The 57,671-nt window shown below is 63.7% G+C and carries 52 protein-coding genes (2 of these 52 only partly in view); 18 read left to right on the forward strand and 34 right to left on the reverse strand.

Annotation, left to right across the window (positions count from 1 at the left end):
* The 4 genes from ctaD to M1E17_RS13145 all read right to left on the reverse strand — a co-directional run.
* A protein-coding gene (gene ctaD / locus M1E17_RS13130) for an aa3-type cytochrome oxidase subunit I (protein ID WP_457962474.1) crosses the window boundary here: on the reverse strand, nt 1-1,018 show its 5' portion. Its footprint begins 710 nt before the window's first position; the window shows 1,018 of its 1,728 coding nt (coding positions 1-1,018); its start codon is at nt 1,016-1,018; its stop codon lies beyond the left edge, outside the window.
* A 10-nt stretch (nt 1,019-1,028) separates the two neighbouring features.
* Nucleotides 1,029-1,901: an aa3-type cytochrome oxidase subunit II gene (ctaC, locus tag M1E17_RS13135; protein ID WP_457962475.1), complete on the reverse strand. Its 873-nt coding sequence runs from the start codon at nt 1,899-1,901 to the stop codon at nt 1,029-1,031.
* A gap of 186 nt (nt 1,902-2,087) precedes the next feature.
* Nucleotides 2,088-2,477, reverse strand: a complete 390-nt coding sequence (locus M1E17_RS13140) for a HesB/IscA family protein (RefSeq protein WP_066291471.1) — start codon at nt 2,475-2,477, stop codon at nt 2,088-2,090.
* A gap of 193 nt (nt 2,478-2,670) precedes the next feature.
* Nucleotides 2,671-4,131, reverse strand: a complete 1,461-nt coding sequence (locus tag M1E17_RS13145; RefSeq protein ID WP_457962476.1) for a M20/M25/M40 family metallo-hydrolase — start codon at nt 4,129-4,131, stop codon at nt 2,671-2,673.
* Between the two features lie 175 nt (nt 4,132-4,306).
* Here M1E17_RS13145 and M1E17_RS13150 point away from each other — a divergent pair, with 175 nt between their 5' ends.
* Nucleotides 4,307-4,909: a DUF3043 domain-containing protein gene (locus M1E17_RS13150; RefSeq protein WP_457962477.1), complete on the forward strand. Its 603-nt coding sequence runs from the start codon at nt 4,307-4,309 to the stop codon at nt 4,907-4,909.
* A gap of 93 nt (nt 4,910-5,002) precedes the next feature.
* On the opposite strand, the gene M1E17_RS13155 is transcribed toward M1E17_RS13150, so the two are convergent.
* On the reverse strand, nt 5,003-6,097 hold the full coding sequence (locus M1E17_RS13155; RefSeq protein ID WP_457962478.1) for a quinone-dependent dihydroorotate dehydrogenase: 1,095 nt from the start codon (nt 6,095-6,097) through the stop codon (nt 5,003-5,005).
* Nucleotides 6,098-6,225: 128 nt separating this feature from the next.
* On the opposite strand from M1E17_RS13155, the gene M1E17_RS13160 reads away from it, so the two are divergent.
* Both M1E17_RS13160 and M1E17_RS13165 read left to right on the forward strand, forming a co-directional pair.
* Nucleotides 6,226-7,305 (forward strand): alpha/beta hydrolase, encoded by a 1,080-nt coding sequence (locus M1E17_RS13160; RefSeq protein ID WP_457962479.1) that lies wholly within the window; start codon nt 6,226-6,228, stop codon nt 7,303-7,305.
* A 134-nt stretch (nt 7,306-7,439) separates the two neighbouring features.
* Nucleotides 7,440-8,183: an alpha/beta fold hydrolase gene (locus tag M1E17_RS13165; RefSeq protein WP_457967743.1), complete on the forward strand. Its 744-nt coding sequence runs from the start codon at nt 7,440-7,442 to the stop codon at nt 8,181-8,183.
* Nucleotides 8,184-8,213: 30 nt separating this feature from the next.
* Here the strand turns inward: M1E17_RS13165 and M1E17_RS13170 are convergent, their stop codons facing one another.
* The 3 genes from M1E17_RS13170 to leuA form a co-directional block, all read right to left on the reverse strand.
* A complete protein-coding gene (locus tag M1E17_RS13170; RefSeq protein WP_457962480.1) occupies nt 8,214-9,059 on the reverse strand; it encodes an isoprenyl transferase in 846 nt (281 codons plus the stop codon).
* Nucleotides 9,060-9,061: 2 nt separating this feature from the next.
* The gene (recO, locus tag M1E17_RS13175) at nt 9,062-9,814 is read right to left on the reverse strand and encodes a DNA repair protein RecO (RefSeq protein ID WP_457962481.1); all 753 of its coding nucleotides are present in this window, start codon (nt 9,812-9,814) and stop codon (nt 9,062-9,064) included.
* Nucleotides 9,815-9,919: 105 nt separating this feature from the next.
* On the reverse strand, nt 9,920-11,659 hold the full coding sequence (gene leuA, locus M1E17_RS13180) for a 2-isopropylmalate synthase (RefSeq protein ID WP_457962482.1): 1,740 nt from the start codon (nt 11,657-11,659) through the stop codon (nt 9,920-9,922).
* A gap of 253 nt (nt 11,660-11,912) precedes the next feature.
* Here leuA and M1E17_RS13185 point away from each other — a divergent pair, with 253 nt between their 5' ends.
* Entirely contained in the window at nt 11,913-13,865 is a 1,953-nt protein-coding gene (locus M1E17_RS13185) for a M13 family metallopeptidase (protein ID WP_457962483.1), read from the forward strand.
* A gap of 79 nt (nt 13,866-13,944) precedes the next feature.
* On the opposite strand, the gene M1E17_RS13190 is transcribed toward M1E17_RS13185, so the two are convergent.
* The 5 genes from M1E17_RS13190 to M1E17_RS13210 form a co-directional block, all read right to left on the reverse strand.
* The gene (locus M1E17_RS13190) at nt 13,945-15,399 is read right to left on the reverse strand and encodes an LCP family protein (RefSeq protein WP_457967744.1); all 1,455 of its coding nucleotides are present in this window, start codon (nt 15,397-15,399) and stop codon (nt 13,945-13,947) included.
* A gap of 220 nt (nt 15,400-15,619) precedes the next feature.
* Complete coding sequence (gene era / locus M1E17_RS13195; protein WP_457962484.1) at nt 15,620-16,594, reverse strand: GTPase Era; 975 nt, start codon at nt 16,592-16,594, stop codon at nt 15,620-15,622.
* The gene (locus M1E17_RS13200; protein ID WP_457962485.1) at nt 16,578-17,909 is read right to left on the reverse strand and encodes a hemolysin family protein; all 1,332 of its coding nucleotides are present in this window, start codon (nt 17,907-17,909) and stop codon (nt 16,578-16,580) included. The genes era and M1E17_RS13200 overlap by 17 nt, the downstream gene beginning before the upstream one ends.
* Nucleotides 17,906-18,379, reverse strand: coding sequence for an rRNA maturation RNase YbeY (gene ybeY, locus M1E17_RS13205; RefSeq protein WP_267275229.1), 474 nt, complete (start codon nt 18,377-18,379; stop codon nt 17,906-17,908). Before ybeY ends, M1E17_RS13200 begins: the two co-directional genes overlap by 4 nt.
* Nucleotides 18,376-19,464, reverse strand: coding sequence for a PhoH family protein (locus tag M1E17_RS13210; RefSeq protein WP_457962486.1), 1,089 nt, complete (start codon nt 19,462-19,464; stop codon nt 18,376-18,378). The genes ybeY and M1E17_RS13210 overlap by 4 nt, the downstream gene beginning before the upstream one ends.
* A gap of 381 nt (nt 19,465-19,845) precedes the next feature.
* On the opposite strand from M1E17_RS13210, the gene M1E17_RS13215 reads away from it, so the two are divergent.
* On the forward strand, nt 19,846-20,805 hold the full coding sequence (locus tag M1E17_RS13215; protein WP_457962487.1) for a GerMN domain-containing protein: 960 nt from the start codon (nt 19,846-19,848) through the stop codon (nt 20,803-20,805).
* A 67-nt stretch (nt 20,806-20,872) separates the two neighbouring features.
* Here M1E17_RS13215 and M1E17_RS13220 read toward each other — a convergent pair whose 3' ends face one another.
* The 3 genes from M1E17_RS13220 to hrcA form a co-directional block, all read right to left on the reverse strand.
* Nucleotides 20,873-21,655 (reverse strand): 16S rRNA (uracil(1498)-N(3))-methyltransferase, encoded by a 783-nt coding sequence (locus M1E17_RS13220; RefSeq protein WP_457962488.1) that lies wholly within the window; start codon nt 21,653-21,655, stop codon nt 20,873-20,875.
* Between the two features lie 2 nt (nt 21,656-21,657).
* Nucleotides 21,658-22,785 carry a molecular chaperone DnaJ gene (gene dnaJ / locus M1E17_RS13225; protein ID WP_457962489.1) on the reverse strand — a complete coding sequence of 376 codons (1,128 nt, stop codon included), beginning with the start codon at nt 22,783-22,785 and terminating at the stop codon, nt 21,658-21,660.
* 82 nt (nt 22,786-22,867) lie between these two features.
* A complete protein-coding gene (gene hrcA, locus M1E17_RS13230; protein WP_457962490.1) occupies nt 22,868-23,881 on the reverse strand; it encodes a heat-inducible transcriptional repressor HrcA in 1,014 nt (337 codons plus the stop codon).
* 143 nt (nt 23,882-24,024) lie between these two features.
* Here hrcA and M1E17_RS13235 point away from each other — a divergent pair, with 143 nt between their 5' ends.
* Nucleotides 24,025-24,870, forward strand: a complete 846-nt coding sequence (locus tag M1E17_RS13235) for a DUF3097 domain-containing protein (protein WP_457962491.1) — start codon at nt 24,025-24,027, stop codon at nt 24,868-24,870.
* 139 nt (nt 24,871-25,009) lie between these two features.
* Nucleotides 25,010-25,429, forward strand: coding sequence for a DUF4870 domain-containing protein (locus M1E17_RS13240; RefSeq protein WP_267275236.1), 420 nt, complete (start codon nt 25,010-25,012; stop codon nt 25,427-25,429).
* Nucleotides 25,430-25,454: 25 nt separating this feature from the next.
* Here the strand turns inward: M1E17_RS13240 and hemW are convergent, their stop codons facing one another.
* A complete protein-coding gene (hemW, locus tag M1E17_RS13245; RefSeq protein WP_457962492.1) occupies nt 25,455-26,684 on the reverse strand; it encodes a radical SAM family heme chaperone HemW in 1,230 nt (409 codons plus the stop codon).
* A gap of 36 nt (nt 26,685-26,720) precedes the next feature.
* Nucleotides 26,721-28,574, reverse strand: coding sequence for a translation elongation factor 4 (gene lepA, locus M1E17_RS13250; protein WP_457962493.1), 1,854 nt, complete (start codon nt 28,572-28,574; stop codon nt 26,721-26,723).
* Nucleotides 28,575-28,750: 176 nt separating this feature from the next.
* Here lepA and M1E17_RS13255 point away from each other — a divergent pair, with 176 nt between their 5' ends.
* Nucleotides 28,751-29,356 (forward strand): type II toxin-antitoxin system PemK/MazF family toxin, encoded by a 606-nt coding sequence (locus M1E17_RS13255; protein WP_457962494.1) that lies wholly within the window; start codon nt 28,751-28,753, stop codon nt 29,354-29,356.
* 168 nt (nt 29,357-29,524) lie between these two features.
* Nucleotides 29,525-29,785, forward strand: coding sequence for a 30S ribosomal protein S20 (gene rpsT, locus M1E17_RS13260; RefSeq protein ID WP_066291556.1), 261 nt, complete (start codon nt 29,525-29,527; stop codon nt 29,783-29,785).
* A gap of 111 nt (nt 29,786-29,896) precedes the next feature.
* Here the strand turns inward: rpsT and M1E17_RS13265 are convergent, their stop codons facing one another.
* The 3 genes from M1E17_RS13265 to M1E17_RS13275 all read right to left on the reverse strand — a co-directional run bounded on the left by M1E17_RS13265 (nt 29,897) and on the right by M1E17_RS13275 (nt 31,864).
* On the reverse strand, nt 29,897-30,139 hold the full coding sequence (locus tag M1E17_RS13265; RefSeq protein WP_457962495.1) for a DUF1304 family protein: 243 nt from the start codon (nt 30,137-30,139) through the stop codon (nt 29,897-29,899).
* A gap of 95 nt (nt 30,140-30,234) precedes the next feature.
* Nucleotides 30,235-31,251 carry a DNA polymerase III subunit delta gene (gene holA / locus M1E17_RS13270; protein WP_457962496.1) on the reverse strand — a complete coding sequence of 339 codons (1,017 nt, stop codon included), beginning with the start codon at nt 31,249-31,251 and terminating at the stop codon, nt 30,235-30,237.
* Between the two features lie 169 nt (nt 31,252-31,420).
* Nucleotides 31,421-31,864 (reverse strand): hypothetical protein, encoded by a 444-nt coding sequence (locus tag M1E17_RS13275; protein ID WP_457962497.1) that lies wholly within the window; start codon nt 31,862-31,864, stop codon nt 31,421-31,423.
* 397 nt (nt 31,865-32,261) lie between these two features.
* On the opposite strand from M1E17_RS13275, the gene M1E17_RS13280 reads away from it, so the two are divergent.
* Together M1E17_RS13280 and M1E17_RS13285 are read left to right on the forward strand one after the other, a co-directional pair.
* Entirely contained in the window at nt 32,262-33,419 is a 1,158-nt protein-coding gene (locus M1E17_RS13280; protein ID WP_457962498.1) for a glycosyltransferase, read from the forward strand.
* Between the two features lie 197 nt (nt 33,420-33,616).
* Nucleotides 33,617-34,744: an NAD(P)/FAD-dependent oxidoreductase gene (locus tag M1E17_RS13285; protein WP_457962500.1), complete on the forward strand. Its 1,128-nt coding sequence runs from the start codon at nt 33,617-33,619 to the stop codon at nt 34,742-34,744.
* A gap of 590 nt (nt 34,745-35,334) precedes the next feature.
* Here M1E17_RS13285 and M1E17_RS13290 read toward each other — a convergent pair.
* The 3 genes from M1E17_RS13290 to M1E17_RS13300 form a co-directional block, all read right to left on the reverse strand.
* On the reverse strand, nt 35,335-37,269 hold the full coding sequence (locus tag M1E17_RS13290) for a ComEC/Rec2 family competence protein (protein ID WP_457962502.1): 1,935 nt from the start codon (nt 37,267-37,269) through the stop codon (nt 35,335-35,337).
* 25 nt (nt 37,270-37,294) lie between these two features.
* Nucleotides 37,295-38,257 (reverse strand): helix-hairpin-helix domain-containing protein, encoded by a 963-nt coding sequence (locus M1E17_RS13295; RefSeq protein WP_457962503.1) that lies wholly within the window; start codon nt 38,255-38,257, stop codon nt 37,295-37,297.
* A gap of 627 nt (nt 38,258-38,884) precedes the next feature.
* The gene (locus M1E17_RS13300) at nt 38,885-39,388 is read right to left on the reverse strand and encodes a 2'-5' RNA ligase family protein (protein WP_457962504.1); all 504 of its coding nucleotides are present in this window, start codon (nt 39,386-39,388) and stop codon (nt 38,885-38,887) included.
* Between the two features lie 405 nt (nt 39,389-39,793).
* On the opposite strand from M1E17_RS13300, the gene M1E17_RS13305 reads away from it, so the two are divergent.
* On the forward strand, nt 39,794-40,366 hold the full coding sequence (locus M1E17_RS13305; RefSeq protein WP_457962505.1) for an AAA family ATPase: 573 nt from the start codon (nt 39,794-39,796) through the stop codon (nt 40,364-40,366).
* Nucleotides 40,367-40,734: 368 nt separating this feature from the next.
* Here M1E17_RS13305 and M1E17_RS13310 read toward each other — a convergent pair whose 3' ends face one another.
* Nucleotides 40,735-41,223 carry an NUDIX hydrolase gene (locus tag M1E17_RS13310; RefSeq protein ID WP_457962506.1) on the reverse strand — a complete coding sequence of 163 codons (489 nt, stop codon included), beginning with the start codon at nt 41,221-41,223 and terminating at the stop codon, nt 40,735-40,737.
* Nucleotides 41,224-41,407: 184 nt separating this feature from the next.
* Here M1E17_RS13310 and M1E17_RS13315 point away from each other — a divergent pair, with 184 nt between their 5' ends.
* Nucleotides 41,408-41,905, forward strand: coding sequence for a hypothetical protein (locus tag M1E17_RS13315; protein WP_457962507.1), 498 nt, complete (start codon nt 41,408-41,410; stop codon nt 41,903-41,905).
* Between the two features lie 73 nt (nt 41,906-41,978).
* Here M1E17_RS13315 and M1E17_RS13320 read toward each other — a convergent pair whose 3' ends face one another.
* The 4 genes from M1E17_RS13320 to M1E17_RS13335 form a co-directional block, all read right to left on the reverse strand.
* Complete coding sequence (locus tag M1E17_RS13320; RefSeq protein WP_457962508.1) at nt 41,979-42,446, reverse strand: hypothetical protein; 468 nt, start codon at nt 42,444-42,446, stop codon at nt 41,979-41,981.
* Nucleotides 42,447-42,538: 92 nt separating this feature from the next.
* A complete protein-coding gene (locus M1E17_RS13325; protein ID WP_457962509.1) occupies nt 42,539-42,724 on the reverse strand; it encodes a hypothetical protein in 186 nt (61 codons plus the stop codon).
* A gap of 430 nt (nt 42,725-43,154) precedes the next feature.
* A complete protein-coding gene (locus M1E17_RS13330) occupies nt 43,155-43,523 on the reverse strand; it encodes a VOC family protein (protein ID WP_457962510.1) in 369 nt (122 codons plus the stop codon).
* A 250-nt stretch (nt 43,524-43,773) separates the two neighbouring features.
* On the reverse strand, nt 43,774-44,004 hold the full coding sequence (locus M1E17_RS13335; RefSeq protein WP_457962511.1) for a methyltransferase domain-containing protein: 231 nt from the start codon (nt 44,002-44,004) through the stop codon (nt 43,774-43,776).
* A 394-nt stretch (nt 44,005-44,398) separates the two neighbouring features.
* Here M1E17_RS13335 and M1E17_RS13340 point away from each other — a divergent pair, with 394 nt between their 5' ends.
* Nucleotides 44,399-44,905 (forward strand): GNAT family N-acetyltransferase, encoded by a 507-nt coding sequence (locus M1E17_RS13340; protein ID WP_457962512.1) that lies wholly within the window; start codon nt 44,399-44,401, stop codon nt 44,903-44,905.
* 73 nt (nt 44,906-44,978) lie between these two features.
* Here the strand turns inward: M1E17_RS13340 and M1E17_RS13345 are convergent, their stop codons facing one another.
* From M1E17_RS13345 to M1E17_RS13360, 4 genes are all read right to left on the reverse strand, one after another.
* Complete coding sequence (locus M1E17_RS13345; protein WP_457962513.1) at nt 44,979-45,983, reverse strand: DegV family protein; 1,005 nt, start codon at nt 45,981-45,983, stop codon at nt 44,979-44,981.
* A gap of 55 nt (nt 45,984-46,038) precedes the next feature.
* Nucleotides 46,039-48,564: a leucine--tRNA ligase gene (gene leuS / locus M1E17_RS13350; protein WP_457967745.1), complete on the reverse strand. Its 2,526-nt coding sequence runs from the start codon at nt 48,562-48,564 to the stop codon at nt 46,039-46,041.
* 263 nt (nt 48,565-48,827) lie between these two features.
* Nucleotides 48,828-50,342: a glycerol kinase GlpK gene (glpK, locus tag M1E17_RS13355; protein WP_457962514.1), complete on the reverse strand. Its 1,515-nt coding sequence runs from the start codon at nt 50,340-50,342 to the stop codon at nt 48,828-48,830.
* Nucleotides 50,343-50,441: 99 nt separating this feature from the next.
* Entirely contained in the window at nt 50,442-52,271 is a 1,830-nt protein-coding gene (locus M1E17_RS13360; protein ID WP_457962515.1) for a glycerol-3-phosphate dehydrogenase/oxidase, read from the reverse strand.
* 122 nt (nt 52,272-52,393) lie between these two features.
* On the opposite strand from M1E17_RS13360, the gene M1E17_RS13365 reads away from it, so the two are divergent.
* The 4 genes from M1E17_RS13365 to M1E17_RS13380 are packed head-to-tail and all read left to right on the forward strand — an operon-like array spanning nt 52,394 to nt 56,275.
* Complete coding sequence (locus M1E17_RS13365; RefSeq protein WP_457962516.1) at nt 52,394-53,356, forward strand: sugar-binding transcriptional regulator; 963 nt, start codon at nt 52,394-52,396, stop codon at nt 53,354-53,356.
* A 23-nt stretch (nt 53,357-53,379) separates the two neighbouring features.
* Entirely contained in the window at nt 53,380-54,246 is an 867-nt protein-coding gene (locus tag M1E17_RS13370; protein WP_457962517.1) for an aldo/keto reductase, read from the forward strand.
* Between the two features lie 11 nt (nt 54,247-54,257).
* On the forward strand, nt 54,258-55,187 hold the full coding sequence (locus M1E17_RS13375; protein ID WP_457962518.1) for an alpha/beta fold hydrolase: 930 nt from the start codon (nt 54,258-54,260) through the stop codon (nt 55,185-55,187).
* Nucleotides 55,184-56,275: a glycosyltransferase family 4 protein gene (locus M1E17_RS13380; protein ID WP_457962519.1), complete on the forward strand. Its 1,092-nt coding sequence runs from the start codon at nt 55,184-55,186 to the stop codon at nt 56,273-56,275. The genes M1E17_RS13375 and M1E17_RS13380 overlap by 4 nt, the downstream gene beginning before the upstream one ends.
* A 24-nt stretch (nt 56,276-56,299) precedes the next feature.
* Here the strand turns inward: M1E17_RS13380 and M1E17_RS13385 are convergent, their stop codons facing one another.
* Nucleotides 56,300-57,671, reverse strand: the 3' portion of a protein-coding gene (locus M1E17_RS13385; RefSeq protein WP_457962520.1) for a primosomal protein N'. The gene runs 767 nt beyond the window's last position; the window shows 1,372 of its 2,139 coding nt (coding positions 768-2,139); the start codon falls outside the window, past its right edge; its stop codon occupies nt 56,300-56,302.

Genomic DNA, 57,671 nt, shown 5'->3' on the forward strand with positions numbered 1-57,671 from the left:
ACTTCACCCCGGTGGGCACCGCGATCAGCATGGTCATAAAGGCGAAGAACGGCAGCAGCACGGATCCGGTCACGTACATGTGATGCGCCCACACGGTGACGGACAGGGCAGCGATGGCGATGGTCGCGTAGACCAGGCCCTTGTAACCGAAGATCGGTTTGCGGCTGAAGACCGGGAAGATCTCGGACACGATGCCGAAGAACGGCAGCGCGATGATGTACACCTCGGGGTGGCCGAAGAACCAGAACAGGTGCTGCCAGAGAACGGCACCGCCGTTGTCGGGGTCAAAGATGTGGGCACCGAACCGCCTGTCAGCGCCAAGCGCGAACAGGGCTGCGGCCAGCGGCGGGAATGCCATCAGTACCAGGATGGACGTGACCAGGGCGTTCCAGGTGAAGATGGGCATCCGCCACATGGTCATGCCAGGAGCGCGCATGCAGACAATCGTGGTGATGAAGTTGACCGCGCCCAGGATGGTGCCGAAGCCGGAGAGCGCCAGGCCGAACACCCACAGGTCCCCGCCAATACCGGGGCTGAAGGTGGTGTTCGAGAGCGGCGCGTAGGCGAACCAGCCAAAGGAGGCAGCGCCCTGCGGTGTGATGAACCCTGAGACGGCAATGGTTGAGCCAAAGAGGAAGAACCAGAATGCCAGGGCGTTCAGCCGCGGGAAGGCGACGTCCGGGGCGCCGATCTGCAGCGGCATGATGACGTTCGTGAACCCGGCAAACAGCGGGGTGGCGAACATCAGCAGCATTACCGTGCCGTGCATGGTAAACAGCTGGTTGTACTGCTCCTTGGTCTGCAGGATCTGCATGCCAGGCTCGAAGAGCTCGGCGCGGATAAGCAGCGCCATGACGCCGCCGAGGCAGAAGAACACAAACGACGCGATCAGGTACATATACCCGATGGTCTTGTGGTCGGTGGAAGTGATCCAGTTGACGACGATGCGTCCCTTGGACTTGGGAACCACGGGCGCCTCGAGGACGCCCACGGGTGCGGATTGAGTGTAAGTAGCCACGTCGCTCCCCTTAGTTTGTTTCGTTCAGGTTCGGGTTGCGGTCGTACTCTTCGCCCAGGAGGCCGGTGTTGCCCTCATCACGCAGCTGGTTCATGTGGTCCTGGAACTCAGCTTCGGACACCACCTTGACCCGGAACAGCATCTCGGAGTGGTACTCGCCGCAGAGTTCAGCACACTTACCGTCATAGGTTCCCTCTTTGGTGGGGGTGAACCTGATGTAGTTGGTCTTCCCGGGGATCATGTCCCGCTTTTGCAGGAACGCCGGTACCCAGAAGGAGTGGATGACGTCGCGTGAGTTCAACTCCAGATCAACCGACTTGCCAACCGGCAGGTACAGCGTGGGGAGTTTCTCTTTGTCCAGGGTTTCGCCGGTCAGGTGCGCCTGCACCCCGGCCTCATAGACGTCTTCGCGAATGACGTCACCGGACTTGTAGTTGAAGTCCCATGCCCACTGCTTGCCCCGGACGTCAACAACGACGTCAGCCGGCTGGGAGCGGTCATCAATGGCCTGCTGGTCCCGGTCGGTGAAGTAGAAGAACACCAGCACCATAAAGAGCGGGATAGTCAGGTAAAAGACCTCAAGCGGGAGGTTGAAGCTGGTCTGCCGCGGAAACCCAATGGTGCCCTTGCGGCGGCGGTAGGCAACGATGCACCAAACGATCAAACCCCAAGTGATGATGCCCACAACAAGTGCGGCAATCCATGAGTTGACCCAGAGGTCCATGATGCGGTCAGTGTGATTGGTGGTGCCACGCTCGGTGGGCAGCCACCCCTTCTCTACCTCTGGCGAACATCCGGTCAAAACCAACGCGCCGGCTACTGCCAGGCCTGAGATCGAGGTGATCGTTTTGCGTCGGCTGCCGGTTCGGTTCTGCGAACTCACAGACGGCCCTTCCTACTTGTTGCTGTTGCCCGGGCAGCCGCTGGCTTCCCGGGCACACTAAAAGTTTTACTACTCGGTGTAGAGCTTACCGGTCCCCCGGGCATTTCGCCCACATGTCGGCGCCGCGGTCCCGTGCCGTTTTCACGGACGGGGACCACGGCGCCGGCACCGGGCGAAAAGACCGGGTTAGTGGAACGAGTCGCCACAGGCGCACGAGCCGCCTGCGTTCGGGTTATCGATGGTGAAGCCCTGCTTCGAGATGGTGTCCTCGAAATCGATGCTTGCGCCGCTGAGGTAGGGCACGCTCATCTTGTCCACTACTACTTCGACTCCGTCATAATCACGGACAGCGTCTCCGTCAAGGAGCCTCTCGTCAAAGTAAAGCTGGTAAATGAGGCCCGAGCAGCCGCCGGGCTGGACGGCAACGCGGAGGCGGAGGTCGGTCCGGCCTTCCTGTTCGAGGAGGCTGCGTACCTTGCCTGCTGCGACGTCGGTCAGCTTGACCTCGTGGGCGGCCAGTTCATCACTGGCAGCGCTGGTGGTTTCGGTGCTGTTCTCATTGGTTGCGGTGCTCATATGGCCTACCTTCTTAGGACGGTCCTGGCGGCCCCGCCTGAACGGTGCCTGCCCCTACGGAACGGTATGGGCTATAGCTACATGCTACTTCGGTCAGCCGTGTAGCTCTAACTTCTGACGTAACCATGGGAGGACAGCCGTTGTTCCCGCCAGGACGGAGACATGCGGCCGCTGCCGTCATTTTGGCCAGAGCTCAGGCGAGGCCCTCCGCATTCAGCCTCGCCAGCATCAAGGCCTCTGCCACCACAGCGTTCCTGAAGTCTTCGATGTAGAGCGACTCGTTGGCGCTGTGGGCCCTTGAATCAGGATCCTCCACGCCCGTGACAAGGATCTGCACGTCAGGATAGACCTCGGTAAGGTCCGCGATGAACGGGATTGATCCGCCGATTCCCATCTCCACAGCAGGGACTCCCCACGCCTCGCCCAGTGCCCACAAAGCCAAGGTTGCAGCCTTGGATGACGTATCCGTGCGGAATGAGCTTCCGCTTTCTCCCGGAGTGAACACCACCTTGGCGCCGAACGGAGCATGTGCCTGGACGTGCTCCCGCATAGCTTCCATGGCATCGGCCGGGTCCTGTCCGGGGGCCAGGCGCAGGCTGAACTTCGCCTTGGCCCGCGGCAGCAGCGTGTTTGAAGCCACCGCAACTGCCGGCGCGTCAATGCCAATGATGGACAGGGCAGGTTTGGTCCACAGCCGTGAAGCGATGGTGCCCGATCCCGCGAGCTGAACCCCGTCCAGCACGGAAGCATCGGCGCGGTACTCGGTTTCGGTGAGATCCACTGCCACATTGTCCTGGGAGACGAGCCCTTGGATGGCAACGTTGCCTTCATCATCGTGGAAGGTGGCGATCAGCCGCGAGAGCAGGGTGGGCGCATCCAGCACCGGGCCGCCGAACATTCCTGAGTGGACAGCATGTTCGAGTACTTGCACTTCGACTGTTCCATCCACCAGGCCGCGAAGACTGGTAGTCAGCGCAGGCACACCCACCTTCCAGTTGCTGGAGTCCGCCACCACAATCACATCCGCCCGGAGCAGGTCACGATGTGCCTCCAGGAAGGTTCGGAACGTGGGGGATCCTGCCTCCTCCTCCCCCTCAAAGAAGAACGTCACTCCCAGGCCCAGCTCAGGCCCCAGAACCTCCGCAACAGCGGAGTAGGCGGCCACGTGGGCCATGATCCCGGCCTTGTCATCGGCGGCACCGCGGCCGTAAAGACGGCCGTCCTTTTCGACGGCGGCAAAGGGTTCGGTATCCCACAGGGCGGGGTCACCCGGGGGTTGCACGTCGTGGTGGGCATACAGGAGTATGGTCGGTTTTCCTTCGGCCGCCGGCCGGCGGGCGACGACGGCGGGGCCACCGGGGGTGCCGTCCTTCTTGTCAGACCGCAGGACGACAACATCGTCCAGGCCGCTGGCACGGAGAAGGTCCGCCACGGCCTGGGCGCTGCGTTCCAGCTGAGCGGGATCGAAACTGGGCCAGGCGATGCCTGGAATGGCCACCAGCCCGGCAAGTTGGGCCAGGGTGGCATCAAAGGACCGGCTGACTGCGCTGCGCAGTTCCTGCGCATCGATGGCACCGGAAGTGGTACCCGGCGCAGGGTTGCTGGAGTACGGGCTGCTTGAATTTCGCGGGGTTGCCGCTGGAGTGGGCGTCATGGCCAAAACAATACCTTCGCCCTATCGCGGCAGCCTCGAAGCGGCACCGGGGCGTACACGGCAGCGTACGCGGCCGGCGTCGTAATTCCGGGCACTTTCCGACTGCGCAGGGACCGCCACCGTCACAGCCGGATTCCACGACGATGGCGGTGTCCCCGCAAGGTATTCTGTTCTGGTGTTCGGACGTAAAAAGGAAGCGCCCTCGGCGCAGGAAATAATAGACCAGCAGGCTGCCGATGCGGCTGCCCGGCAGGATGTGGCAGCGGGCAAGGGTGCGCCCACGCCCAAGCGCAAAGCCCAGGAAGCGGCCCGGAAGCGGCCCCTGGTGCCGGAGGACCGCAAGGCTTCCAAGGCTGCCGAACGCCAGGCCATCCAGGACCAGCGGCAGAAAATGCGCCAGGCCCTGGATACCGGCGACGAAAAGTTCCTGCCGCTGCGCGACAAGGGGCCGCAGAAGCGCTTCGCCCGGGACTACGTGGACGCGCGCTTCAGCCTGGGTGAATACCTGATGTTCGGCGCCCTGGTCTTTGTCATCATCTCCCTGCTTGTCCCGGCGTCCAGCGAACTGATGATCTACGTGCTGGGCGGGTTCTGGGTGATGTTCCTGGCAGTCTTCGTTGACGTGTTCATACTCTCCCGCAAACTCCGCAAGAAGCTGACGGAGAAATTCGGCGAGGTGGAGCGCGGCACCGTCTGGTACGGCTCCATGCGGTCACTGCAGTTCCGCAAACTCCGGCTGCCCAAGCCGCTGGTCAAACGCGGCGAATACCCCGCCTGACATTCCGGACTGTCATCGGCTCCGATGACACCTTTTGCACAATCAAAACCCCGGCGGTCAAACCCGCCGGGGTTTCACTTTTTGCCTCTGGTGTCAGGAGTTATTATTCGGCACCTTGTCAGGCCTGCGGTTCTTCGCCAGTTGCCGGTTGATCCGGGCGGCCCAAAAAGGCCCCTCGTAAAGGAAGGCCGTGTAGCCCTGCACCAGCGTTGCCCCGGCATCCAGCCGCTCCTGGACATCCTGCGCGGTCTCGACGCCGCCCACAGCCACCAGGGCAATGCTGTCCCCCGTTGCGTCCTTGAGCCTGTGGAGCACCTCCAGGGAGCGCTGCTTCAGCGGAGCCCCTGACAATCCGCCCGGTCCGCATTTTTCAATGGTTTCCGCCGGCGACTTAAGTCCCGCCCGGGCAATGGTGGTGTTGGTGGCAATAATGCCGTCGAGTTTAAGGTCCAAAGCCAGCCGTGCGACGTCGTCGATATCCTCGTTGCTCAGGTCAGGTGCAATCTTCACCAGCAGGGGAACGTGCCTGCCGGCGGCCCTGTCAGCCTCCTCCCCCACCGCGGCCAGCAGCGGGCGAAGTGTCTGAACATCCTGCAGAAGGCGCAGGCCCGGTGTATTGGGCGAGCTGACGTTGACTACAAGGTAATCTGCCGCCGGGGCGAGGCTCCGGGCGCTGAGGAGGTAGTCACCGACGGCGTCGTCGAGTTCAACCACCTTGCTTTTTCCGATGTTGACGCCGATCACCGGCCTCACGGCAGGGTAACGGCGGCGCAGCGCGGCCCGGGCCGCCTTCAGACGAGGCTCCACCGCAGCCGCGCCGTCGTTGTTAAAGCCCATCCGGTTGATCACAGCGCGGTCCTGGACCAGCCTAAAGAGGCGGGGCTTTTCGTTGCCGGGCTGCGCCTGGCCCGTAATGGTCCCCACCTCCACATGGCCAAAGCCAAGGTCGGTGAGTGCCTCGATGCTGTGGCCTTCCTTATCGAAACCGGCCGCGAGGCCGAAAGGCGACGGAAAGGTCACGCCGAAGGCGGTGGTCTGAAGTGACGGCGCAGGAGCCGTGAAACGCTGCAGGAGCCGGCCGGCACCGGTGGTATGCGCGAGCCTGATCCCCTTGAATCCGATCTTGTGGGCGCGTTCGGCGTCCATCCATGAAAATGCCAGTTTGAAAAATGTGGGATATACGCGCATGCGTCTAGTTTTCCGTCTCCCGCGGCCCAGACCAAACCCGGGCCGCCTCGGCCCTACCGGAAAGGGGCCCGCCACCTCAAGTCACCGGATCCTACTCAGGAGTAGATCGTGCGGGCTAGCATAAATCCATGACCTGGGAAGCTGACATCCTCGGAGACGGCTTCGAGGCATATACGTTCCGGGCGGCAGGCGACGACGGCGTGGAGCGCACGGCCACACTGGTGCGCCACCGGCCGGGAAACGAAGATCCGGTCCCCCCGCCAGGTGAACGCCGGGCCGTGCTGTTCCTCCACGGCTGGAGCGATTATTTCTTCAACGTGGATTTGGCCCGGTTCTGGAGCAGCCGCGGCTACGACTTCTACGCACTGGACATGCACAACCACGGCAGGAGCCTGCGCCCGGAGACGCCGGGCGGATATGTGGCGGATCTGTCCGACTACGACGCCGAGATCGGCAGGGCAATCGGCATTATTGCCGCTGACAGCCACCACGCTGACAGCCAACACACTGACAGCCAACAGCGTGGGCAATCCCGGCCGGCCCCTCTCACCCTGATGGGACACTCCACCGGCGGCCTGGTTGCCGCCCTTTGGGTGAGCAACCATCCTGGCACCATCTCCGCGCTGGTACTGAACAGTCCATGGCTTGAAATGCACGGAAGTTCGCTGATCCGTCGGGCGGCATCGACCATGGTGGGGCCGGTGGCCCGCTTCCGCCCCGAAGCGGTCCTTCGCCTGCCTGAACGGGGATTCTATTGGCGGACCATCAGCAGCTCTGCGGACGGAGAATGGGCGCTTGATGACCGGTACAGGCCCCCTATGGCTTTCCCGCTGCGGGCCGGCTGGCTGCATGCCATCCTTGCCGGTCACGCCAAGGTGGCACGAGGGCTGGGCATTGACATTCCGATTCTGGTCCTGCTGTCCCGGGGCAGCGCCAACGGCCCGTTTTGGACCGAGGAAATGCGCCGGACAGATGCAGTCCTTGACGTTAATGTCATCGCGCTGCGGGCGCTGACTCTTGGACGCACGGTGACGGTGGAGCGCATCGACGGCGCCCTGCACGACGTTTTTCTTTCGCCGCCCAAGGTACGGGCGGACGCGTATGCACGGTTGTCGCGCTGGCTTCGGGGTTACGGTGAGCCGGACACAGGGGCTGGAGACACCGGCGGCACCCTCTGGGACGCCCCCGACGGCGGGGGCAGGAGATGACGGAAGAGTGGGATGGGGGTGAAATCCTTCCCAAGGCACCCAGAAAAAGAGTGGCTATGGCTGAACAATCTATACGGACGCCTGACGGCGGCCACCTTCACCTTGTCAGCTTCGGGAAGGGGCCCGGAGTGGTCATGGTCTGTGGAACCAACACGGCCGCAGCAACGTACTTCAGGACTGCGAGAAAGTTGAGTCAATCACTCCCTGTCCATGTCTATGACCGCAGGGGCAGACCGGGCTCCAGCCCCCAGCCCGAGAATTATTCCATGTTAACCGAGATCTCGGACCTCCATTCTGTTATGGAGGCCACAGGCAGCACGGCCGTCTTCGGGCACAGCTACGGCGGGGCCGTTGCCCTCGAAGCCGCGCTTCAATTACCGGCCAGCCGCGTTGCTGTCTATGACCCTGTGCCCAATATCGGAGGCCTGGTGCCAACAGGGTTTCTTCCTGCCCTTGAAGATGCGGTGCAGCGCGGGGATGTGGCCCGTGCGGTTGGGGTCATAGGCAAGGGAATCTCCACAAGCCTTCGGGAAACACCACTCCCGGATCCTGTATTCCACATGTTGGTGTGGTGCATGTCCAGGGCAACCCGCAATGGGCGTTCATGGCGGGGCACCGTAGGCAGTTCGGTAAAGGAGATCGCTTGGCTGCACGCCAACCGGCCCAGCGCCAAGCGCTACGCAGACATCACAATTCCCGTACTTGTACTCTACGGAGCACGCAGCGACACTTTTTTCCGGCTCGTTGCCGAGTCGCTCGCGGGCACCCTTCCCTTAGGAAGATGCGCCGTAGTTCCCGGATCCGATCACGGGGCACCGGACTACGCTCCAGCTGCTCTTCTCGCCCAATTGGCGGAGTTCTTCACTGGGCAACGTTAGTACTGTTGACGACAACCGTGCCCATCCGCACTAAGCGGAGCTGCCACCTGTAGGCAGGCCCGGCCGGGCGGCATCCACGGCGCCGCCGTAGCGCCGGTCCCGCTGGGCGTAGATCTCCACGGCCTCCCACAGAGTGCGCCGGTCCACGTCCGGCCAGAGCGTGTCCATAAAGACGAACTCCGCATACGCTGACTGCCACAGGAGGAAGTTGGAGAGCCTCTGCTCTCCCGAACTCCGCAGGAACAGGTCCACATCCGGCAGGTCAGGCTCGTCGAGGTATTTCTGGATGGTCTTCTCCGTGATGGCCCCGGGCTTGAGGCGTCCCGCCGCCACTTCCTCGGCGATGGCTGATACCGCATCCGTAATTTCGGCCCGTCCGCCGTAATTCACACACATGGTCAATGTGCACGTGCTGTTGCCCACGGTAAAGGCCTCAGCTTCTTCAAGTTCCCGGATCACCGATCCCCAAAGCCTGGGACGGCGGCCCGACCAGCGCACCCGGACCCCCCACTCATCGAGCTGGTTCCGCTGCCGCCGGAGCACATCCTTGTTAAATCCCATCAGGAACCGCACCTCTTCCGGTGAGCGGCGCCAGTTCTCGGTGGAGAACGCGTAAACGCTGACGTACTCGATGCCCAGCTCAATGGCGCCGGCCATGACGTCCAGCAGCGCGGGCTCCCCCGCCTTGTGTCCTTCGATCCTGGGCAGCCCGCGCTGGTTTGCCCACCGGCCGTTGCCGTCCATGACAATGGCAACGTGCCGCGGAATGAACTCAGCGGGGATGGCCGGAGCGGTCGCGCCGGAAGGATGGGGATAGGGCGCCACGACGGGGGCAGTCCGCTTCCGTGAAGGGTTGTTCTTTTTTCCCAGGGCCACTGTCAGGTACGCTCCACATGTTTGAGGGATTTAAGGACACGCTCAAGGTGCCACTGCAGGTAGGCGGCCACCAGCCCGGCCGCTTCCCGCCGGTGAACCGGCAAGGACGCGTCCGCCGTCGGCCAGTCGCCCGTCAGGAGGGCAGCCAGCAGGACCACCGTCTCGGCGGCCGGCGCTGGCGAGCCGGGCGGGCGGCAATCGCCGCAGACCATACCGCCCAGCGGCGCCGAGAAAGCGATGTGGGGACCCTGGCTCCCGCACCTGGCACAGACCGTAAAGCTGGGCGCCCAGCCGCCGGTGGACAAGGCGCGCAGAAGATAGGAGTCCAGGATCAGCCCCGGGGCGTGTTCCTCCCGGCTCAGGGACGCCAGCGCTCCCACCAGCAGGTTGTACTGTGCCGTTCCGGCTTCGCCGTCGACGTCTGTGAGTTTTTCGGCTGTCTCCGTCATGGCCGCGGCCACCGTGTAGCGCCCATAGTCGGCGGCAATGTTGCCGCCGTACGCACCCTTGGCAACGGCCTGGGTGACGATGTCCAGGGAGCGGCCGGACACCAGTTGGAGGTCGGCGACCATAAATGGTTCCAGTCGGGCGCCAAAGCGGCTGCTGGTCCGCCGGACACCCTTCGCTACCGCCCTGACCTGGCCGTGGTGCTTGGTCAGCAGGGTGATGATGCGGTCTGCCTCACCGAGTTTATGGGTGCGCAGCACAACGGCGTCATCCCGGTACGCGCGGGCGGCAAATGATTGTTGGACCACGGTTTATCTTCGCACTGTCTTCTCGCAAAGGGGCACTGTCTTCTCGCAAAAGGGCCACTGCCCGCGTTGCGCGCCGGGAAGCCCGGCGCGCAACGCTGCTCCTGCCTAGGCGCGGGAATCCCGGATGGCGCGGTTGACCGCAGAGATCACGGCTTTGAGCGATGACATGCTGGTGTTGGAGTCGATGCCGATTCCCCAGAGCACGCGGTCACCCACGGCGCATTCGACGTACGCCGCCGCCATGGCGTTGCCGCCCTCGGACAGGGCATGCTCGCTGTAGTCCAGGACACGGACGTCCACACCGTCTTCATGCAGGATGTTCAGCAGCGCGGCAATCGGCCCGTTTCCGGTGCCCGTGCGGCGGACCTGCACTCCATCAATGGTGAGGGAAGCATGCAGCGTCATGCCGCCGTCGTCGTCCGTTTCGGTGCTGACCGAACCCAGCGAATAGCGTCCCCACTGGCCGTCAGCGGCGCCGGAAGGAAGGTATTCATCCTGGAATGCCTGCCAGAGCTGCGTGCCGCTGACTTCGCCGCCGACGGTGTCTGTCCGCTTCTGGATAACACCGGAGAATTCGATCTGCGCACGCCGCGGCAGGTCCAGGCTGTGCTCGTTCTTGAGCAGGTAGGCAACGCCGCCCTTGCCGGACTGGGAGTTGACCCTGATGACGGCTTCGTAGCTGCGCCCCAGGTCCTTGGGATCTACAGGCAGGTACGGGACCTGCCACGTGAAGTCAGCCACGTTGACCCCGGCCGCGGCGGCATCCCGCTCCAGGGCTTCGAAGCCCTTCTTGATGGCGTCCTGGTGCGAGCCGGAAAATGCGGTAAAGACGAGGTCTCCGCCGTAGGGGGCCCGCTCGGCCACGGGCAGCTGGTTGCAGTACTCCACTGTCCGGCGGATGTCGTCGATGTCCGAGAAATCGATCATCGGATCGATGCCCTGCACAAACAGGTTCAGGCCGAGCGTGACCAGGTCCACGTTGCCGGTCCGCTCGCCGTTGCCAAAGAGGCAGCCTTCGATCCTGTCCGCGCCTGCCATGTAGCCGAGCTCGGCGGCTGCCACTCCGGTGCCGCGGTCGTTGTGCGGGTGCAGCGAGAGGATGATTCCCTCACGTGGGTGCAGATGCCGGCTCATCCATTCAATGGAATCGGCGTAAACGTTCGGCGTGGCCATTTCCACGGTGGCGGGCAGGTTGATGATGACCTGGCTGTCAGCGGAGGCCTCGAAAACATTGGCGACGGCGTTGCATACGCGCACGGCATACTCAAGTTCCGTGCCGGTGAAGGACTCCGGGGAGTATTCGTAGGTGATGTGGGTATCCACCAGCGTTTCCTCGTACTTCTTGCACAGCCGCGCGCCCTGGAGCGCGATGTCCAGGATGCCGTCCTCGTCCTGGTTGAACACCACGCGGCGCTGCAGGACCGAGGTGGAGTTGTACAAATGGACGATGGCCTGCTTGGCGCCGACCAGGGACTCATAGGTCCGCTCAATCAGGTGCTCGCGGGCCTGTGTCAGAACCTGGATGGTCACGTCATCCGGGATGTGGTTGCCCTCGATGAGCTGGCGGACGAAGTCGAAGTCGGTCTGCGAGGCCGAAGGGAAGCCGACCTCGATTTCCTTGTAGCCCATGCGCACCAGCAGGTCGAACATCTTCATCTTGCGGGCGGGGCTCATGGGATCGATGAGTGCCTGGTTACCGTCCCGCAGGTCCACGGCGCACCAGCGCGGGGCGTGGGTGATGACCTTGTCCGGCCAAGTCCGGTCCGGCAGTTCAACAGTGATCAGGTCCTGGAACGGGCGGTAACGGTGGGCGGGCATTCCTGAGGGCTTTTGTGCGTTTTGCATTACTTTCGGGGCCTTTTCTGTGGTTCTTCTCTGAAAGGGTGGCCGGGCAACACAAACTCCGCAGCGAGGGTGGCCTTGCGCTAGATCGCGTCTGAGGCCTCGCCGCGGCAGCTAAGGAGAAGGAGCTCTGCGCGCACCATTTGAGAGTAACACGGGTGCGTAAGATGAAAGAGCACTACCGTCCCTAACGTCCATCATGCAGACGCCGCAGCGGTGCCAGCGCCGGCCGCGGCCTTCATACAAAGGAGCTTCCGTGCCCATCTCGGGGATCGACCTGTCCAACATTGATCACACCGTCCGGCCGCAGGATGACCTGTACCAGCACGTCAACGGGGCATGGCTCAAGGCCACCGAAATTCCCGACGACCGCCCGCTGGAAGGAACGTTTACGGCCCTCCGCGACGGCGCGGAGATTGCGGTCCGGGACATCATCGAGGAAGCCGCGGGGAAGGGTGAAGAGGCCAGCGGGATAGAACGGAAGGTGGGCGACCTTTACAACAGCTTCATGGACGAAGCCACGGTGGAGGCCAAGGGCATGGAGCCCATCCGGCACCGGCTTGCCGAGGTTTTTGCCGCCACCACGGTCGGCGAACTCGTCGCCCTTGTCGGGCGGCTGTTCCGGGCTGACGTTTCGGGCCTCTTTTACATCTACCCGGCACCCGACGCGGGCAACCCGGACAGGATCCTGCTATACACCGGCCAGGGAGGGCTGGGCCTGCCGGACGAATCCTATTACCGGGAAGAGAAATTCGCCCCCATGGTCACGGCGTACGGTAACCACGTGCGGACCATGTTCTCCCTGGCCGGCCTGGACAATGCTGAGGCCGCCGCCGGCCGGGTGATCGGGCTGGAGACCAAACTGGCTTCCCACCACTGGGACAACGTCACGCTCCGGGACCCGCAAAAGACCTACAACCTCAAGACGTCAGAAGAGGCCGTATCCCTGTTCCCGCTGATGGGCACCTGGTTCGAATCGGCCGGGATCGATGCGGACAAGCGGCAGGAAATCGTGGTCAGCACTCCGGATTTCTTCAGCGGCGCGGCGGGACTGCTTGAATCCGAGCCCCTGTCCGTCTGGCAGGAGTGGCTGGCCATGCGCGTGATCAGCGCCGCCGCACCCTACCTGTCCTCAGCTTTTGTGGATGCAAACTTCGCGTTCTACGGCACCACCATCAGCGGCACACCCCGAAACAAGGACCGCTGGAAGCGGGGCGTCGGCGTCGTCGAAGCAGCCCTGGGTGAAGCGGTGGGCCAGATTTATGTCGCACGTCATTTCCCCGAAACCCATAAGGCCCGGATGCAGTCCCTGGTGGCCAATCTCATTGAGGCGTACCGCCAGAGCATCACGGACCTTGAGTGGATGGGCGAGCAGACCAAGGAAGAGGCGCTCCGGAAACTGGGCGCCTTCCGCGCCAAGATCGGTTACCCGGACAAATGGATCGACTACTCCGCCGTGGAAATCGACCCAACCGACCTCCTGGGGAACGTTGAGCGCGCGCACAATGCCGACGTCGACCGGCACCTTGATGAGGTGGGCAAACCGGTGGACCTGGACAAGTGGCTGATGACTCCCCAGACCGTCAACGCGTACTACCACCCGATGCTCAACGAGATCGTCTTCCCGGCCGCCATCCTGCAGCCGCCGTTCTTCACCGCGGATGCCGATGACGCCGTCAACTATGGCGGGATCGGCGCTGTCATCGGCCACGAAATCGGTCACGGTTTTGACGACCAGGGTTCACAGTTCGACGGCGGCGGCGCCCTCCGGAACTGGTGGACGGAGGCGGACCGGACGGCGTTCGAGGCACTAACCGCGAAGCTTGTCGCCCAGTTCGAGGTCCTCTCCCCCTATGCCGCGCCGGGGCACTACGTCAACGGCAAACTCACCCTCGGCGAAAACATCGGCGACCTGGGCGGACTGACCATCGGCTACAAGGCCTACCTCCTCAGCCTGGACGGCAAGGAGCCCGAGGTACTGGACGGGCTGACCGGCCAGCAGCGCTTCTTTGCATCCTGGGCGGCCGGTTGGCGCCAGGTCATCCGGACCGAAGAGGCCATCCGGAGGCTGGCCACGGATCCGCACTCCCCCAACGAGTTCCGGACCAATGCCATCGCCAGCAACCTGGACGCCTTCCATGAGGCCTTCGGCGTCACGGACCAGGACGGCATGTGGAGGTCACCGGAGGAGCGCGTCAGCATCTGGTAGCAGCAGAACAAAGGGGCCCGCCAATTGATGGCGGGCCCATTTGTCTGTCCATTTGTTCTGTCCGGAAGCCTGGTGCCGGTCAGCCCTGGACGATGAGCGCCGGGTTGGCCTGCTGGCAAACGGCGTCCCCTGCAGTCTGGTTCACGATGTCCTTGGGCACAGTCGTGGCCCCATAAGTGATGCCCGAGGAGAAATCTTCGCCAAGGTAGACCTGCACACCGATTAACGCTGGTGCGGGCTGTATTTGCTCGGCCGGGATCCCGAGCAGCGCGGCCACGTCGGCGGCCACATCGGCGTGGTTCGGCCCGTAATAGACCACGGACTGCGCCACCGGTACCGCTTCCAGCTGCCCAAGCTGGGTAAAGCCTCCGGAAATCAACGCCTGCGCAATTTCCTGGGTGCGGCCGGCGACACCTGTTCCGTTCGCCACGGTGACGGGCTGCGCGGATTTGTCGTAAGGCGGCGCCGGTGTTTCAGTCGGCGCAGGGGCAGGCGCACTGTCCGTCGGCGACGGAGTGGCCGTGGGAGTGGCGGCTGGAGCCGTGGGGTCCGTTAGATCGACGTCCTTGCGGAGGGCTGCGAACAACTGCGATCCTGCGGGTTCGGCGATCTGGAGGCGGTTAAGGTCTGCCACTGCTGTGGTGGTGGGCACGGCGACAAACGCCACCTTGCTGACGTCGATATTCTTCAGCCGGTTTCCGATAGTCAGGAGTGACGGAACGGATGCAAGTCCCTCATCGACTGTGAGGTTTTGGGTGACGACATCGGCAATCCGGAGCATCTTCGCAGGATCGGACAGCGTACCCTCGTCCTTGATTTTCCGTGTGAGCGACGAGAGGAATCCCTGCTGGGCCTTAATGCGGCCCAAGTCCCCGCCGTCGGCGAAGGCATGCCGTGTGCGCAGGAAGGCCAGTGCCTGTTCGCCCTCCACGGAGGACGTCCCCTTCGGCAACCTCAGACGGGAATCGGGGTCGTAGACGGCGTCGCTGATACAGACCTCCACACCGCCCACCGTGTTGGAAAGCTCCTTGACGGCGTTGAAGTCCGCCATCATGAAGTGGTCGATTTCGAGACCGGTCAGCTTGTTCACGGTGTCCACAGCGCAGCCGATGCCGGCCTCGGCCATGGCCTCATTGATCATGACACCACTCCTGGCCGGATAGACCTGTTTGGTCTTCTGGTCCGTGCACTCGGGGATGTCAACCAGGAGGTCCCGGGGGAAGCTGATGACATTGACGCGCTTGTTGTCGGCGGAGATGTCCATCAGCATCATCACATCCGACTGTCCGTAGCCTGAGGAGTCCTCTGCGGTACCGTACTCGGCGTTCTTGCCGTCCCGCGTGTCCGAGCCCAGAATGAGGATCTGCATCCTGTCGGATGAGTCGTTCACTGGGTTCGCCGTACCCGAGCCGGCGGTCAGCGGTGCCTTGGTAATGTTCGACTGCAGGCGGAAGAACCAAAACCCGGCAAACGCAAGGCCTCCCACTACCAGGACCGAGACGACGGCGGCGATCACCTTAAGCCACGCGGGCATCCCTGGCTGTGCTCCGAGATGGCGGGCGGAGCCGACGGCGGTGCCTTCCGCGTGACGGGAAACTGGCCCGGTTCCGGCTGACGGGTCAGCTCCGTTGTCGCGTTTGTCGCGGCGTTGCACCACAGGGTGTACCTTCCTCTGAACATTTGGATCCGGCCCATTTTAGTTGTTCAGGCTGGGAAAACGCCCGGTGACTGGCCGTGACGGTGGTGGAAGCGCGTCAGAAACCGAGTTTTACCAGTTGTTTGGGATCCCGCTGCCAGTCCTTGGCAACCTTCACATGAAGGTCAAGGTAGATACGCGTGCCCAGGAGCGCTTCGATGCCTTTCCGGGCGTTGGTGCCCACTTCGCGCAGCCGGCTGCCACCCTTTCCGATGATGATGGCCTTCTGTGAGGGACGCTCAACATACAGGTTGACCCTCACGTCAAGGAGCTGGTTGTCTTCTGCGCGGCCCTCGCGGGCCACAATTTCGTCCACCACCACTGCCAGGGAGTGCGGTAGTTCGTCCCGGACACCTTCCAGGGCCGCTTCACGGATAAGTTCTGCCACCATAACGGCCTCGGGCTCGTCGGTCAGTTCACCGTCCGGGTACAGCGGCGGCGACGGCGGCATGTGGCTGATCAGGACATCGGCCAGAGTGCCCACCTGGAAGCCGTCGGCAGCGGAAACTGGAACAATGTCCTTCCAGCCTTCCTCCCCCAGTACTTCGCGGCCGAGGGCCGCGACGGCGAGGAGCTGTTCGGTCAGCGCCTGGCGGTCCACAAGGTCCGCCTTGGTGACAATCGCGATGAGCGGCGTTCGTCCAACGGCAGCCAGTTGGGCGGCGATGTACTTGTCCCCGGGGCCGATTTTTTCGTTGGCCGGCAGGCAGAAACCGATAGCGTCAACTTCGGCCAGTGTGTCAGCCACCAGGTCGTTGAGGCGTTTGCCCAGCAGCGTGCGCGGGCGGTGCAGGCCCGGCGTGTCCACCAGGATCAGCTGTGCGTCCTCGCGGTGGACGATTCCGCGGATGGTGTGACGGGTGGTCTGCGGCTTGGCAGACGTGATGGCCACCTTCTTGCCCACCAGCGCATTGGTGAGGGTGGACTTGCCGGCGTTGGGCCGGCCAACGAGCACCGAGAAGCCTGCGCGGAAGCCGCCGAAGTCCGGCTTGGCAGAATCCTGGTTAGCCAGCGGCCTATTTTTCTTGCTCACGTGGAACTCCCTGCTGGGTTGTTTCCGCCTCATTGAGGAGGTCTTCAAGGTCAGTGTCTACTTTTGGTGCCGGCGCCGCAATGATGTGGCTGACGCGGTTGCGGCGCCCTTCGAGCCGTTCGGCCCGCAGGGACACACCGCTTACTTCAACGGTGCTCCCCACGATGGGAACGCGGCCCAGGGCTTTGGCAAGGAGCCCGCCCACGGTGTCCACCTCATCGTCGTCCAGTTCAATATCGAACAGTTCGCCAAGATCATCGATGCTCATCCGCGCGCTTACCCGGAAGGAGCCGTCCCCCAGTGCCACTGCTTCGGCGCTTTCGGTGTCATATTCATCCACGATCTCACCGACGATTTCTTCGATGAGGTCCTCCAGCGTGACAAGGCCGGCGGTACCGCCGTATTCATCGATAACGATGGCAACGTGCGTCGATTCCTTTTGCAGTTCACGCAGCAGGTCACTGACCTGTTTGGATTCCGGAACATAGCGGACTTCACGCGCGAGGGCCTCCACTGGCGGCGGCTCGGCGTCGGGGCCCAGCTCGTGAAGGGCTGCGGCAACGTCCTTGAGGTACACAATGCCGAGGATCTGGTCGGTGCTTTCGCCGATCACGGGGATGCGGGAGTAGCCGGAGCGCAGGAAAAGGGACATGGCCCTCCTGAGGCTGGAGCCGGCGTCGATGCTGAGGATGTCGGTCCGCGGAACCATCACAGCACGCACCAGGGTATCGCCGAAGTCGAAGACGGACTGGATCATCTCCGCCTCGGTGTCTTCGATCATGTCCGATTCGCTGGCCCTGTCCACCAGCTCCCGGAACTCCTGTTCGCTGAAGAAGGCCTCATCGCCGCCGGGCGCGCCAGGGGCTGCCGCGCTGCCCAACGCCACCAGCCAGGCAGGAATGGGGCCCAGCACCCAGGTGAGCAGCCGGATCAACGGTGCGGTGAAGCGCACCACGGCCGCGGAATGGAGCCTGCCGAGCTGCCGCGGGGACACTCCCACGATCACAAATCCGACGAGTGCCATGATCCCGGTGGCTGCCAGGCCGGCCAGCCACACGTTGTCCAGCAGGCTGTGGAGCAGGACGGCGACGGCGACGGCGGAGGCCATCTCGAACCAGATCCGCCAAAAACGCAGCGCGCGGATGTGCGCCACAGGCTGCGCGAGGATCCGTTGCATGGCATTTCCGCGGCTCTTGAGGAGCGCTTCTTCGGCGTCATGCCGCGGAAGGAAGTTGAAAGCGGCCTCCGCCGCGGTCAGAAGCGCGGCAATGCTGAGGAAGGCCAGAGCCATAAAAACGAGGAGCAGGGGCGTCACTGCGTGGTCTCGGCGGGTGCTTCTTTGCCCGTGAAGCCCGAAAGCAGTTCGCGCTGCAGACCGAACATCTCGGCCTTCTCCTCAGGCTCGGCATGGTCGTAACCGAGGAGATGGAGGATGCCGTGCGTAGTCAGGAGGAGCATCTCATCCTGCAGCGCGTGGCCGGCGTTCTTTGCCTGGACCTGGGCCACCTGCGGGCAGACCGCGATGTCGCCGAGCATCCCCTGGGGGGTGGGGCGGTCCGGAGTGCCGGGAGTGAGTTCGTCCATGGGCACTGAAAGCACGTCGGTGGAGCCAGGCTCGTCCATCAGCTCAATATGGAGCTTCTCCATCGCAGGTTCGTCCACCAGGAGAATGGACAGTTCCGCCTGCGGATGGATATACAGCTGTTCGAAGATGTACCGGGACAGGGCTACCAGCTCCGCCTCATCCACCTGGATGCCGGATTCGTTGTTAACCTCAATGCTCACGCGTGTTCCGCCCGCTTCTCCCTGGCCACCGAGTGCTTGACCCGGTTCCGCTGGACGTCATCCCAGAGGCTGTAGGCCCGGACGATGTCGCCCACCAAACGGTGCCGGACCACGTCGGTGGAGTCCAGGACCGAGAAGTTTACGTCCTCAATGCCCTGCAGGATCTCCTCAACGATGCGCAGCCCCGACCGCGTGCCAAAAGGCAGGTCAACCTGCGTTACGTCTCCGGTGACCACCATCTTGGAACCGAATCCCAGGCGGGTCAGGAACATCTTCATCTGTTCCGGCGTGGTGTTCTGGGCCTCGTCGAGGATGATGAACGCATCATTGAGCGTCCGGCCGCGCATGTAGGCCAGGGGCGCCACCTCGATGGTTCCCGCGGCCATCAGCCGCGGAATGGATTCGGGGTCCATCATGTCGTGCAGGGCGTCGTAGAGCGGGCGCAGGTAAGGGTCGATCTTGTCGCTCAGCGTCCCGGGCAGGAAACCCAGCCGTTCACCCGCCTCGACGGCAGGCCTGGTCAGGATGATGCGGCTGACTTCCTTCTGCTGGAGTGCCTGCACCGCCTTGGCCATGGCCAGGTAGGTTTTGCCGGTACCTGCGGGGCCGATCCCGAAAATAACGGTGTTTTCGTCGATGGCGTCAACGTAGTTTTTCTGGTTCAGCGTCTTGGGCCGGATCGTCTTGCCGCGGCTGGAAAGGATGTCATGGGTCAGGACGTCCACCGGGTTCTGCAGTGACTGGCTGCGCAGTAAGACAACCAGCTGCTGAAGCACGGCGGGGCTGATCACGGTACCGCGGGCCACCAGTTCGCGCACTTCGTGCAGCAGCCGCATGATCCGGGGAACGTCCGTGGCCGGTCCGCTGATGGAGAGTTCATTTCCGCGGACGTGGAAGTTAACGGCCGGGAACTGTTCCTCAATGAAGCGCAAGGCCTCATCGTGGCTGCCGAGCGATTGAACCATCTGATCGGAGTTGTCAAAGAGAACCACCTCCGTCCGAATTCCAGGAAGGGTGTGCGGGAATTCTCCTGCGGCGCGCTCTCCGGTGTTCAACCGGCGCTTTCCGTTCGCTGATTCAGTCATGGTGCCGGCCCGCTGGCCTGAGGTCCCCTTCACTTCGAGTAAACACTGCGGATAACGCTGCCGATGGCGGTTGGAGCGGCGGGGCGTTTGCCGCCCGCCGACGGTCACCGGATTCCTCCTATCTTACGCCAGCACACGCCCGCCGCGGTTTGCCGGCCCTGCGTTCCACCGCACAAAAAGGCGCAACAGGAGGAAGTGGTTCCCGTCATTAGATATCAACTTCATATCGGCCTCATATCGTTCCCGTTGCAGTTCCGCCCGGAGACGGTATCCGGCAAAAAGGGCTAGGCTGCCTGTGCCATGCTGGAAATCCAGCGTAGAGCTGGAAATCCAGGCCGTCCGGGGACCGGCCCACACAGCCAGAAAGGACAGGCCATCACAGTGCCGGGAAGAGCGTCGCCCCTTGCCGCGGGACCACTCTGGAAACGGGTCCGCTCTGCAGGCCTCCTGGGTCTCCTGCCTGTTGTCCTTGTCCTCACGGGCTGCATCGCCGCCCCCGGCCCCGAGCCGACACTGGCGTCTCCCACCACCGGTGCGGAAAGCACCCTCCCTCCCGGCGCACCTACCACCAGTGCCCCGCTTGAAACCACGCAGTCATCCAACAAAGCGCCTGTCTACTGGATCGGCCGCAGCAACAGCAACGTTTTCCTGTACCGGGAGTTCAGGGATGTGCCCGAGCAGGAGAACCCGGTCACCCGAGCACTGCGTGCCATGATGTCGGACAAGCCACTTGATCCGGATTTCTTCACGCCCTGGCAGAACCCCAAGAAGCTGGCCACATCGATCTCCGGCAAGAACGTCATCACCGTCGACGTCTCCGAGGATGCCTTCAACAGCAACCTGGACGCCGACATGGCGGCCCGTGCCATCCAGCAACTCGTCTATACGGCCACGGCGGCAGGTGCGAGTTCGGGCCTTATCGACTCCGGCCAGCAGATCCAGGTAATGGTGCTGGTGGACGGCCACACGGACTACCTCGCCTTCAACCACATCCGGCTGGGAACACTGATGTCCCGTACGGCAGGCATGGTGGCACCGGTGTGGATCATTGACCCGCAGGAAGGTGTGGACGTGCCTGACGGCAGCGTCAAGATCACTGGACGCAGCACGGCTCCCGGCGGCAAGCTCCGTTGGCAGATCCTGGAGGTCCAGGACAACGGGGACATGACTCCTTTCCTGACAGGCGAGACAACCGCCGCCGCAGAGCCCGGTCAGTCAGGCGTGTTTACTTTGGCGCTGACCCTCACACCGGGCAACTATGAGCTGCGCGTGTCCCAGCTGGATACGGTGGGAAACCGGCAGGACCTGAATGTGGACACCCGGGGTTTCAGCGTCCGGTAGAGGGCCCAGTTTCGATCTTGCCGGAGTTCGGTCCAGCGGGAGGTTCCGTTCAGTCTGTAGCTTGAGCCTAGCCGGCAGGTGCGGCCCAGCGGCCCAGTACATCACTTGCCAGCACCACGGCTGCCGGGCCTGCCGTGGAGGAACGCAGCACATGGTGTCCCAGGAGCGCCGTCACTGCGCCGACATCACAGAGCCGTGTGACTTCGCGCGGGCTGATGCCGCCCTCCGGCCCAACGATGAGGAGGACTTCCCGGGGACTGGTTCCGGTATCCGAATCCTGCCAGGCTTCCAGGACAGTCCTTAGCGGCCGGACAGCATCCTCATGCAGAATCACGGCCAGGTCCGCTGACGCCACAGCGGCCGCCAGGCCCTGGGTGTCGACGGCGGCCCGCACCTCAGGGATCCATGCCCGCCGGGCCTGCTTGGCCGCCGCCGCAACAACCGACTGCCATTTGGCGTGGGATTTGACTGCGCGCTCACCCTTCCAACGCACAATGGAGCGTTCGGACTGCCAGGGGATCACTGCGTCGATGCCGAGTTCTGTTGCCGTTTCGGCGGCAAGTTCATCCCGGTCACCTTTGGCCAGCGCCTGGACCAGGACCAGCCGGACGTCGGGGCGTTCTTCAAGCGCAAGTCCCGAGCATTCCACCGTCAGTTCAGCCGGCTGCGCCGAAATGACAGTTCCGGTGAGCCGCTTACCGGCGCCGTCGGCGATATCCACAGATTCCCCGGGGGCGAGGCGCTTGACCGTTACCGCGTGGCGTGCCTCCGGCCCCTCAAGGACAAATCGGCGGCCAGGTTCCATCTGGTCCAGGGACCCGGCCGCGCTGAAGAAAACCGGATTGCTCACCGCTACAGGTTACCGAGCCGGTCCCGAAGTTTGGCGAAGACACCGCCGCTGGCGGCCAGCTTCCCCTCGGTAAACTGCTCACCACGCATCTTTGCCAGCTGCCGCAGGAGGTCTTCCTGGGCCGCATCAAGCTTGGAGGGCGTCTCAACCTGCAGATGCACTTTCAGGTCGCCGCGGCCGTAGCCGCGCAGGTGCGTCACGCCAAGGCCGCGGAGGGTGATGATCTCGCCCGACTGCGTGCCGGCCTTGACGTCAATCTCCTGCAGCCCGTCGAAGGTCTCGAGCGCGAGTTCCGTTCCGAGCGCGGCCGCCGTCATGGGAATGTTGAGCGTGGCGTGCAGGTCGTCGCCATCGCGGACATAAGTGGCGTCATTATTGACCCGGATTTCGACGTACAGGTCTCCGGCGGGGCCTCCAGCGGGGCCCGCTTCGCCCTGGCCCGAGAGCTGGATACGGGTTCCGGTGGCAACTCCGGCCGGTACCTTGATAGTCAGGGAGCGCCGGCTGCGGATCCGTCCCTGCCCGCTGCACTCGTTGCAGGGGTCCTTGATGACAGTTCCAAATCCTTCGCAGGTACCGCACGGCGCCGCCGTCATGACCTGGCCAAGGATGGAACGGACTGCGCGCTGGACCTGGCCACTGCCGCCGCAGATGTCGCAGCGCTCCGGGTGGGTTCCCTCGCGGCAGCACGAACCGTTGCAGGTGGGGCAGGTGACGGCCGTGTCCACTTCGAGCTTCTTATTAACGCCGAAGACGGCGTCACGGAGTTCAATCCGGACGCTGATCAGCGCGTCCTGTCCCCGGCGTACGCGTGAAGCAGGCCCCGACGAACCGCTGGCACCGAAGAAGGTGTCGAAGATGTCCTGGAAGGCAAAGCCCTGGCCGGCGTACCCACCGCCACCGAAACCGTTGTCCGTGCCGTTTTCATTGCCGGTGGTGTCGTAAACACGGCGCTTCTGTGGATCTGAAAGCACCTCGTAGGCGTGCGTCACAGCCTTGAAGCGGTCCGACGCATCGTCACCGGGATTCACGTCCGGGTGGAGGGTGCGGGCAAGCTTCCGGTAGGCCTTCTTGATCTCTTCTCCGGTGGCTTCCGGCGAGACTCCCAGGACGTCGTAGTGGCTGCTCAAGTTTTTTATCTCTTCCTTGTTGTAACGCTTGCAGTTGTACTGCCTGTGCTGCTCTTTGTACCGGAACCCTGTGGGCCCCGTATCACGGGCCCAAAATTCGTGAAAGGTAGCGGGCTACAGCCCGCACGGCGGCCATGGTGGTGGGATAGTCCATCCGGGTGGGACCGAGAACACCAATCTTTGCTGTGCTGTCCGGACCGTAACTGGTGGCCACTACCGATGCTTCGGCCAGGCCGTCGTAGGGATTTTCCCGGCCGATGCTTACAGTAACCCCCCGGGGGTCCTGCGCCATCTCGCTGAGCAGGCGCAGCATCACCACCTGTTCCTCGAGGGCTTCGAGCACCGGCCCGATACTCAGCGGGAAATCCACGTTGGACCTGGCCAGGTTTGCCGTGCCGGCCATGACCATGCGCTCTTCACGGCTGTTGTGCGCCAGGCTTTCCAGCCCGTGCGCCAGGGCCTGTGCTGCCTGCCGCTGGCCAGGGCTGACAGCAGAGACCACCGCCGGCAGCGACTGCGTCAGCATGCTTAGAGGCGTCCCAGAGAGTGAGCCAAGGAACCGGGCGCGGAGCCCGGCGATGGCATCATCGCCCAGGTCCTGGCCGATGTCGATCACACGTTGTTCCACCTTGCCGGTGTTCGCGATCAGCACCACAAGGACCTTCCGGGGCCCCAGGAGCACAAATTCGATATGCCGGATGGAGGCGCGGCTCAAGTGCGGATACTGCACCACTGCTACCTGGTTGGTCAGCTGGGACAAAAGCCTGACCGTGCGGTCCAGGACATCGTCAAGATCATCCGAGCCCTCCAGCAGTGACTGGATGGCACGCCGTTCGGCAGGGGACAGCGGCTTCACGGCCGAGATCTGGTCCACGAACAGCCGGTAGCCTTTGTCCGTGGGGATCCGACCGGCGCTGGTGTGCGGGGCGGTAATAAGCCCCTCGTCCTCCAAGGCAGCCATGTCGTTTCGGATGGTGGCGCTGGACACGCCCAGATGGTGGCGCTCAACAAGCGCCTTCGAACCGACGGGCTCCCGGGAGTGCACATAGTCCTCCACGATGGCACGCAGTACTTCCAGTTTGCGTGGCTCGCTCACACTCCACCTCCATCTACGGTTTCAGGGTTAGCACTCGACGTGCCTAAGTGCTAACAGTCTAATATGTCTCACCCCGTTGTTAGCATTGGTACCGCTCCGGGCGAAATTCCGGGCCACGATCTAGCGCAAGGCGGAGTGCATCCATGCAATACCAGAACTGGGGACCGCAGGAGATAGCCACCCCCGCCCGAAACCAGCTGCCTGAAATCCCCGTGGAGCGCGGCATGGTCCTGGAGGACGTCCAGTCCGGCTGGGTGGGAGCTGTCACGCGGGTGGAGAAATCCGGCGGCATGCACGTTGTGGCGCTGGAGGACCGGCGCGGCAAATCGCGGTCCTTCCGCCTGGGTTTTGGGTTCCTCCTGGAGGGCCGGCCCATCCGGCTCATGCCGCCCGCTCCCCGGCAGGCCGCCCCTGCCGGCGGCCGGACTGCGTCCGGGTCGGTACGGGTCGCGGGCCAGCGGGCCCAGGTGGCCAAGGCGAGCAGGATTTGGGTGGAGGGAAAGCACGACGCCGAACTGGTGGAAAAGGTCTGGGGAGACGACCTCCGAGTGGAGGGCATCGTCGTCGAGCCTTTGCACGGCATCGATGATCTTGCGGGGGCTGTCGCCGATTTCAGTCCCGGGCCAGGCCGGCGGCTGGGAGTCCTGGTGGACCACCTCGTGCCGGACTCCAAGGAGTCCCGGATCGCCGATGCGGTGATGGCATCACCGGGTGCGGCCGGCAACGTCCTCATCGTCGGGCACCCCTATGTGGATGTATGGCAGGCCATCCGGCCCGCCGTGCTGGGCATTGATAAATGGCCGGTGGTTCCCCGCGGCCAGGACTGGAAGACGGGAATCCTGGCTGCCTTCGGCTGGCCGCACTCCACCAAGGAGGACATTGGCCTGGGCTGGCAGAAACTGCTGGGGGCGGTCCACAGCTACGCGGATCTGGAAGCATCGCTGCTTGGCCGAGTCGAGGAAGTCATCGACTTCCTGACAGTGCCTTAGCTTTCGCGCTGCCGGCACCGGGACGGCCAACGCGTCCTTTCCAGCGCCGACCCAGTATTCTTGGTACGGCGAAGGCAGTTTTTGTCCTCAGTCCGGCAGTTCCAAACCCAGCACCATTGCACGTTCAAAGGAAGACACCGTGGCACAAAACGCACGTGAACACAGGGACAACCAGGATGGCCAGGGCCGTTCCGAGTACCATGGCGTTCCCGCAAATGCGCTGCCGCTCACGGCGAGCGAAGACCGCCAATGGGCCACCTTGGCCCACTTCGGCGGGATCCTGGGATGCGTCCCGTCCCTGCTGATTTACCTCATCTTTCGGGACCGGGGACCCTTCACCGCGCAGGAGTCCAAGGAGGCGCTGAATTTCAGCCTGCCGCCCACCATCGCAGCGGTGGTGGCCAACATCCTTGTTTTCCTCCCCCTGGTGGGCAACATTTTTGCCGTCATAGCCACCCTGATCTGGATCGCCCTGACCTGCTACTCCGTGGCGGCCGGAATCCATGTGAACCGCGGCCAGCCGCACCGCTACCAGTACAACCTCCGGTGGATTAAATAGGGCACAACGTGCGCTGGCCCCTGCCCTAGTCGGGAAGGATCCTGCGGACCACTGCGTCGGCGAGCAGGCGGCCCTTCAGGGTTAGCACCAGCTGTCCCCGGAACGCCGCCGCGGGATCCACCAGGCTGTCCGCGATGAGTCCGGCCACTGCTTTCCTGCCCGACTCCCCCAGCGAGCCGATGCCCACCCCGGATTCAAGCCGCGCCCCGAGCATAATCCGCTCCAGGTCCCGGGTGGCGTCGTCGAGTGTTTCCCGTCCGGCGGCCGGTGAGAGTCCCTGGGCGAGGCGGCCAGCGTAGGCGGTGGGGTGTTTGACGTTCCACCAGCGCACTCCGCCCACGTGCGAGTGGGCTCCCGGGCCGATGCCCCACCAGTCGTCACCCCGCCAGTAGGCCAGGTTGTGCCGGCACGCCTGCCCGGGCGTCCGTGCCCAGTTGCTCACTTCATACCAGCTCAGCCCCGCTTCGCCGATCAGCTGATCGGCGAGTTCGTATTTGTCGGCGTGGTCGTCGTCGTCGATGCCGGGAACTTCACCGCGGCGGATCTGGGCGGCCAGCTTGGTTCCGTCTTCCACAATCAGTGCGTAGGCGCTGATGTGGTCCGGCTCGTAGGACAGGGCTGTGAGCAGGGTGTGCCGCCAGTCCTCCAGCGACTCCCCCGGGGTCCCGTAGATCAGGTCCAGGCTGACAGCCAGCCCGGCTTCCCGCGCCCATTGAACCACCTGGGGCACGCGGCTGGGGGTGTGGGTACGGTCCAGGACCTTGAGCACGTGAGGAACCGCGGACTGCATGCCGAAGGAGACCCTGGTGAAACCGGCGTCCTTCAGCACGGCGAGGGACTCCGGCGTGACGGAATCCGGGTTCGCCTCGGTGGTCACCTCGGCTCCGGGCTCTATCCCCCACTCACCGATGGCCGCGCGCAGGATGCGGGCAAGGTCCTCCGCCGGAAGCAGCGTGGGCGTGCCGCCGCCGAAGAAGACAGTGCTCAGCGTGCGGCCGGGAAGGCCCGACTGCGGGAGCACGCGTGCCGCCAGCTGCACCTCCGAGATGGCGGTGTCGGCGTAGGCATCCTGGGAGGCTCCACCGCCCAGTTCGGTTGCGGTGTACGTGTTGAAGTCGCAGTATCCGCAGCGGACGGCGCAAAACGGAATGTGCACATACAGGCCGAAGGCCCGGTCCGCCGCACCGTCCACCGCCTGTGCAGGCAGCAGACCGTCCGACGGCGCCGGGTCGCCAAGGGGAAGAACGCTAGGCATTCGTGCGGCCTCCGGTGTTTCCGGCCACGGGCATCACTACTTCTTGGCCTTGTCCTTGGATTCGTCTGTGGTCAGGGCGGCGATGAAGGCTTCCTGCGGCACTTCCACGCGGCCCACCATCTTCATGCGCTTCTTGCCTTCCTTCTGCTTTTCCAGCAGTTTGCGCTTACGGGAAATGTCACCGCCGTAACACTTGGCCAGCACGTCCTTGCGGATGGCCCGGATGCTTTCACGCGCGATGATCCTGGAACCAATAGCGGCCTGGATGGGGACCTCAAACTGCTGCCGCGGGATGAGCTCACGCAGCTTGGTGGTCATCATGACGCCGTAGGCATAGGCCTTGTCGCGGTGGGTGATGGCGGAAAAGGCATCCACCTGCTCGCCCTGGAGCATGATGTCCACCTTGACCAGGTCAGCCACCTGGTCGCCGTCGGCCTTCCAGTCCAGCGAACCGTAGCCGCGGGTCTTGGATTTAAGGATGTCGAAGAAGTCGAAGACGATTTCGGCCAGCGGCAGGCGGTACCGGATTTCCACCCTGTCCTCGGAAAGGTAGTCCATGCCGCCCATCACGCCGCGCCGGCTCTGGCACAGCTCCATGATCGCGCCGACGAACTCGTTGGGCGCCAGGATGGTGGCCGAAACCATGGGCTCGCGGACCTCGGCTACTTTGCCCGTGGGGTATTCACTGGGGTTGGTGACATGGACTACCTTCTTGTCCTCCAGGGTCACCTCGTATTCCACGTTGGGGGCGGTGGAAATCAGGTCCAGGTTATATTCACGTTCCAGGCGTTCCCGGGTGATTTCCAGGTGCAGCAGGCCCAGGAAGCCGACCCGGAACCCGAAGCCCAGTGCCGCCGACGTCTCGGGCTCGTACACCAGCGCGGCGTCGTTGAGCATCAGCTTCTCCAGCGCATCGCGCAGCACCGGGTAGTCCGTGCCGTCCAGGGGATACAGGCCGGAGAAGACCATGGGTTTTGCATCCGCGTAGCCTGGAAGCGAATCCGAGGCGGGCTTGGCCATGTTGGTCACGGTATCGCCGACCTTGGACAGGCGGACGTCCTTTACCCCGGTGATGAGGTACCCCACTTCGCCGACGCCCAGGCCTTTAGAGGGGGTGGGCTCCGGGGAGCTGACACCGATTTCGAGGAGTTCGTGCGTGGCCCGGGTGGACATCATCTGGATCTTCTCGCGCGGGTGCAGCATGCCGTCCACCACCCGGACGTAGGTGACCACGCCGCGGTAGGTGTCATAGACGGAGTCGAAAATCATGGCCCGGGCAGGGGCGTTGGCATCGCCCTGCGGGGCCGGCAGGTCGCGGACGATCTTGTCCAGCAGCGCCTCAACGCCCATGCCGGTTTTCCCGGAAACGCGCAGAACGTCCTCCGGGTCACCGCCAATCAGGCTGGCCAGTTCGGCCGCGTACTTCTCCGGCTGCGCTGCCGGAAGGTCGATTTTATTCAGGACCGGGATGATCGTGAGGTTGTTTTCCATCGCCAGGTACAGGTTGGCGAGCGTCTGGGCCTCGATGCCCTGCGCCGCATCCACCAGGAGGATTGCTCCTTCGCACGCCGCGAGCGAGCGGGAGACCTCGTAGGTAAAGTCGACGTGCCCGGGGGTATCGATCATGTTCAGTGCGTAGCTCATGCCGTCGAGTTCCCAGGGCATGCGGACTGCCTGGGACTTGATGGTGATACCGCGTTCACGCTCAATATCCATACGGTCCAGATACTGCGCCTTCATGTCGCGGGACTGAACGACCCCGGTGTACTGCAGCATGCGGTCGGCCAGGGTGGACTTGCCGTGGTCAATGTGCGCGATGATGCAGAAATTCCGAATGATGGCCGGATCTGTCGCGGCGGGCACCGGGGCGGTGCGGGCCATGGGAGACACGCAGGGTCCTTACTGTTGGCATTCACGCGGCCGCCGCCAGGACGCAGCGTCTGCACCCTGCGGATGTACCGCATATTTGGAACCTCCAGTGTCCCACGTCGCGGCGCCCGGCACTGCATTCCGGGGTGAATGCATTGAGCCAAACACCGGAACCTGCCCCGGGATAGGGTTGCCCCATGCCAATTAACCTCCGCTCACTGGCCCAGGCCGTCCAGGCCTCCCTTCGGATTCTCGACCGGTTCCGCGCCGGCGCGGCCGGTCCGCCAGCCGATCGGGGAACCCGCCGGCAAGCTGCGGGGACGACTAAACCGCGGCGGCCAGCGGCACCGCGTTCCGCCGCCCGGCCGTCCGTGCCGCCGTCGCCGTCGGCCGCGGCACGGGCAGCGTACGCCGGGGATTTCAGCGGCACGTCCACCATCCGGTATGCGCCCCAAACGGATGGCGCCCCTGACCCCGGAGAAGTGGTGTGGGCGTGGGTGCCCTACGAGGAAGACCACAGCCGCGGGAAAGACCGCCCTGTTCTGCTGATCGGCCACAACGGGCCGTACTTACTGGCGCTCATGCTGACCAGCAAAGATCATGACCAGCACCCCACGGATGCCGACGACTATGTGGACGTGGGGACGGGAAACTGGGACCGGCAGTCCCGGCCGAGCGAAGCAAACATAGGAAGGGTGCTCCAGCTCAATCCTGAGAGTATCCGCCGGGAGGGTGCCGTGCTGGACAAGGCGCGCTTCGACCTGGTTGCCGCAGGACTGCGGCGGCGACACGGCTGGAAGTAGGCGCCAAATGGCCACCGTACCGGCCAATCTGCTATTCTTTATAGCTGTGTGTCCGTGCAGGTCGACGGCCACTGATGGTTGGCCGCCATAGGTATCCCCACGCCGCTCAGTCAATGGCCAATCTGAAAGCCCTCTAGACCATTTCCGCATTAAAAAGAGAGTTCACACGTGGCTAATATCAAGTCCCAGAAGAAGCGCATCCTCACCAACGAGAAGGCTCGCCTGCGCAACAACGCAGTCAAGTCTGAGCTGAAGACGGCCATCCGCGCCGTCAACACCGCCGTTGAGTCCACCGACAAGGATGCAGCTGCTGTTGCCCTGGTTGCTGCCAGCCGCAAGCTGGACAAGGCTGTCAGCAAGGGTGTTCTGCACAAGAACAACGCAGCGAACCGCAAGTCTGCGATCTCCAAGAAGGTCAACGCACTGTAAGGTTTCCAGTTCACCTGAACTGATGGTTGTGGCCGGCACCCCTGGGTGCCGGCCACACATCTTTAACTACGCGTCCCACAGGTTGAAGGCGGCACGCCCAAGGGTAGGGCCTTACCGGAAGAAAAAGTAAAAGACCAGGGCCAGTCCTGGACCAAGTGCCTGTCCGATGGCGCTGGTGAGCAGGCGCTTCTCTGTGACCCACAGCCAGATGCCAAGGATGACGTGGCTCGCGCAGCAGAAAATCACAATTGCTGACCCACCGGCCACATTCCCCGAAAAGTTAACCATCCACAGTCCTGAGGCGATGCCCAGACCAAAGGCGATGTTGTAGGCGCCAACGTTCATCGCCCACATACGCACGGCCTGCACATTTTCTAGGCGGCGTACCCTGCAGCCTTTCCCGTGCAGGATATGCCGTGGCCTCCAAGGCGTTCAAGAGTTCTTCCGGCTCAACGCTGCTTTGCCGACATGGCGATCACGGTCACGGCATGTTCGACGGCGTAGACAGGGTCACGGGAGAGCCCTTTGACCTGTGCATCCGCCTCGGCTGTGGCCTGGATGGCACGGACCAATCCTTCTGGCGTCCAGCGGCGGACGTCGCGTTGGGCCTGTTCCACCAGCCACGGCTGCATTCCCAGATCCCTGGCAATCTGCGCGGAAGATCCCTGGGCTCCGGCCACCTTGGCTACCGTCCGGAGCTTGGCGGCCAGGGCCGCAACGAGCGGAACAGGATCAGCTCCCGTGGCCAGTGCGTGGCGGAGCGTGGAGAGAGCCGCCGGCCCGTTTCCGGCCATCGCGGCGTCGGCTACTTTGAACGCCGTGGCTTCAATCCGGCCCCCGTAATAGCGGTCCACCATGTCAGTGGTGACAGCTGTGGTGGCATCCGCGATCAGCTGGCTGCACGCCGCTGCCAGTTCGGAGAGATTGGCGCCGACGGCATTAACAAGTGCCTGGACCGCGTCGGCCTCAATCCGGCGGCCGCCGGCCCGGAACTCAGCAGCCACGAAGGCCGCCTTGTCTGCTTCCTTTTTCAGTGGCTGGCAATCCACCACCGGCCACCCGCCGGCTTTGACAGCATCCAGTAGCTTCTTGCCCCGTACTCCCCCGGCATGCCTGAGAACCAGCACGGCATCCGGTTCGGGATGGGCCAGGTATGCCAAGGCATCCGCCAGAAAGGCGTCATTCATTGATTCGACGCCTTCGACTTCAATCAGTTTGCTCTCGCCGAACAGGGAGGGGCTGACGTTCATGGCCAGTGTTCCGGCCTCGTAGCTGCCCGCGTTCATCCGTGTCACCTCCACATCAGGAGACGCGGTCCGCACCTGGGACCGCACGTGGTCCATTGCCCGGATCCCGAGATACTCTTCCGGACCACCGACGAGCACCACGGCGGCCGGTGCTACGTCCCGCCAGGTGGCCGTGTTGGACGCCGTCGTGCGGGTTCGGGCAGTTGGCGCAGCGGCCATGGCGGATTCCTCCTGGAAATGTTGGTGCGGTATCTAAGCCTGCCACGGCGGTCCCCTGGCTCCAAGCGGCCGCCGTGTCCGGCTGGGCTCCTAACGACCCTGTTCCGAGGCCGGCCATAGACGCCTTGTTTTGCCCCAGCTGGTTTCGGGCAGCGCCGTCGAGGGGTACTCAGACTCGGACGATGGCGAGCCGGAAATGATTCTCGGGGCTGTAGTTCCAGGCGAAGCCCAGATCTTCCCACTCAGCGTCGGTGGGCTCTGCCGTGGAGGTGGTGAGCTTCATCATCGAAGTGATGTCTTTCGGGACCTCCAGGGCGCCCAGAACGCATTGAACGTCTGCCATCGCTGCTCCGGAGGTTTCCCGGGGTCCCTTGGTGTCGATGGAGAGCTTTGTCCCGTACGCGTTCAGCTCTACTCCGTCGGCGCCGTCAAGTCCGCATCCCGATACGGCGTCGGCGAGGTTGGCGCCAGCAGGTGCCGGCGCGGCGGAGGACGAGGTTTCGGTTGTGGGGTCGGGTGCCGGAGCCGGTGCGGCAATGGAACATCCGCTGAGGATGAGTCCGGCGGCAACCGCCGTTGCCGCCGTGAACGAATACATAACAGGAAGACGCATGTGGAGCCTTTCAAAGGTTGGCCTGGTGGCCGGTTCGCGGGAGGCCCTGGCAGGCCAGAATCGCGGCGACCGGCGGAATAAGTGCGCCCGGCCAATGTCACCGGTCAGGAGATGCCCCGGCTCCGGCAGAATTTTGCCACCCCCAGATGAAAGTACAGCGTTTGGACTATCACCGCGTCAAGCTGCGAACCTGAGGGGCCACCCTGACCTTCATACCTGCTCGATCGTCAGGAAGGGGTTCGAGGTCAGCTGCCGGTTCTGGTCTGACGAGCTCACGGCACGGGACGCAATACCCGTGCCGGGGAGTCAAGGGGAAGAAAGTTCCTGGGTCAGTCCGGAGCGGACGCGGTCATAATGGGTTCATGAGCCTGAGAATGCTGATAGTGCCCATCCCGCCATGACCGACCATCAGCGATCTCATCACAGGCCGCTGGACGTACTGTTCCTCAGCGGTGACATTGGGGGGAACCTCCCGCCAACTTTCGCGATCGCCGGAGAGCTCGCGCGTCGCGGCCATCACGTGACCATTGCCGGCGTGCGTGCCCGCCCCCAGCACTCCGCTCCCGCAGATGTGAAGATGGTGGAGTTGCCCGCCCTGGCACAGATGGACGTCTCCCTGCCTACAGGGAAGTTCGGCCATGCGCCTGCGCTGATGCGGATGGCGCTCGGGCGAAGAACTACCCGGGATGTGCGCTTCCTGCTCACCAGCCAACGTGCCGACATTATCGTTGTCGACGGCGTCATGCTCACTTCGCTGCGGGAAGCCCTCAACACGGGAACCCCCACTGCTGCGCTGTTCCATTCGCTCGGGAAATTCTGGGAGCACGGCATGGGCAACCCTGCCCTGAACGCGCTGCTCCGGCCGTTTGGGCTTGGCCCCCTGGCTCTCCTTGAGCGTTGCGCCGCGCGGCTCCTGCCCACCGACTGGGACATAGATCCAGCCGGGCAAGGAAGCTGCCGGATCGCGTTCGACTGGATCGGCACCACCGAGCAGGCAACTCCCCCCGCGCCACGCGCGCCCGGGAGCCCGCCGCTGGTCCTGGTCAGCCTCAGCACCGCCTGGCAGAAGAACCAGGACGACGTGTATCAGAGAATCATCACCGCCCTGGGCCAACTGGCAAATGGCAGATCAGCAGTGCGGGCAATAGTGACCACCGGCGGAGTGCCTCTACAAATCGATCAGATACTTCCAGCCAATGTCGAGCTCCGCGGGCGCATCCCCCACGAACAGATCATGCCTCACGCCGACCTCGTCATCGGCCACGGTGGACACTCGACGACCCTCAAAGCCCTCGCCCACGGCATCCCCCTGCTGGTGCTGCCCTTGAACACTTCATCCGACCAACCTTTGATCGGCCACACCATCGAACGCAACAGACTCGGCCGCGCCCTCCCCGCAAATTCGCCCCCTGAAACCATCGGCAAAACCATCAACGACATTCTCACCGACCACGCGATCATCGCTGCAACCGCACGCACCGGCGAACGCCTCCGTGCCCAAAACGGAGCGCGGAACGGAGCCGACCGCATCGAAATGATCGGGCACGGTCCCTGAAGTCAGCAGTAAGGGCTTGAACCCAAAGACGTCATCACGGAGACTGGCCACTGCCATTCATACGGGTTGCCACGAACACCCGCTCGCCCCCGCTGGCCCTCGACCTCGACGACCTCAGCACTGCAGAGTATCGAGCCCCGACGGGCATCATCCATCGGGCGTGGACGCCAGGCCGTCCAAGGCGCAAGATGAGGTGCATGACAACAACCGTCATGATCCTCGGCGCCGGCTTCGGAGGGTTGGAACTCGCGAGCACACTGTCGGAGCGCCTTGCCGGCGAGGTCGACGTCACCCTCTTTGACCAGCACGACGCCTTCGTGTTCGGCTTCTCCAAGCTGGAGGTCCTCTTCGGGCACCAGAACGCGGAACAAGTGCGGATCCCTTACCGCGAGATCAGCACCCCGGGTGTGGAATTCCGCCAGGAGCGGGTGCTCGCGATCGACCCGGGGTCGCGGCACGTCGTCACCGAGGCTGCGGTTTACGATCCCGACATCATCGTCGTCGCCCTCGGTGCCGACTACGATATCGCCGCGACACCCGGCTTCGCCGACGGAGGGTTCGAGTACTACACTGTCGCAGGCGCCGAGCGGCTGCGCGACGAACTGGCGGCGTTCCGCGGCGGCCGGGTGATGCTGGCCGTGCTCTCCATCCCGTTCAAGTGCCCGCCCGCGCCATACGAGGCGATCCTGCTGCTCCACGACCTGCTCGTCGCAGGCGGCATACGCGAGGGCAGCGACCTTCACGTGGTCAGTCCGCAGCCGTCGCCCATCCCCGTATCGCCCCAGACATCGGCCGCGCTGGAACGCGCGATGGCCGAGCGTGGGATCGCATACACGAAACGCCACCGAATCCACGGGATCGACCCCGACGCGCAGGTCGCGCAGTTCAAGGACCACGACGAGCCGTACGACTTGTTCATCGGCATCCCGACCCACAAGGTGCCCGACGTGCTCGTCGAGGCGGGCCTGACGCAGGATGGCTGGGTCGCGGTCGACCCCGTTACGCTGCAGACGCCGTACGCCGGGGTGTACGCGATCGGCGACTGCGCCGAGACCGGGATCCCAAAGGCCGGCACCTTCGCCGAGAGCGCGGCCCACGTCGTCGCGGACAGCATCGTTCGCAGCATCCGTGGCGCCGGCGGACTTGCATCCGGGGGCACCGGGCTCTGCTATCTGGAGTTCGGCCACGGCGACGTCGGTCGCGTCGACGTCGACTTCCACGCTGACGGCGGGCCGACCGCCCCGCTCCTGGGGCCGTCGCCGGCGTATGCCGCTGAGAAGGCGGACTTCGGCGCCGTGCGACGCGCCCGCTGGTTCGGGGCCTGACGCGCCTCGCACTTTCGGGCGACGGGCGTTCGGGTGTCGCAGGACCGGAGTGGCAGAGCCGGGGCGGCTAGCGTGGAGGCATGCTCGGCCCGCGTCGCACCCGCGCCCCGGGCGTGGTGCGGCGGCGGACACTCGGCGTGTTCCGGCTGTTACTCCCGGCCCTCGAGATTCGTCGCGATCGTCGGGAACCTCGAGTCCGTGGACGAATCCCCTCTTCCAGGAAATCGCTGCAGCCAAGAAAAAGCCCAGGATACCGATCGTGGAGCTACTCCGGCGCCACGGGCTGCTGGTGATCATCGCCGCCCTGGTCTTTGCAGGAAACAATGCTGCAGGGTATATGGCGACCGGGGGCTTTATTCCAAGCTACGCGTCCAGTCCCGCCGTCGGTCACGAACGCACTGACGTGCTCGTCGCTATCGCATACGGCTCCCCCGTCTGGCAGACAGTCCGCCTGGATCACTGCCTTAAGGTTCTCAAGACCAGCCCCGGCGCCCTTCCGGTTCACCTCTCTGGCCCGGGCGAGGGAGTCCGGTGGTTCACCAGCGCCCATGAGTCATTTTGGGCTGCATCCAGCACCACTCCGACCGGGGCTACATCCCGTCACGTGGCAGTGTTGTGTTGGACCAGCGGCGAGGGCTCGGGGCCTCAGATCGTTTTACAACCCCATAATGGCGGCTACGGTGGCGGTGGTTTTCAACCAGCTCAAGCAGTTGCTCTGCGCGGCTATGCAGCGCCATCACCACGTGCAGCATGCGACGGGGCCGGACGACCATCCATACGATGACAAGGGTAAGCGCGGACAGCAACACCATCGTCAGAAGCCCAAAAGCTCCCTCGGGCCACGCCAGCGAGGCCCCGGGCAGGCCGGCAGTGAACCTGGCGATCCACGCCACACCGGCACTGAAGGTGCCGGCAACCGCGATCAGCACAATAGCCGCCCAAGGGGCCAGGACCACGAGCGCTACCGCTGCCGTACCCAGCAGCGTTACCGGCGCCACCAATGGTGAGGCCAGGACGTTGGCCAGCAGCGAGTAGGTGGAGAACTGCGGCTGCAAAAGCACGATTGCCGGGCTGCACAGCAGCTGGGCTGACAGAGGCACCGCGACGGCGGCCGCCACCCATCGTGGAATGACCGCCGGCGTCCAGTCCACCATGCGCTGCCCGAGGACAATGATTCCCAGCGTAGCCAGCACCGATAGCAGGAACCCGAAGCTGGTTCCAAGGCTTGGATCAAACAGGAGGAGGCCGATGACCGCCAGGCAGAGGAAACTAAGGCCACGCCCGGAGCGACCGCCTGCCAAGGATGCGAGGGCGATTGAGCCCATCAGCGCGGCGCGCAGGACACTGGCATCAGGACCAACCATCACAACAAACAGGGCAAGCCCGGACAGGGCAAGAGCTGCAGCAGGCAGCCGCGGCAGCCGCAGGCTCCTGGCCGCCAACAGGAGGGCACCCAGCACAAGGCTGCAGTTGGCACCGCTGACGGCGGTCAGGTGAGTCATCCCCACGGTTTTCATGGCGGCATTCAGCCCCTCATCCAGGGCGCTGGTGTCTCCGGTGACCATGCCGGGCAGGAGTCCCCGGGCGTCGGCCGTGAGGAAGGAGGATGCCGAAACATAGCGGCTGCGCAGGTCCTTGGCGCCCTCCTGCCAGCCAAGACCCTCGGAGAGCTCCGCCGGAGCCGAAGACGCGGCCAGCACGCCGGCCTCGGGCTGGCCTGGGTCAGCGGGCTTCAGTTTGCCGGTGGTCCTGACGACCCGGCCGGGTACCAGGCTTCCCCAGGCGTTCCCGCCCATGGCAATAAGCTCCGCGCGGGTGCGGATCACTTGGCCGCCGGCGGTGATTTCAACAGTCATGACCGGGACGGCCCACCGGCCCGGCATCCCGGACGAGCCGCCCGAAACCAGGGCACGTGGGGAGCCTGACACTTCGAGGACGGCAACCGATGAGCTGCCGGCCGCGATGGCATCAGCAAGTGCTCCGTTGTGGCGTTGGGATGACGCGACGGCGGAATGAGCGGCCGCGGCGGCGCACAGGACCAAGGCGATTGAGGTGGTCAGTATGAAGCTCCGCGGGATGCCTTCCGACCGCCGGCGGCCGGCGAGGATCCGGACTGGCCAAGCTGCACCGCCGCCCTGATTAGGGCGGACTGCAGCCCTCCTCCGGGCAGCCGTCACGAACAGCAGTCCAGCCAGGGACACGAGCGTGCCGCACAGGATCATCAACGCCTCCGGTGACAGCCAGGCGCCAGCAAGGGCCGCACACCAGACCAGCAGCGCAGGAAGCCCAAGCCTTACATCCGTGCGGCGCCGGGGCGCCTCGGAGGCTGCCTCGGGGCGATCCCGGCCGCGTAGCTGTCCCTGTAAACGTTCATTTAGCACAGTAGGCACGGAACTAAGGGGCCGGCGTCGCCGGGAGGCCGCGGACTCCGCAGATTCCCGCCCCGGAGATTCCTCTGCTCCGGGAACCTCCCGGTCCCGCACCGCCGATTCAATGTACCGGCTCCACGGGCTCCGGCTAGCCACTGGACGTTCCTTCACTCACGCGCACCTAGACGCTCACAAGGGGAAGAAGCGTTTCGAGCATCTTGGGCCCCACGCCATCCACGGCATCGAGTTCCTCAACGGTTTTGAATGGTCCGTGCTCCTTTCGCCAGTCCACGATGCGCTGGGCCAGGACCGGTCCCACCTTGGGCAGCGCATCAAGCTCTTCGATACCGGCGGTGTTCAGGTTCGTTGTACCACCGGGGCCGCCTGCATCCCCGCCGGCGCCAGCGCCGCCTGCGGACGGTCCGGCGGCCGTGCCGGACGAATCGGAAGGCAGCGGTTCGCCCGGCAGTGGAACATAGACCTTCTGCCCGTCCACCAGAGGCGCAGCCAGGTTGAGCCGATCCAGGTCCGCGGCGGGGGTACTGCCACCAGCCGCCGCAAGCGCCTCGTGTACCCGGCTCCCGGAAGGCAACTGAACCACCCCTGGGCTGGCGACGGCCCCTGCGACATGGACAATGAGGATCCCGGCCGAAGGATCCCCATCGCCTGGACCGGCAGGCACATCGCCCTCGGGCGGCTCATCCGTCACCCCACCGGGCGTGGCCGATGGACTCCCGGTAGCACTGACGTCACTGAGCGGAATCACGTGTGGCTGTCCCTGGGAGACCTGCCACCAGAACCAGGCGCCGGCAAGTAGTGCGGCCATGCAGATGAGCACGGCCACGCGGACTCCAAGCCGCCACCTGAGGGCGGGACCCGTCCTGGCCGCGCCCCCTATCCCGGCAGGGCCCATCCCGGCCACGCTTCCTGCCCCTGAATCCATCGTCGGATGGCGCCCGGAGCCGGCGCCATGGACTCCGGTTTCCTGTGCAGGAACGTCCGTGCCGCCGTCGTACTCAAAGATTTCCTGGCCGTCGTCTGTCAGGAGCAGCCCGTGGGGCCGGCTGCCCAGGGTGGATTGCAGCCGGTCCCTGGCGTGGCGTGCCCCCTGACTCGCTGCTGCTCCAGCATCCCGGCGTGACATAGGCCCCACGCTAGGGAATCCCACGCGCCGGCAACAGGCCAGGCTGAAGCTATGTGGAAAGCGGACCCTGTCCCGGCCGCGCGGAAGAAGCCGGCACACTCCCCTGCCGTGAGTTCTAGATTCCAAGGATGGTTACAGCGAGGTTTACTGGCCGGCTGGTGAACGGTGAGTGACTCGACTCTACGCTGATGAATGTGCTGCACCGTCCGGCCATGCGCCTCTGAAGATCGGGCTGCAGTGTCCTGTCTTGTTACAGACGATGTAGTGCTCTCGATGCTTTGCCAGGCAGCACGACCGGGCATGCAGCGACCGTGCCCGGGCTGACCCGCGCCAGGCCAGTGATGACAGATCCGCCGTAAAAGTGCCCCAGTAGAACCGGCGGCATCCGACATTCATCCACGACCTTTTGCACAACGGCTGTGTCTTCAGCGAGGAAGCCTCCGTGCAGATGCGGAACGAGGACAGCAACTCCGTGCCCGCGCAGGTTTTCCGTATTCGTCCTTCGGCTGCTGCCACGCAAAGAGTCTCGAGCCTGGTCCGAACGGCACGTAGCCGGCAACGCCTCAGGCGCCCGGCACACTCGGTCGGTGCCGACCGCGCCACTTCCTCCTGACGGCTGGCATGTCTCTACACCAGATTGATCGGCGTCTCCGGGTAGTAGGGCTGACCGGGGTGATCCTGTCGACAGACCCATAGTGTGTCGACAGTGAATGCCGACACACGTCCGAGCCGATCAACCGCTGCGCGGAGCTTGTCGAAGTCAATCGAGCGGCCTTGTTCCAGTGTCAGATGCGGAGTCCACCCGTCGAGCTCGAAGTAGCGTTCTGCATCCTCCGGAGCTGGGTTGATGCTCGTCAAGAGCGCGTCGTACAAATCGTAGATACGCGGGGAATCAACTTCAAGGTATGCGACCGAACCACCGAAGGACGCAAGTGATCCTAGCTGCACCTTCACTTCGCCGAAGTGCACCAGGGATTGCCGCAGCCGACCCATCCATTTAGGTTTGTCCTCCGCATTGAGGCCAGGCTGCGCTTTGACGGTGATGTGCGGGCCAACCATCAGGTAGTTGCCCACCTCACGCAGAGTGTCGCTGACGCGTGAAGGCGGAATCACCGCAATGAAGTGCTGCACCAGGCCGACTCTATCTATGCAGTCAAGCGAGAGGCAACCAACACTTTGGTGATTGCTTCAACTACGTCCAAGAACGGCTAAGAGCCTGGAAAAAGATCCTCACGACCGATTTGAAGATCAGTTACTTGTGGCCCTATCAGGTCCGTTCTGGCCGCACTAAACCCGCCCACCGGAAGCAGTCAGAAGGGCGCCGCTGGGCGCCGCGTATCCGTCGCGGCCGTCCCTGTCCGCCGGGCTAACGGCGGCAGGAGGGGCACCATTTTGAGGCGTTCAACCCCCTCGGCTAGGGTCACCTTATGGAGCCTCTCCGTCAATTCCCGGCTTATCGCTGTACGTGAAAGCGCTGGCCGAAACCAAGCTGCTGCTATCTGCCTCTAACCCACAAAGCCAGATCGAAGGAAATTCGTGAAGTTCGTCGTCATCTTTGGACCCCCTGCAGTTGGGAAAATGACAGTCGGTCACGAGCTTTCGAATATCACCGGCTTTAGACTTTTCCATAACCACATGACCATCGAACTGGTACTGAACTTCTTTGATTTCGGGGAGCCCCAATTCGAAGCTTTGGTGTCCGAGTTCCGCCAACGTGTGTTCGAAGAGGTTGCCATAAGCGATTTGCCAGGGCTTATTTTCACCTTCGTTTGGGCTGTGGAGGACGAATCTGACCGGGAGTTCGTGGAGCGGAGTTGCGACATCTTCAGAGACAAAGGTGCAGCCGTGTACTTCGTTGAGCTCCAGGCTGACTTGGAGGAGCGGCTGAGCCGGAACGAAACTGAATTCAGGTTGTTACACAAGGCGTCCAAGCGGGATATAGAGAGTTCCAGGAAGCGCTTGTTGGACGACGACGAGAAATTCAAGCTGAATTCTGACGGCGACGCTTTTATCAAAGATAACTACCTCAAAATTGATAACACGAACTTATCCGCAGCCGAAACTGCCCAGATAATTGCGGACGAATTCGCCTTCAGGCCGACTACCTGATGACGGCGCGCAAAAGTGCAAGGCTTTGCGGGGCAGCCAGAATTCCAAGACTGAACTTCGAATCTGGCGAGGGTCACAGGATCGGCAGCTGCACGTCCTCCGCTGCCAGATCGGGAGGGATACGCGGACAACGCCGACTGCTCATTCTGCTGTCCTACTGGAGACTGATCGTCGTCTCCAGGTATTACGGCTGACCTGGGCGATCCTGTCGACAGACCCACAGTGCGTCCATCCTGAATGTTGGTAGTAAGGAGCAGTTTCGCGCAAGAAGTGCTGCACGAAGCCGACTCTAGCTGCCTTCAGACAAGAAGCAACCGCCCCTTCGATCACCGAGTTCTGCATCAGCTTGGGAGTGGTGTCCCTGGGAGTCAGATGAACTTCACTACCCCGGCACACCAGTGGGAAATGGCAGCATCCAAGGCGCTCATATTCTCTTTGGGGGACGGGCTCGGCGTCCACCAGAGAAAGGCGGAAGCTTCCTCGTTTACCTTGAGATCCGGAAGGTAATTGAGCCGGATAGAGAAGACTGCAGCGTGCTCAAGTCGGTCGGGTCGCTTTAGGGCGAAGAGCGCCCGTCCTTGGAAGTCGAGGCAGGTGGCAGCGATACCGGTTTCTTCGTTTAGTTCGCGGGTCGCCGCCGCGCGGGGTGTCTCGTGAGGGTCAATCATTCCTCCCGGCAACTCCCATTCTTGCCGCCACCTATTGAAGATCATCAAGACTTTTCCTGCCTGCATCACTATGATCAGCGACAAGGGAAGAGTTATGTCGGGCAGAGGGTTGTTCAGCTCGCTCTCGTCGACGAGATCTATCGCGACTAGTTGGTTACCGGAGCGGTCCGTGACGGGCAGAGATTTCATCCTTTGGGTTCCTTCAATAGATATCAAGAACGATGCCATGGTCTGGGAAAAAATCCTCCTGAGGCAGTTGAGCAGCTGGAAAATCAGTTACTTGGGTCCCTGATGCCTTCTCTTGGTTGGATAAAGGATAACGATTTCTCTCGCCGCATCTTCGGGACACCACGCTTCCGTTAGCATTGGCGAAATGCGTTTAGTGATGTTAGGTGGGGCCCCTGGAGTTGGTAAGACCAGCGTAGCGAGAGCGCTCTTGAGGCTGATAGCGGGTGGTGGCCCGCTGGTTCAATGGATCGACGTCGATGCTTTGTGGCAGCACCAACCTTGGCGAGTCGATGACCGCACGAAACTGATGCTCCAGAGAAACCTCCAGGCCCTGCTGGCAAACGCGAGTGCGGCCGGCGTGGATGTTGTGATCGTGACCTGGGTCTACCAAAACGGAGAATTTCACAAACTGGTGGCAGGCCTGGCGCCAATGAAATCGGATACGGTGACGATCCAGCTCAGAGCGAGTGCCTCGGTTTGGCACGAACGGTTCACGCTTGATTCAGCCCGTCCAGCCATTGACGATTTCTTTGAGCATCGCTATCTTGCCGCTCAGTCGACGCCCGCAGATTACATCATTGAGACTGACGAGTTGAGCGAGAGTCAGATAGCTACAAAGATTTTCAGGCTGTTGAACTTCTGATAACCCATCCGCGGGAAGAGTCCCGGCGCATGGAACTGGGACACCGCAAGTGGCGCAGGAACCCAAGGAATCCCTACCGGGCGGTTACTTCCCCGGTTTGAGTGGACTCGGCCGGAGCTATATGAAATTCGACGACGTCTACGAACGCGTCGACCGGCATAGCCGGGTAGTGCCGACGAAGACCTTCGAGGTAGCCCTCCACCGTTCCACCGTCCGAAAGGCGGAGTCGTTCTGGAGTTAGGTCATTGATCCGATACCTCTGGATCTCAAGGATCTCTCCGCGCAGGGGTGGACACGTCACATCATCTTCGAAGTAAAAAATCGCAGGACCAACTGCAATCCGCTCGTCCCATCGGACAGACGAGGTTTTCCGGCCGCATACGACCGCGTCATAGTGGCTCCGGTTGAAGCGGAACACTCGCTCAGCTTGGGCATCTGGAAAGAAGTATGTGTCTGAAAGAAGCTTGGTAATGGGGCGCATCCGGGGGCCATCCACGCTTGGGACCGCGACGAGAATATCGGGGTGCAGATCGAGCATCACCTGCCGGCAGCGCCCACACGGTGAGATCAGACCACGTCCTCCGTCGCCGGCGGCTGCCATCGCGACCAATGGGCCAGCTTCAGCGGTTGCGGCTACGCCCAGGGCGCCGAGCTCGGCGCAGGGGCCGCCGGTGAAGTGATGACGTTCACAGCCGTGTGTATCCGGCCGTTGGTGTCCATGGCGGCGGCCGCCACGGTGTGGTTTGGGTTGCTACCGAGCGATCGAGCCAGCACCTCTGCTGCCTCAATGACCCGCCGTTCCATCTCCAGGGGTTCCATGGGTATCAGCATCCCAAGAGCCGCGAGTCTTAGAGCGTCGGACATCGATCCTCGACTGGACGCTACGGGCAGCAGCCTCCGCCGTCGTTAGAAGAACTGGTCCAGGAGCTGGCAGACGGCGACGCTGTTCCTTTCAGCCTGCTCTATCCCGTAATGGGTGAGGTAACGGTCAGCGTGATGAACATTGAACTAGGGTTCTGGCCACTGGCGATACTCCTGGTGGCCCGGGCGAGTCTGCGTAACGGTCCGCGCAACCCCAGGCGGTGAACGTCAATGAGCCCGGTGATGACAAGAGCGTCAGGGTGGAGCAGGACGTTCAGCAGGCAGAGGGTCGCTGTGGCAAACGCCGAGATCTCCGAATGGAACAACCCGGCACTGCCGTGGTGACTAGCCACGCCCAGTCGTAGGTCACCCCTGGGCTGCATCTACCCTAATCGATCGGCGTTGGGGTGCCAGGATCGTTGAACAGGAATGCTTGGTAGTCGGCGCGAGACTGAAGAATACAAAAGAGGTTGCCGCCGGGGTCGGCCATGACGACCCATCCTTCGTCGCCGGTTTGCCCGATGTCCGCATGCACGGCCCCGAGCTTGAGGGCTTGGCCCACACAGGCCGATTGATCTTCCGGCCGCAGATCCAAATGGATGGCCCCTTGTTCGATCGGTGTGTCCGACGGCTGGATGAGCAGTGCGGGCCCATCGTCTCCAACGAGCTTCACAGAGGTGCTGTGGTTGGGCGCGATTCGATAGTCGAGCATTTCATGCCAAAACCGAGCGACTTCTCCGGCGTTGTTGGTTTTCATTGTGACAGTGGCGATCCTCGCGACAAACATGAGCCAAATCTTCCGTTGCGTTCCCCTGCGCCAGCTGCCCCGGAACAGTGAGAGTCGACGCCCTGGCGCCGTATCCCCTTGAAGGAACCTTATGCCGGTTTCGTGTAGACCAAGGAGTAGCGCCAAAAAAGCCGGTGACGAATCCTCCCGCCAGGCAGCTGCAACTTAACTGATCTGCGAATCTCGGAAAACGTTTCTCGTGGCATTGCTGTTGGGGCCGTCATTTCAACTGGTGGATGGTGCGAGCCATCGCATGCTCCGGTTCAATGCCTGTGACGTGTCTAAAGCGGGTTCGAAGTCTCCCGACGAGGTTTCCCGAACCGCAACCTATATCGAGTGCGCTATGCCGGGCACCCTGCGCTGCCTGCCTCAGAACCCACGGTGAATAGAAATCGTTGTGGCTCCAAGGGTGGCGCCTGTTGATCCCTTCAATCTGTTCGAGCAGTCGCATGCGACCAACCGTAACGGAGCTGTGTCTTGCAGCGGTAAGCGGCGGAGTTTTACGGCCTGAGTGTCATTCGGTCCGGGCGGGCGACCTGGTCGAGCACCTCAACCAGCCTAGGCCGTGTGTTGTCGCCACCCCCGTGCGCGTCAGCCTCAATGACCTCAAGCGTTGACACGGCAGTTCCTGGCGACTTCGTAGGCTCTATGCAGAGGTGATTCTATGTCCAGCCGTCCCCTCAGGAAGTACGACGCAATGTGGTGGTCTTCCCAGGCGCACCAGGCAAAGGGGACAGGCTACGGCCCAGCATCGGCCCTCCTCGGACGAGGATGGGCTTACGGGACCGTCTTTTGATACCCGCAACCCATTTCATGCTCAGAGATAGACGTTAGTGTCTGATGTCATGGAACTTCGCCGCCTCTCACTTCACGACGTGCATGAGGCAACGCGAGCTCATGAAGAACTCGCACGTGAAGGCTTTGAGTTCCTCCATGGCTATCAGCCGGACATCGACTGGTTGGATTTTCTCGACAGAACGGAACGTCTTCGTCAAGGCATCGGTTTGTCCGAGGCCTGGGTTCCGGAGACGTTTTTGGTTGCGGAAGTAGGAGGCCGGATAGTGGGTCGGGTCTCGATACGCCATCACCTCAATCCGTCACTGCACTTGGCGGGAGGTCATATCGGATATTCAGTCCGCCCAAGATTCCGGAGGAACGGTTTTGCAGGCCAAATTCTGGAGCTTGCACTGGTGGAAGCACGGAACCTTGGGATCCGCGAGGCACTGCTCACCTGCGACGCCGGCAACGTTGCATCCCGGCGGGTGATCGAAAACCACGGGGGCGTTCCGGATGCCCTCAACAGTCTGGACACACTAACAACGTTCAAATTGAGGTATTGGATAACCACCTGAACCGCAAGGGATGGAGTTTTGCAACCTCTGTCGCTGCTGAAATCAGCGGTATGGGACGTGCTGGAAAGCAGCCCTACGTGGAAAGCCCGGGCAGATTTTCAGGTGGGGCCAGCGGACCTGTCTCCCCTACGATCACCGCAAGGACCCCTAGCCCCGCGTGCGCCGCGAGAACCGCCGGCAGTGAACTGATCTGCGCGGGCGGGATGTTAGGCAGCGCAGCCGCCAGCCTGGCAGCCAACCCTTCCGCTTCCGCCGGATTGCCGAAGTGATGGACGGCGAGGCGCACCTGACCGTCGGGTCGGGACGCAGCATCGGCCGCTGCTATCTCCTCCAGCCGGGCGACGGCCCTGGCCGCTGAGCGGACTTTTTCCAGCGGCACGATTTTTCCGTCGTCGACCGCGAGGATGGGCTTGATGGCAAGCATGGTTCCCAGGAGGGACGCCGCCGCCCCGATTCTTCCGCCGCGACGCAGCTGCTCAAGGCTGGGGACATAGAAGTAGACCTTGGTCCGTGCCAGCTGCTCCTCCGCCACCGCCCTGACGGCTGAAGCGTCCTGCCCCTCGGCCGCGGCGAGCACTGCGGCCTGCACGCCCATGCCCTGGGCCATCCCCACGGTGCCGGAATCAATCACCTCCACGGGGATGCCAACCCTGCCCGCCGCCAGCCGGGCCGCATCCGCAGTCCCCGACAACCCGCCGGAGATGTGGAGTGAGACCACAGCCTGGTAACCCCGGCGTTCAGCGGCGAGGAACGCCTGCTCAAATTGCCCGGGAGACGGGCGCGAGGTCTTGACCGACTTGCCTGTAGCCAGTGCCAGCGAGATGGTTTCGGTGATGTCGCCCTCGCCCTCACCGTAGATTTCCTCGCCCACCATCACGGGCATGGGGATCACGGTGAGCCGCCCGTCGCCCGAGAAGGACGCTACCCACTCTGCGGGAAGCGCCGCTGCTGAATCGGTGACCACAGCAGTACCGCCGCCGGGGGACGGCGCGGCGGCCGTCTCCGGCCGGGGTACGGGACGAAGGGCCCCCAGCCGGGCGCGGAGCCAGGTCCAGGCGGCGGCATCATGGTCTGGCAAGGGTGCCTCCTGGAGTCATGGCCGGCCGCCGGACGGATCCGGCGGCCGGGACCGGCTAGGCCGGGACGATGTTCACCAGTTTAGGGGCGCGGACGATCACGGTGCGGATGCCGCGGCCGTCAAGCGCCCGCTGGACGTTCTCCGAGCCCAGCGCAAGCTCGCGCAGCCGCTCCTCAGTGATGTCCGGGGACACCTCCAGGCGGTCCCTGACTTTCCCCTGCACCTGGACGACGGCGGTGACCGTGTCCTGTACCAGCAGCGATACGTCGTGGGCAGGCCAGCCTGCGTTCGCCACCGAGGCCGGATGGCCCAGGGCGTTCCACATGTCCTCTGCCGTGTACGGTGCGAAGAGGCTCAGGATAACCGCCACTGCTTCAGCGGCCTCGCGAACGGCAGGATCGGCTGCCCCGGCACCGGAATCGATCGCCTTCCGGGTGGCGTTCACCAGCTCCATCAGCTTGGCCACCACAACGTTGAACTTGTTGTTGTCCAGCAGATCGGCTGCATCGGCAATGCTGCGGTGCGTCACGGACCTCAGGGCACGGTCACCGGCAGTAACATCCACGCCCGGAACACTGGCCACGTCCTGCGCCAGGCGCCACGCGCGGGCCAGGAACTTTGCAGAACCCGACGGCGAAACGTCAGCCCAGTCCACGTCGTCCTCGGGCGGGGAAGCGAAGATCATGGTCAGGCGCACGGCGTCCACGCCGTACTTGTCCAGCTGCTCGCCGAGGTCCACGCCGTTCCCCAGGGACTTGCTCATGGCCTTGCCGCCGTTGAGGACCTGCCCTTGGTTGAGCAGCGCACTGAACGGCTCATCGGCGTCGATCATGCCGAGGTCATGGATCACTTTGGTGAAGAACCGTGCGTAGAGCAGGTGCAGGATGGCGTGCTCCACGCCGCCCACGTACTGCCCCACCGGCATCCAGTCATTGATCTTCTCGGGATCAAAGGGCCCTTCGGTGTAGTCCGGGGACACAAAACGCAGGAAGTACCAGGAAGAGTCAACGAACGTGTCCATGGTGTCCGTGTCCCGCTTTGCCGGACCCTGGCAATTGGGGCATTCCACGTTGACCCAGGCTTCGGCCGCCGCCAGAGGAGAGGTGCCCTTTGGGGAAAGGTCCTCGCCGCGCAGGTTGTCAGGCAGCGTAACGGGCAGCTGGTCGTCCGGCACCGGGACTTCCCCGCACTCGGCGCAGTGGATGATGGGGATGGGCGTGCCCCAGAACCGCTGGCGGCTGAGCAGCCAGTCGCGCAGGCGGAAGTTGACGAACTTTTCGCCCGTTCCCTGCTTTTCCAGGATGCCAATGGCGGGGGGGATGGCCTCGGCCTTGGGCAGCCCGTCCAGGGCGCCGGAATTGATCAGGGTGCCTTCGCCTGCCGTCGCCTTGCCGGAAACAGCGGGGTCCTCCTCCCCGGTGTCCAGGACAGTCCTGACCGGAAGGCCGAATGTCCTGGCGAAGTCGAGGTCGCGCTGGTCATGGGCCGGGACTGCCATGATGGCACCCGTGCCGTAATCGGCCAGGACGTAGTCGGCAGCCCAGACCTGCAGCTTCTCGCCGTTGAGCGGGTTGATGGCATAGCGGCCGGTGAAGACGCCCGTCTTCTCCCGCTCCGTGGACTGGCGTTCAATCTCGGTGAGGGCCTTGACCTGCTCGCGGTACGCATCCAGGGCGGCGGAGTGCTCCTCCGTGACCAGTTCGACGGCGAGCGGGGCGTCGGCGGCAACCACAAAGAAGGTGGCACCATACAGGGTGTCCGGGCGGGTAGTGAAGACGGTGACATCCTTGGCGGGCTTGCCGCCGTCGGCCTCGATGACAAAGTTGACGTGCGCGCCTTCGGACCTGCCTATCCAGTTTTTCTGCATGGCCAGCACACGCTCGGGCCAGTGGCCGCGGAGCTCGTCCATGTCATCCAGGAGCCGGTCGGCATAGTCGGTGATCTTGAAGTACCACTGGTTCAGGGACTTCTTGGTGACGGGCGTTCCACAGCGTTCGCAGGCACCGTTGACCACCTGTTCGTTGGCCAGCACGGTCTGGTCCTTCGGGCACCAGTTAACCGGCGAATCCTTGCGGTAGGCCAGACCGCGCTCGTAAAAACGCTTGAACAGCCACTGCGTCCAGCGGTAGTACCCGGGATCGGAGGTGTGCAGCCGCCGGGACCAGTCAGCGGAGATGGCGTACCGCTTGAAGGACGCCGCCTGCGTTTCAATGTTGGCATAGGTCCATTCGCTGGGGTGCGCATTGCGCTTGATGGCCGCATTCTCGGCCGGGAGGCCGAAGGAGTCCCAGCCGATGGGGTGCAGCACGTCATAACCCTGCTGGCGCAGGTAGCGGGCCACAACATCACCCATGGCAAACGCCTCGGCGTGGCCCATGTGAAGGTCACCTGAGGGGTACGGGAACATGTCCAGCACATAGCGGCGCTCCCGTGAACCGTCGTCGACGGGCGTGAAGACCTTGAGGTCCTCCCACACCTGCGGCCATTTGGCCTCCATGGCGGCAAAGCTGTAGGCACCCTCGTCGGGTCCCTCCGCCGCCACTGCTGCTGTTCCGGTCTCTGTTTCCGGCTGAACGCCCACTGCTGCCCTCTTCTGTTCTGTCACGGCATCGGTGCTGCCATAACTGTCTGATCCTCCTGCCGCCGGCCCGGAACAGGCCCGGACACACAAAAGCCCCTCTCCATGGAGGGGCTGCCGCGCGGCAATCCGTTTCTGTCCGGACGCCGGGCGGCTAGCTAAGCAGAAGGATCGCACGCATACAACTACTTTAGCGCACGCAGGACACCGGATGAGGGCACGCCCGCGGCGCCGGGCAGGTGCGACTTCCGTCAAAAAGACACCAGCTACTTCACGTCCTCATCCACCCAGTCCATTGACTTGGTGACTGCCTTCTTCCACAGCCGCAGCTGGCGGTCAGCCTCAGCCTGGTCCAGCTGGGGTTTCCAGCGTTTGTCCTCGGACCAGTTTGCCGAGAGTTCGCCCAGGTCCTTCCAGAAGCCGACGGCGAGGCCCGCGGCGTAGGCTGCCCCCAGGGCGGTGGTCTCCACCACCTTCGGCCGGATGACCGGGACTCCAAGGATGTCCGCCTGGAACTGCATCAGGGCATCGTTGGCGACCATGCCGCCGTCGACCTTCAACTCGGTCAGTGGAACGCCGGAGTCTGCGTTGACGGCATCCAGTACCTCGCGGGTCTGGAACGCCGTGGCCTCCAGCGCGGCCCGGGCAATGTGGTTCCTGTTGACGAACCGGGTCAGGCCCACGATGGCACCACGGGCATCGGAGCGCCAGTACGGGGCAAAGAGTCCGGAGAACGCCGGAACAATGTACACGCCGCCGTTGTCCTTGACGGAGGCCGCCAGGGTTTCCACTTCCGGCGCGCTGCTGATCAGGCCCAGGTTGTCGCGCAGCCACTGGATGAGTGACCCCGTGACGGCGATGGAGCCTTCCAGGGCGTAGTGCGGGGCGGCGTCGCCGAGCTTGTAGCCCACCGTGGTCAGCAGGCCATTTTTTGAGTGGACGATGTCCTCGCCCGTGTTGAAGATCAGGAAGCAGCCGGTGCCATAGGTGTTCTTCGCTTCGCCGGCCTGGAACGCAGCCTGGCCAAACGTGGCAGCCTGCTGGTCGCCGAGGATGCCCGCCACGGGAACCTCACGCAGCAACTGCGAAGTGTGGACTTTCCCGTACACCTCCGAAGAGGACTTGATGGCCGGCATCATGCTCAGCGGAACGCCGAAGATCTCGAGGATTTCCTCGTCCCAGGTGAGTGTTTCGAGGTCCATAAAGAGCGTGCGGGAGGCGTTGGTGACGTCAGTGACGTGGACGCCGCCGTCCACTCCGCCAGTCAGGTTCCACAGGACCCAGGCGTCGGTGTTGCCGAAGACCAGGCTACCGGCCTCGGCCCTGGCCCGGGCGCCTTCGACGTTGTCCAGGATCCATTTGATCTTTGTCCCGGAAAAGTAGGTGGCAAGCGGAAGGCCCACCTTCTGCTTGAACCGCTCCGGCCCGCCGTCCCTGGCCAGCTCGTTCACGATGTCCTGCGTGCGCGTGTCCTGCCAGACGATGGCGTTGTAGACAGCCTCACCGGTGGTTTTGTCCCACACCACGGCAGTCTCGCGCTGGTTGGTGATCCCGATGGCCGCGATGTCGTGCCGCGTCAGGTTCGCCTTGGACAGCGCGGAGCCGATGACCTCGCGGGTGTTGTTCCAGATCTCGGCCGGATTGTGTTCAACCCATCCCGCCTGGGGGAGAATCTGTTCGTGCTCCATCTGGCCGGAGGAGACGATGTTACCGCTGTGGTCAAAGATGATGGCGCGGGAGCTGGTGGTGCCCTGGTCGATGGCGATTACGTACTGGTTCATGATGACGTCCTTGTCTTAGTGACGGCTGTTGATCGGCTCCCGTCCTTGCAATGATCGCATCGGGGACCAGCCGTGGAGGGATGCCGCTCCATTCGGCCCCTATCCGACCAGGCTGTGAATCTGGACGCGGTGGAAGCGTTCAAGCACTTCCTGTGCGTGCCGGATTTCTGCTGCCTTCGTTCCGGCATCCCAAACCAGCGGCGCGGCCAGGACGTCGGCAAGCTCGTTGAGCAGTTCGCCGGTGACCAGTCCCCTGAAGGCAAGGGACGTGCGGCGGATCAGGACGTCGGTCAGGTGGGCCACGTGCTCATGCCGGGCCATGAACTCCAGCTCGCGGACACTGAGTTCACGGCTCGAGTGGAGCAGCCGGTCCGGGCCGGCATCGAGGAAGCCGATGACTTCCTCCGCCCGGGTTCCGTAGCGCGTCAGGAGCACTTCGGTCCGGTGGGCATCGCGGCCTGCGGACATATGGCCCTTGATCCATTTCTGGACTCCATGCCCGTCCGCCGGGAAGCCTGCGCCGCCCCCGATGGCAAGCTGCGCCGTCGACACCTTCCGCTCCATGCCCAGCTCGGCGAGGACATCGTTTGCCAGGTGCTCGGCCATGGCCCTGAAAGTGGTCCATTTGCCACCCACCAGGCTGAGGACGACGGCGCCCGTCCCGTTGTGCTCAGGGCCGCGCCGTTCGATCCGGTAGTCGCGGGAGACAAAGCCGGGCTGTGTTTCGTCGTGCCTGGGCAGGGGACGCACGCCGGAGAACGTGTAGACGATGTGGTCCCGCCGGACTGTGATGGCCGGGAAGACATGGCCGATCAGGTCAATGAAGTAGGCGATCTCCTCGTCTGTGCAGATCGCATCCTGGGCCATGTCCGCGTCTACATCCGTGGTTCCCACCAGGACACGGTCCCCCATGGGGTAGATCAGCACGATCCGGCCGTCCGTGTGTTCGAAGAAGATCTCCCGGCCCTGGCAGGCTTCAAGGAGGCCCGGGTGGTCCAGGACAATGTGGGAGCCTTTGGTGCCGCCCATAAAGGACGAAGCGGCACCCATCGCCTGGTTGGTCAGATCCACCCATGCCCCGGTGGTGTTGATGATGATGTCCGCCGTAAAATCGAACAGCTCGCCGGTCAGTTCGTCCCGCAGCTGGACGGTGGAGCCAGCGCTGGGAGAAACAGCGCCTGAACCTGCGCCGGCAGAAGCTGCTGGCGGTTGCACGGTGTGAAGCGAAAGGTAGTTGCTGGCCCGGGCAGTGCTCGGTGCGCCGGTGCTGGCCAACCCTGCCTTCTCGCCATCCTGCAGGACATCCAGCGTCAGGCGTTCCGGGTTATGCACCGAGGCGTCGAAGTATGTGGCCGTGTACTTAATGCCGGGGTGGAGGTGCGGCAGGTCCGCGAGGGATTTCCTGCGTCCACGGAACTGGTGCCGCGGCACGCTGCCGCCGTCACGGGAAAAGGAATCGTACAGGCTGAGGCCAAGCTTGATCAGGAACGCCCCGCGCTCTTTGGGTTTGCCCTGCTGCTTGTGCGTGAGGAACCGCAAGGGAGCCGAGAGCACGCCGGAGAAGGTGCTGAAGATGGGGATTGTGGTCTGCAGGGGCTTCACATAGTGGGGTGCAATGCGGAGCAGCCGGTTGCGCTCCACCACGGACTCCCGGACCAGGCGGAATTCCCCATTTTCCAGGTAGCGGATGCCGCCATGGATCATGTGGGACGACGCGCCGCTGGCCCCTTGGCAATAGTCACCGCGTTCCACCAGCGCCACGTCGACGCCCTGCAGGGCAAGGTCGCGGAATGTGCCGACACCATTAATACCTCCACCGACGATCAGCACCCGCGCGTGCGGGCGCCGGCGCAGGCCCTGCACTGAAGCACGCGGCCCAGCCGCCTGTTCAGAGATGGCGCTCGCGGCCAATGAATCCTTGCAGGCCAAAATAAACTCCTTGGGATTTGGTGTGCGGCCACGCGGACGTGGGGCCGCCGTCTCCGTCTATTCTTTGGAGCAATGGAAAATACAGTCAAGCACTATGCACAAACGTGCAGGATGAGGTTTAGATGGCAACCAGCCGCCACTCGGATGCGCTCCGGGCCGCACAGATGTATTACCTCCAGGACCTGACCATGGATGCCATTGCACGGGAGCTGCGAACATCCCGGTCCACGGTTTCCCGCCTTCTCTCAACTGCCCGGAACTCGGGTCTTGTGCAGATCCAAATTCGAAACCCGATGGACATCGGCCCGGAACTTGAAGGAATGATCCGGAACGAGTTCAACGTGGACGTGCACGTTGTCCCGGTGCTGGAAACCCTTAATGAGGCGGAAACGCTCGACCGCGTGGCCAGGCAGGCTGCCCGCACCATTGGACCGCTGGTGGACTCCAACGCGATTATCGGCGTGGCGTGGGGATCGACCTTGAGTGCAGTAAGCCGTCACCTGACCCCGAAAATTACCCACGACAGTGTGATCGTCCAGCTCAACGGAGCCGGAAACATGCACACCACGGGCATCACTTACGCAAGCGACATCATGCGCCGCTTTGGCAACGCATACGGAGCGCGTGTGGAGCAGTTCCCCGTTCCGGCCTTTTTCGACCACGCCGGCACCAAAACGGCCATGTGGAATGAGCGCAGCGTGCAGCGGATCCTGGATCTCCAGTCCAGGATGAGCATGGCCATCTTCGGGGTGGGTTCCGTGGACGCCGACTTTCCCAGCCATGTCTACGCCGGTGGTTACCTTGATGAAAACGACCTGAAAATCCTGGCCAACTCAGATGTTGTGGGCGACGTTGCCACCGTTTTCTTCAGGGGTGATGGGTCCTCTGACGGCATCGTGCTGAACGAACGGTCCACCGGGCCGGCCCTGGACCAGCTGCGGCAGGTGCGGCGGCGGATCTGCGTGGTGTCCGGCGCCTCCAAGATCAATGGCCTGCGCGGGGCCCTCACTGCCGGCTTGGCGACCGACCTCATCCTGGATGAAGCCACAGCACGCCGACTCGTGGCATTCGACGGCGTCTCCTGAGGCGAGTGGGTAGAGTCATTGCTATGAAAACCTCACCCCGGCTCAGCCTGAACAACGGCGTGCTGATCGACCAGCTGGGATACGGGCTGTACAAAGTCCCGACGACGGAAGCTGCGTCACTGGTGGCCATGGCACTGGGCGCGGGGTACCGCCACTTCGACACAGCGGCGATGTACAGGAACGAAACAGGGGTGGCGCGGGGCATCAGTTCGCTGTCCACGCTGGAGGAGACCGGCGGCTCAGGTGAGGCGTCGCCCGGCATGTCCCGGAACGATCTCTTCATCACCACGAAGGTGTGGAACGACGACCAAGGGTATGACGCAACCCTCCGCGCCTTCGATACATCCATGGTGAACCTCGGCCTTGACTACGTGGATATGTACCTCATCCATTGGCCCTGCCCCAGGCGGGGGCTCTTTACGGAAACCTACCGGGCCATGGAGACCCTCTACCGGGAAGGCAAGGTCCGCGCGATCGGAGTCTGCAACTTCCAGCCTGCCCACCTTGACCGGTTGCTCGACTCGGCCGAGGTGGTCCCGGCTGTCAACCAGATCGAGCTCCACCCCTGGCTGCAGCAAGCGGAGCTGAGGGAGAAGCACCAGGGCCTGGGGATCAGGACCGAGGCCTGGAGCCCCCTGGGCCGGGGAAGGGTGCTTGCGGATCCGGTGGTTCAGGCATGCGCAGCGGAGCACGGGCGCACCCCCGCGCAGGTCATCCTGAGGTGGCACATCCAGCTCGGCAACATCGCGATCCCCAAAGCAAGCTCCGAGGCCCGGATCCGGGAGAACATGGACATCTTCGGATTCAAACTCTCCGAGCGTGACATGGCCGCCCTTGCCGAACTTGAGCGCGGGCAACGCACCGGCTCCCACCCGGACAACGTCAACTAGGACCGAGGGACATGAAAACCGCCCACCCCCAGCCATCCAGCACGCCGTCCTACATCAGCCCGGAACTGGAAACCAGGGCCACCGCCTCGGTGATCGAACTGGACGGCACAGCAGTTGCCTACTGGACCTACGAGCCGGCCCGCGTGACGTCGGAGACCCGCACCATCCTGGTTATCCACGGCTTCCGCGGCGATCACCACGGCCTGCTCCGCGTGGCTGACCAGCTTCCAGGGATGCGGATCATCATGCCCGACCTCCCCGGCTTCGGCAGCTCGGACGCATTTGCAGCCGGCCCGCACACCGTGGAACGCTATGGCCGGTTCATCACTGACTTGATGGCTGCCCTGGACCTCGGCCCTGACACGGTGCTGCTGGGACACTCCTTCGGTTCGATCATCGCCGCGCACTTTGTGGCAGCCCATCCCGGTACCGTCAATCCCCTGATCCTGATCAACCCCATTGCCGCGCCGGCGCTGGAGGGGCCCAAGGGAATCATGACAAAACTTGCTGTCCTCTACTACCGGCTGGCGGCCCGGCTTCCCCGTGCACTGGGACTTTCCCTGCTGCGCAGCCCGCTGATCGTCCGGGTCATGAGCGAAGCCATGGCCAAAACCGGAGACAAGGATCTGCGGCGCTTCATCCACGGCCAGCACCACGCCTACTTCAGCGCCTTCGCCAACAGGGAAAGCCTCCTTGAGTCGTTCACCGCGTCCGTAGGCAGCCATGTGGCGGAGGTGGCCGGCAAACTGACGCTGCCGGTGCTGCTGATTGCCGGCGAAAAGGACGAAATCGCCACGCTCCCGGACCAGCACCGGCTGGCCGCGCTGTTGCCGGACTGCTCGCTCAAGGTGATTCCCGGCGTCGGACACCTGATCCATTACGAAACGCCCGGCCCTGCCGCCGGCTTTATCAGCAGCTTCCTGAAGGACCATCCCGCATGAAAATAGTCATCGATGCACGATTCACCCGCACCGACCACCATGACGGGATCAGCCGCTACGGAGCCAGCCTCATCGCGGCCACGGCAAAGATTGCCGACGTGTCCATGCTCATCAGCGACATCCGCCAACTGGCGCTGCTGCCGGACGTTCCCTACACGCTGATCAACAGCCCGCTGTCGCCACTCGAGCTGGTCGTGGCACGCAAGGTGAACCCGCTCGGTGCGGACGTTGTTGTCTGCCCCATGCAAACGATGGGCAGCTGGGGGCGAAAGTACGGCCTGGTACTCACGCTGCATGACCTCATCTACTACGAGCACTCCGCTCCGCCGGGCTTCCTCCCCGCACCGGTGCAGCTGCTGTGGCGCCTCTACCACAAGGCGTTCTGGCCGCAGCGGCTGCTCCTCAACCGGGCTGACATCGTCGCCACGGTCAGCAGGACCACCGAGGCCCTGATGGCCAAGTACCGGCTCACAGAGCGGCCGGTACGGATCATCAGCAACGCGCCGCAGCCGGCGCAGGAACATCGGGATCCGGCCGCCGGCGCAGACCATTCCCTGGTGTACATGGGCTCCTTTATGTCCTACAAGAACGTGGAAACCATGGTGGCCGGGATGGCCGAACTTCCGGATTTCACCCTTCATCTGCTGAGCAGGATTTCACCGCAACGCCGCGCGGAACTGGAAATCATGGTCCCGCCCGGGGCGAAGGTGGTCTTCCACAACGGTGTCACCGATGAGGAGTACTCCACCCTCCTCAAGCGGGCCACGGCGCTGGTTACGCTTTCCCAGGCTGAAGGGTATGGCCTCCCGCTGGTGGAGGCGATGTCCCTTGGCACGCCGGTGATCGCCAGCGACATTCCCATCTTCCGGGAAGTCGGCGGCGAGGCCGCCTCCTACGTGGATCCTGCCTCGCCCTCCGGCTTTGCCGCCGCCGTGGAAAAACTCCGCGACGACGGCCACTGGCAGGAAGTTTCCCGCCTTTCGGTGGCCCGTGCCCGGCAGTTCAGCTGGGAAGAATCCGCCCGGCAACTGGTGGACGTGGCCCACGATATTGTCACCATGCGTTCCCGCCGGGGACCGGCACGCTAAAACGGGAAGGCTGGCTTGGGCCAGCTAGAGGACGTCCACGCCGTCCAGCCTGACCTGTACCGGTTCCTCGCTCCGCTTGGCCGCCGCCGCAGCCCGCGCTGCCCGCAACGTCCTGGTGACGGTGGCCGCCTGCCCATAGGGAAAGAACAGCAGGGTACGGACATCCTCCCCGGAGCGCCGCGGCGTTGCGGGACCAGTCAGGAGCAGCGGCGCCGGGCCTGCCACCCGAAGCGTCACACCCGACGATTCCAGCTGCTTTTCCACGCCTCCGGTGTAATGCTCGACGGCGGCACGCGGTCCGGTGACAGAGGCGACCCGGACCGCGGGCGGCAGCCGCAACTCAGCCCGGAGGGCCAGCTCCCGCTGGGCGAAGCCCGCTGGGTCCCAGCGAAGCAATGCACCGACTGCGCCGGTGTCCGCCGCGGTGATCACCACCAGGCCTTCCTCCGACGCCGGACGCACCAGCGCTGCCGCATTAAACCAGCGGCGCACGGTGTCCTCCCCCGCGCGCAGGTTCTCCCGGCGCAGGAGGGAGTCGCCGTCGAGGAGCAACGCCGCGGCGTATCCGCCGTCAGCGACGGGTTCGGCACCCACAGTGGCCACCACGAGGGCCTTGGCCCTGCCCACGCTGGCCTTGACGTGGCCGCCGGAGGAGGTAATCACCGTCTTGCCGGGAAAGGCCCGCCCCAGCTCTTCAGCTGTGCGCATGACTCCGGTGGCCCCTTTGCGGAGCGCCCGGCCGCCGCAATGCGTGCAACTCCAGTCAGGCGCCGGGGTGGAGCACCAGAGGCATTGGGGAACGGCGGAACTGCCCGTGGCGCCCGTAACGGCCAGGGGCCCCTGGCAGGAGCCGCAGCGGGCAGCTTCGCGGCAGGTTTCACACACCAGGGACGGGGCATAGCCTGCCCGCGCCACCTGCACCAGGACAGGTCCGCGTTCAAGCCCTTCCTTGGCCGCGCGCCAGGCGGCGCCGGGCAGCCGCGCGATCCGCGCAAGGGGATCCCTTTCCTGTTCAAAGCTGTCGGCGGTATTCAGGACCCGGGGTACAGTCCGGCGCACCACGGCCCTCCCGGCGTCGACGGGCATGGCCCATCCTGCCTCGACCAGGCGCTGCGCCTCAGTGCTTCGGGTGTGAGCCGCCATCAGGCAGGCCAGGCCTTGCTGCTCAGCCCGCAGCAGGAGGACCTCGCGGGCGTGCGCGTAAGGTGCCCGCTGTTCGATGTGGAGATCGTCCCCGTCATCCCAGCAGACCACCAGGCCCGGATCCCGCACGGGAGCATACGCCGCAGACCTGGTGCCGATGGCTACGCGTGCCGATCCGTCGAGGATGCGCAGGAAGTTCCGGTAGCGGAGTGTGGGACCGTCGTCGGCGGTGAGGCGTGCGATGTCATCGGCA

Source organism: Arthrobacter sp. D1-29 (assembly GCF_054130585.1).

Bases quoted from the DNA above. Each gene is read 5' to 3' on its own strand.
- M1E17_RS13140 (WP_066291471.1), bottom strand. From the start codon at position 2,477: ATGAGCACCGCAACCAATGAGAACAGCACCGAAACCACCAGCGCTGCC.
- M1E17_RS13145 (WP_457962476.1), bottom strand. From the start codon at position 4,131: ATGACGCCCACTCCAGCGGCAACCCCGCGAAATTCAAGCAGCCCGTAC.
- M1E17_RS13155 (WP_457962478.1), bottom strand. From the start codon at position 6,097: ATGCGCGTATATCCCACATTTTTCAAACTGGCATTTTCATGGATGGAC.
- M1E17_RS13160 (WP_457962479.1), top strand. From the start codon at position 6,226: ATGACCTGGGAAGCTGACATCCTCGGAGACGGCTTCGAGGCATATACG.
- M1E17_RS13165 (WP_457967743.1), top strand. From the start codon at position 7,440: ATGGTCTGTGGAACCAACACGGCCGCAGCAACGTACTTCAGGACTGCG.
- leuA (WP_457962482.1), bottom strand. From the start codon at position 11,659: ATGCAAAACGCACAAAAGCCCTCAGGAATGCCCGCCCACCGTTACCGC.
- M1E17_RS13190 (WP_457967744.1), bottom strand. From the start codon at position 15,399: ATGCCCGCGTGGCTTAAGGTGATCGCCGCCGTCGTCTCGGTCCTGGTA.
- M1E17_RS13210 (WP_457962486.1), bottom strand. From the start codon at position 19,464: ATGACTGAATCAGCGAACGGAAAGCGCCGGTTGAACACCGGAGAGCGC.
- M1E17_RS13235 (WP_457962491.1), top strand. From the start codon at position 24,025: ATGCAATACCAGAACTGGGGACCGCAGGAGATAGCCACCCCCGCCCGA.
- hemW (WP_457962492.1), bottom strand. From the start codon at position 26,684: ATGCCTAGCGTTCTTCCCCTTGGCGACCCGGCGCCGTCGGACGGTCTG.
- M1E17_RS13255 (WP_457962494.1), top strand. From the start codon at position 28,751: ATGCCAATTAACCTCCGCTCACTGGCCCAGGCCGTCCAGGCCTCCCTT.
- M1E17_RS13265 (WP_457962495.1), bottom strand. From the start codon at position 30,139: ATGTGGGCGATGAACGTTGGCGCCTACAACATCGCCTTTGGTCTGGGC.
- holA (WP_457962496.1), bottom strand. From the start codon at position 31,251: ATGGCCGCTGCGCCAACTGCCCGAACCCGCACGACGGCGTCCAACACG.
- M1E17_RS13275 (WP_457962497.1), bottom strand. From the start codon at position 31,864: ATGCGTCTTCCTGTTATGTATTCGTTCACGGCGGCAACGGCGGTTGCC.
- M1E17_RS13280 (WP_457962498.1), top strand. From the start codon at position 32,262: ATGACCGACCATCAGCGATCTCATCACAGGCCGCTGGACGTACTGTTC.
- M1E17_RS13285 (WP_457962500.1), top strand. From the start codon at position 33,617: ATGACAACAACCGTCATGATCCTCGGCGCCGGCTTCGGAGGGTTGGAA.
- M1E17_RS13295 (WP_457962503.1), bottom strand. From the start codon at position 38,257: ATGTCACGCCGGGATGCTGGAGCAGCAGCGAGTCAGGGGGCACGCCAC.
- M1E17_RS13310 (WP_457962506.1), bottom strand. From the start codon at position 41,223: ATGAAATCTCTGCCCGTCACGGACCGCTCCGGTAACCAACTAGTCGCG.
- M1E17_RS13315 (WP_457962507.1), top strand. From the start codon at position 41,408: ATGCGTTTAGTGATGTTAGGTGGGGCCCCTGGAGTTGGTAAGACCAGC.
- M1E17_RS13325 (WP_457962509.1), bottom strand. From the start codon at position 42,724: ATGGAACCCCTGGAGATGGAACGGCGGGTCATTGAGGCAGCAGAGGTG.
- M1E17_RS13330 (WP_457962510.1), bottom strand. From the start codon at position 43,523: ATGAAAACCAACAACGCCGGAGAAGTCGCTCGGTTTTGGCATGAAATG.
- M1E17_RS13335 (WP_457962511.1), bottom strand. From the start codon at position 44,004: ATGCGACTGCTCGAACAGATTGAAGGGATCAACAGGCGCCACCCTTGG.
- M1E17_RS13340 (WP_457962512.1), top strand. From the start codon at position 44,399: ATGGAACTTCGCCGCCTCTCACTTCACGACGTGCATGAGGCAACGCGA.
- glpK (WP_457962514.1), bottom strand. From the start codon at position 50,342: ATGAACCAGTACGTAATCGCCATCGACCAGGGCACCACCAGCTCCCGC.
- M1E17_RS13365 (WP_457962516.1), top strand. From the start codon at position 52,394: ATGGCAACCAGCCGCCACTCGGATGCGCTCCGGGCCGCACAGATGTAT.
- M1E17_RS13370 (WP_457962517.1), top strand. From the start codon at position 53,380: ATGAAAACCTCACCCCGGCTCAGCCTGAACAACGGCGTGCTGATCGAC.
- M1E17_RS13375 (WP_457962518.1), top strand. From the start codon at position 54,258: ATGAAAACCGCCCACCCCCAGCCATCCAGCACGCCGTCCTACATCAGC.
- M1E17_RS13380 (WP_457962519.1), top strand. From the start codon at position 55,184: ATGAAAATAGTCATCGATGCACGATTCACCCGCACCGACCACCATGAC.